Below are 57,671 nucleotides of genomic sequence, written 5' to 3' on the forward strand. Positions count from 1 at the left end.
AATCGTATTGAACGACTATTTATTCGAAGATTTGAGAGCAAAGAGAAGCAAGTAGGTCAAGGAAGCGACCGAGCGAGCACCGGAGCGTACGCTAGTACGTGAGGAGCAGAGTGAGGAAGTTGACGAAGAGATACGCCGCTTATCTTTGGTCGAAACTTAAGTTAAGTTAGAAAGGGCGCACGGTGGATGCCTTGGCACTAGGAGCCGATGAAGGACGGGATTAACACCGATATGCTTTGGGGAGCTGTAAGTAAGCTTTGATCCAGAGATTTCCGAATGGGGAAACCCTCTATCCGTAATGGGATAGAATCTTTACCTGAATACATAGGGTACTGAAGGCAGACCCGGGGAACTGAAACATCTAAGTACCCGGAGGAAGAGAAAGCAAACGCGATTCCCTGAGTAGCGGCGAGCGAAACGGGATTAGCCCAAACCAAGAGGCTTGCCTCTTGGGGTTGTAGGACACTCTATATGGAGTTACAAAGGAACGGGGTAGACGAATCGATCTGGAAAGGTCAGTCGTAGAAGGTAAAAACCCTGTAGTCGAAACTTCGTTCCCTCTTGAGTGTATCCTGAGTACGGCGGGACACGAGAAATCCCGTCGGAAGCAGGGAGGACCATCTCCCAAGGCTAAATACTCCCTAGTGACCGATAGTGAACCAGTACCGTGAGGGAAAGGTGAAAAGCACCCCGGAAGGGGAGTGAAATAGATCCTGAAACCGTGTGCCTACAAGTAGTTAGAGCCCATTTATGGGTGATAGCGTGCCTTTTGTAGAATGAACCGGCGAGTTACGATTACATGCGAGGTTAAGTTGATAAGACGGAGCCGCAGCGAAAGCGAGTCTGAATAGGGCGAAATAGTATGTGGTTGTAGACCCGAAACCAGGTGATCTACCCATGTCCAGGGTGAAGTCCAGGTAACACTGGATGGAGGCCCGAACCCACGCACGTTGAAAAGTGCGGGGATGAGGTGTGGGTAGCGGAGAAATTCCAATCGAACTTGGAGATAGCTGGTTCTCTCCGAAATAGCTTTAGGGCTAGCCTCAAGATTTAGAGTATTGGAGGTAGAGCACTGTTTGGACTAGGGGCCCCCATCGGGTTACCGAATTCAGACAAACTCCGAATGCCAAATACTTATTCTTGGGAGTCAGACTACGAGTGATAAGATCCGTGGTCAAGAGGGAAACAGCCCAGACCACCAGCTAAGGTCCCAAAGTATACGTTAAGTGGAAAAGGATGTGGAGTTGCTTAGACAACCAGGATGTTGGCTTAGAAGCAGCCACCATTTAAAGAGTGCGTAATAGCTCACTGGTCGAGTGACTCTGCGCCGAAAATGTACCGGGGCTAAACGTATCACCGAAGCTGTGGATTGACATCTATGATGTCAGTGGTAGGAGAGCGTTCTAAGTGCGTCGAAGCTAGACCGTAAGGACTGGTGGAGCGCTTAGAAGTGAGAATGCCGGTATGAGTAGCGAAAGATGAGTGAGAATCTCATCCACCGAATGCCTAAGGTTTCCTGAGGAAGGCTCGTCCGCTCAGGGTTAGTCGGGACCTAAGCCGAGGCTGAAAAGCGTAGGCGATGGACAACAGGTTGATATTCCTGTACCACCTTTAAATCGTTTGAGCAATGGGGGGACGCAGGAGGATAGGGTAAGCGTGCTGATGGATTAGCACGTCCAAGCAGTTAGGCCGGTAATGAGGCAAATCCCATTACCATAAAAGCGGAGCTGTGACGGCGAGGGAAATATAGTACCGAAGTTCCTGATTCCACACTGCCAAGAAAAGCCTCTAGCGAGATTTATGGTGCCCGTACCGCAAACCGACACAGGTAGGCGAGGAGAGAATCCTAAGGTGAGCGAGAGAACTCTCGTTAAGGAACTCGGCAAAATGACCCCGTAACTTCGGGAGAAGGGGTGCTCTTTTGGGTGTTAAAGCCCGAGAGAGCCGCAGTGAATAGGCCCAGGCGACTGTTTAGCAAAAACACAGGTCTCTGCGAAGCCGCAAGGCGAAGTATAGGGGCTGACACCTGCCCGGTGCTGGAAGGTTAAGAGGAGGGGTTAGCACTTAGTGCGAAGCTCTGAATTGAAGCCCCAGTAAACGGCGGCCGTAACTATAACGGTCCTAAGGTAGCGAAATTCCTTGTCGGGTAAGTTCCGACCCGCACGAAAGGTGTAACGATCTGGGCACTGTCTCAACGAGAGACTCGGTGAAATTATAGTACCTGTGAAGATGCAGGTTACCCGCGACAGGACGGAAAGACCCCGTGGAGCTTTACTGCAGCCTGATATTGAATTTTGGTACAGCTTGTACAGGATAGGTAGGAGCCTTGGAAGCCGGAGCGCTAGCTTCGGTGGAGGCATTGGTGGGATACTACCCTGGCTGTATTGACATTCTAACCCGCACCCCTTATCGGGGTGGGAGACAGTGTCAGGTGGGCAGTTTGACTGGGGCGGTCGCCTCCTAAAAAGTAACGGAGGCGCCCAAAGGTTCCCTCAGAATGGTTGGAAATCATTCGTAGAGTGTAAAGGCACAAGGGAGCTTGACTGCGAGACCTACAAGTCGAGCAGGGACGAAAGTCGGGCTTAGTGATCCGGTGGTTCCGCATGGAAGGGCCATCGCTCAACGGATAAAAGCTACCCCGGGGATAACAGGCTTATCTCCCCCAAGAGTCCACATCGACGGGGAGGTTTGGCACCTCGATGTCGGCTCATCGCATCCTGGGGCTGTAGTCGGTCCCAAGGGTTGGGCTGTTCGCCCATTAAAGCGGTACGCGAGCTGGGTTCAGAACGTCGTGAGACAGTTCGGTCCCTATCCGTCGTGGGCGTAGGAAATTTGAGAGGAGCTGTCCTTAGTACGAGAGGACCGGGATGGACGCACCGCTGGTGTACCAGTTGTCTTGCCAAAGGCATCGCTGGGTAGCTATGTGCGGAAGGGATAAGTGCTGAAAGCATCTAAGCATGAAGCCCCCCTCAAGATGAGATTTCCCATAGCGTAAGCTAGTAAGATCCCTGAAAGATGATCAGGTTGATAGGTCAGAGGTGGAAGCGTGGCGACATGTGGAGCTGACTGATACTAATAGATCGAGGACTTAACTAAAAACTCTTAGCGTAAGCTAAGAAAGATTACTCATTTCTTATCTTTTACTTCATAATCTAGTTTTGAGGGAATAACCTCAAAAATAAAATAGTCTGGTGGCGATAGCGAGAAGGTCACACCCGTTCCCATACCGAACACGGAAGTTAAGCTTCTAAAGCGCCGATGGTAGTTGGGGGTTCTCCCCCTGTGAGAGTAGGACGTCGCCAGGCTTTTATTATTTTATATCGTCGCGGGGTGGAGCAGTCTGGTAGCTCGTCGGGCTCATAACCCGAAGGTCGCAGGTTCAAATCCTGTCCCCGCAATCAAACAATGAAAAATCCTTAGGAAGAAACCTAAGGATTTTTTTGTTCGTCTAAGAACTTCTAAAATGGAGAGACTGTGGATAACTAAGTAAACAGACTGATTTTATTAGTTGAAAAAGAAGTTAAAGTATAATTGAGTAATTTGAATTGAATTTTGTATTTCTTTTTGGAATTTAAGAGAAACTATTCTGTTTCCTTGAAAAAACAAGGAGACTTACTTTAGACTCATAGGTTTATTGAGTATAATAAAGGATATACCATTATTAAATTTGTATTAGGAGAAATTTATGAAAAACTTTGAATGGAAGGCAGATAATGCGGAAGAGACGATTGGTTTTGCTGAGCGAATTGGCTTGCTTTTAGAAGCAGGAGATGTAATTACTTTAGAAGGTGATCTTGGGGCTGGCAAAACAACTTTTACAAAAGGAATAGCAAAGGGGTTAGGAATAGCTAAAACGGTTAACAGTCCAACCTTTACAATAATTAAAGAGTATCAAGGGAAATTACCGTTATATCATATGGATGTCTATCGATTAAAGGATAGTGAGGAAGATTTAGGCTTTGATGAGTATTTTGAAGGGGATGGAGTTACTGTTGTGGAATGGGCCCATTTAATTGAGGACCAGCTGCCAGTGGAATTTTTGCAAATTCAATTGTTTTATGACAACACTTCAGGAAGAAAAATAGTTTTATCCCCTAAAGGTTCTCGCTATATGCAATTATGTAAGGAGTTATTTGAATGAAGATATTAGCAATAGATACGTCAAATTTTGTTTTAGGTATTGCTTTATATGAAGATGGAAAGGTAATCGGGGAGTTTATCACAAACCTGAAAAAGAATCATTCGATTAGAGCGATGCCTGCGATTGAGCAAGTAATGAAGGACTGTGATATAAAGCCAAAGGATCTTTCCAAAATTGTAGTAGCAAAAGGGCCAGGATCTTATACTGGTGTTCGGATTGGGGTAACCATTGCAAAAACACTTGCCTGGACATTAAATATTCCATTAGTAGGTGTATCTAGTCTAGAAGTACTTGCTGCATCTGTAGGACGGTATTTTGATGGTTATGTGTCTCCGCTATTCGATGCTAGAAGAGGACAGATTTATACAGGGCTTTATCAATTTGCAAGTAATGAAGTGGAAATAATAAAAAATGATCAATTGATTTTATCTACAGATTGGGCTCAGCAGCTTGCTCCATTGAAGAAAAGCGTATTATTTGTTGGGAATGATTTACCTCTTCATGAAGAAATCTTAAAGGATGGATTAGGTGATCTTGCATATTTAGCAGATGCAGTGGACTTTAACCCGAGACCGTCTATCCTTGCTATGTTAGGAGAATCAAGACCAGCTGAAGCGATACATACGTTTACACCTAATTATATACGGTTAGCAGAGGCAGAGGCAAATTGGCTGAAAGCAAATAAAAAAGAGAAAAAGGAAGACAGGGGATAATGTCAGCATTTGAATTTCGCTATATGACAGTTGCGGATATCGATGATGTTTTTAAAATCGAAACGATTTCTTTTACTACTCCTTGGAGTAAAGAGGCTTTTTATAATGAGCTAACACAAAATCGATTTGCTAAATATATTGTAATCCAACATGAAGAAGGGCTTGTCGGGTATTGTGGAGTATGGATTGTTGTAGATGAAGCTCATATTACAAATATCGCTATTTTGCCAGAATACAGAGGAAAAAAGCTTGGTGAAACGTTACTTATAAAGGTAATGGAAGAGGCGAGGCAGCTTGGTGCGACTTCTATGACATTAGAAGTACGTGTAACAAATGTTGTAGCACAGAATTTATATAGAAAACTAGGATATCAAAATGGTGCAATTAGAAAGAAGTATTACACAGATAATCAAGAAGATGCTTTAGTAATGTGGGTGAAATTATGAAAAATAATAATGTGATTATAATGGGTATGGAAACAAGCTGTGATGAAACAGCGGTTTCAATTGTAAAAAATGGAACGGAAATCCTTTCAAATATTGTTGCTTCTCAAATTGAAAGCCATAAGCGATTTGGTGGAGTCGTTCCAGAAATTGCTTCAAGACATCATGTCGAGCAAATTACGCTTGTAATGGAAGAAGCACTCTCCAAAGCAGATGTCACTTATGAAGAAATCGATGCTATTGCCGTAACAGAAGGACCGGGTTTGGTAGGAGCTCTTTTAATAGGAGTGAATGCTGCTAAAGCGATAAGTTTTGCACATGATATCCCACTTGTGGGTGTACATCATATTGCTGGGCATATTTATGCCAATCAACTTGTGGATAACTTAGAATTTCCTTTACTAGCACTCGTGGTTTCTGGTGGGCATACAGAATTAGTAGTAATGAGAGAGCATGGCCATTTTGAAGTTATAGGAGAAACAAGGGATGATGCGGCTGGAGAGGCCTATGATAAAGTTGCGAGAACACTTAATCTTCCTTATCCAGGTGGTCCACATATTGATCGACTAGCAGCAGAAGGAAATCCAAAGGCGGTTAAACTGCCAAGAGCATGGATTGAAGGGACATATGATTTTAGCTTTAGTGGTTTGAAATCAGCAGTTATCAACACTGTGCATAACGCAGAGCAACGTGGAGAAGTTATTAGACCAGAAGATTTGGCAGCTAGCTTTCAGGAAAGTGTTGTGGAAGTATTGGTATCAAAGACTGTCGAGGCGGCAGAGCAGTACCAAGTAAAGCAAGTTGTATTAGCAGGCGGGGTTGCTGCTAATAAAGGACTTAGGACAGCGCTTGTGGATAAGTTTAAAGAGATGGATTTCGTAAAATTAACGATTCCACCATTAGCTTTATGTACAGATAATGCGGCAATGATTGCTGCAGCGGGAACTATTTTCTTTGAAAAAGGGCAGCGAGCACAATTGGATTTGAACGGAAACCCAGGATTAGATATAACAATCCACAATGGAATAGAGTAAGACTTTTTCCCTATATGCGTAATTGTGAATAAATATGATGTTATATACACAATCTGTGGATAATGTGAGTAATTCATTATAGATTTGTGGATAATGTGGGTAAATATGTGGAAAGCTTATAAAACAACTTCTTAATATGTGAATAATAGTGTGGAAAAAAAGTACTGGGTAAATGAATACCCAGTACTTTTTACTTATCTGATAATTCGGTCCATTCATCCATTAAACGTTCCATGTGATCTTTTAACTGTTCAAGGTTTTTATTTAGCTCCAATACCTTTTCGTGATCTTGGAAAATTTCAGGCTCGCATAGAAGAGCTTCCTGTTCTGATACTTTTGTTTCTAGCTCTTCAATAGTTGTTTCTATTTCTTCAATTCTTCTTAATCTTTGACGTTCTAATTTTTGCGCTTCCTTGCTCATTTGGTAAGAACTTTTCTCTTCTGTCCCTGTATTTTGTGCTTGTTTTACAGCGCCATTTGCTTCTAATGCTTGAATTTCTGCTTGCTCCAGCTTCTTCTCCACATAATAATCATAGTCGCCTAAAAATTCTGTGGATCCATCCTTATCTAATTCAATCACCTTTGTCGCAATCCTGTTAATAAAATATCTGTCATGTGAAACAAAAAGAATAGTACCTGGGTAATCAATTAAGGCATTTTCAAGCACTTCTTTACTGTCTAAGTCCAAATGGTTTGTTGGCTCGTCCAAGATTAAGACATTTGGTTTCTCCATCATTAGCTTTGATAATGCGAGACGTGCCTTTTCCCCACCACTTAATGAATTTACAATTTTTAAAACATCGTCTCCTGAAAATAAGAAATTGCCAAGGACGGTCCGGATATCTTTTTCAGGGGTAAGTGGAAAATCATCCCACAACTCATTTAGTACTCGTTTATTGGAGGTTAGTTCTGCTTGTTCTTGATCGTAGTATCCAATCATGACATTCGATCCGAGTACTATGGATCCAGCATGCTTAGGCAGCTTATCAATGATTGTTTTTAATAGCGTTGATTTACCAACACCATTTGGACCAACAAGGGCAACACTATCTCCTCTATTAATTTGGAAGGAAATATGCTCAGATACCGTACTATCTTTATAGCCAATGGAAAGGTCATTAATTTTTAAAACATCATTTCCAGTTTGTTTGGTAATTTCAAAGCCAAAGGACGCCGATTTTTCATTGCCGTCAGGACGATCCATCCGTTCCATTTTATCCAAAGTTTTTCTACGGCTTTGCGCTCTTTTGGTTGTAGACGCTCGTGCTAGGTTTTTTTGAATGAATGTCTCTAATTTTGCAATTTCATCTTGTTGTTTTTCGAAAAGTTTCATTTCACGCTCATAATTTGCCGCTTTTTGCTCAAGATAACCGCTATAGTTACCAATAAACTTTTGAATATGGTGTCTGGATATTTCGTACACTTGAGTCACTACTTTATCAAGAAAATAACGGTCATGGGAAACGATTAACACGGCACCCTTGTAGCCTTGTAAGTATTGCTCTAACCAGGATAATGTTTCAATATCTAGATGGTTTGTTGGTTCGTCTAGTATTAGAATATCTGGTGTAGTTAGCAGAAGCTTTGCTAATGCTAATCTTGTTTTTTGACCACCACTTAAGGTAGAGATTTTTGTACTGTAATCGAATGTATTAAAGTTTAGTCCATGTAAAACGGAACGGATATCTGCCTCGTATTGATAGCCACCACTTTCTTTAAATTCAAATTGCAGGTGGTCATATTCCTTTAAAATTCTCTCAAAGGCGTCTGGATTTTCGATTGTGTTAGGATCTGACATCTGTTGTTCCAGTTTTCTTAAATGCTTTTCTTTTACTTGAAGCGCATGGAAAACGGTTAACATCTCATCCCAAATCGAAAGACTTGATTCTAAACCAGTGTTTTGAGCAAGATAGCCTATTTCGACATTTTTCGGCTTTATGATTTCACCGGAGTCATAAGATAGCTGCCCGGCGATTATTTTTAATAGGGTAGATTTTCCAGCTCCATTTCTTCCCACTAGAGCGATGCGGTCTCTTGTTTGTACTTCTAATTTTATATTTGATAAGATAAGTTCAGCTCCAAAGTGCTTCGATAGCTGATTTACTTGTAATAGTATCATTTCTTCACCTCAGGGGATTATGTACCATAAGTGTAACCTATAAATACGTTATCCTGCAATAAAGGGGAAATGGGAAAAAAGTGATAATAAATACACATTCTCCTTAAAATAGTGTATCATTTTCGATAGAGGTGTTATTATGGGGGAGTTTACACATTTTAATCAGGAAGGCCGTGCGAAAATGGTTGATATATCAGAAAAAACTGAAACCGCTCGCATAGCTGTTGCTCTATCTAGTATTAAAGTAAGTGAAGAAGTTTATGAGAAAATCACAAAGCAGGAAATAAAAAAGGGGGATGTACTAGCAGTTTCCCAAGTAGCAGGAATTATGGCTGCTAAAAAAACAGCTGACATTATACCTATGTGTCACCCCATTATGTTGAAGGGTGTCGATATATCGTTTCAATGGGAAAAAGATGCGGAAGATTTTCAATTGATTATTTCCGCAACCGTAAAGACAGTCGGAAGTACGGGCGTGGAAATGGAAGCATTGACTGCTGCATCTGTTACAGCGTTAACAATTTATGATATGTGTAAAAGTATGGATAAAGGGATGGTAATTGGCCCCACTTATTTAGTCGAGAAATCAGGTGGGAAAAGCGGCGATTACAAAAGAGAGCAGTAGAAATAACTGCTAATTTTTAAATATAGGTAGGGGATAAGTATGCACAATGAGGTAATGAAAATACCGCAGGCAACAGCAAAGCGGTTACCATTATACTATCGTTTTTTAAAAAACTTACATTCATCAGGCAAGCAGAGAGTGTCTTCTGCTGAATTAAGTGAAGCGGTGAAGGTAGATTCTGCAACAATAAGACGGGATTTCTCTTATTTTGGTGCGCTTGGAAAAAAGGGATATGGATACAATGTAAACTATTTATTGTCCTTTTTCCGTAAAACATTAGATCAAGATGAACTAACGAAAGTAGCTTTAATCGGTGTTGGTAATCTAGGGGTTGCCTTTTTAAAATATAACTTCTTAAAAAATAATAACACAAAAATAGAAGTAGGATTCGATGTTATAGAAGACAAGATTGGCACTTTAGTGAACGATGTGCCTATTCATCATATGGATGATTTAGAGAAAGTTCTGCAAGAGAATGGCGTAGAAGTAGCTATACTAACGGTACCGGCAAATGCGGCACAGACTATTACGGATCGTTTAGTAGAGAGCAAGATCAAAGGGATATTGAATTTCACTCCTGCTCGCTTAAATGTGCCAGCAAATGTGAGAGTTCATCATATTGATTTAGCTGTGGAGCTGCAATCACTTGTTTATTTCTTAAAGCATTATCCTACGCCGGATGTCGAGGCAGAGGAAACGGAAGAGTAAAAAGGAAATGCGTGTATAAGGGTGTAGCGGTAACTACATTCTTATACACGCATTTTTTTTAGAAAAAGTTAAAATGTGGCCTGTTGATTTCCGCTCCAATCAACTTTAGTTTAGGCAATTTAGTTTTCTTATTAAATTGCCTAAAGCCTTTCTATCATTGTTTTGGTTTTTTTGTATCGGCATGGTTTTTTTTTAGGAAAAAGTGAAAGTTGATTAATTTTATTCCTGAGCCGATATCAAAGGTTGCTAGAATGACTAATAAATACGTATAGAATCCCCAGTCTTGGTTTCTTTGTAGATCGTGGATCGCAAAATACGTAAAAAGAGCTCCGAAAATAATATATAGAACTCCTGAAAATAACGGTGATCTTCTCATTTTATAAAAATCCTCCAATAAATTGTGTTACGCCCGAATATTTTTCCTGCCATTCGATAATTCTGTCATAGTTTAATTGCATAATAACTACTAGTGTATTCATTGCGACATGGGCAAAGATTGGCACAAGGATTCTTTTTGTCTTTACATAAAGGAAGGCGAATGTAAAGCCCATGCTTGCGTATAGTAGGATATGGACAAAATCCATATGAGCAACTGCAAAGATAAGGGAACTAACTAGTGCAGAGATAAAAAATCCGAATCGCTTGTAAAGGGAACCGAAAATGATTTTGCGGAAAACAATTTCCTCTAATATCGGTCCAATGATACTTACTACCAGAATAACAAATGGTGCGGCATCAATAAGACGCATGATTTGTTCCGTGTTTTCTGATCCTGGTTTAATGCCTAATAACTGTTCAATTATTCCTGCAAAACTCTGGGCAAATAAAGATAGAAAAACACCGCCAATTGCCCAGCCGATAGAAGAAGGAATGCTCATCACATCTGCACGCATTGGATGTCTGAATTCTTTTCTTAACAAAACAAGACAGATGATTAAGGCAACGATAAAACTAACTATTAGCCAAATAACGCCAGATTGGAATTGAACCGGTTTAGAAGCTGGATTGTACCCAAGTAAATCAGCGATAAAAAGAACGACCGGAACTCCAACAAAAGTGGAGAGCTGCATGGCGATATAAGTTATTAAGATAATCCAATATTCTTTTTTCAAAATAAAAGCTCCTTTAAATAATTGATAGGTTTAATAAATTTGTGTAAAAGGAATATATCTAGGCTAATCAGTATTTATTATATTTGGGCAAAGAGACAATCATACTTCCTATTCTACTAATAAGCAGTGCTCTGTTTCAAATAGTAACAACTAAAAAATAGAAAGAGTGAATATTTAAAGCTTTAACGTATATACTTTCTAAGGGCAATAGAAACTAGAAAAAAATTTACGAAAAAATAAGTCTTGTCTCTTGCATTATGAGAAAAGATTAATTAATATAATAATTGTGTTAGCACTCATAGCGATTGAGTGCTAATAAGAAAATAAAATGTATATAATTTGAGGAGGTTGTTTCACTTGTTAAAGCCATTAGGAGATCGCATTATTATTGAGCTTGTTGAAACAGAAGAAAAAACTGCAAGTGGTATCGTATTACCGGACTCTGCTAAAGAAAAGCCTCAAGAAGGCAAAGTAGTAGCTGTAGGAACTGGTCGCGTATTAGATAACGGAGAGCGTGTTGCGCTTGAAGTATCTGTTGATGACCGCATTATCTTCTCAAAATACTCTGGTACTGAAGTGAAATACGAAGGGAAAGAGTACTTAATTCTTCGCGAGAGCGACATTTTAGCTATCGTTAGCTAATTCTATTTTAACATAAGAGATTACGTAATAAAAAATACATGAGATAACAATACTTGAGGAGGTTTTTCAAAATGGCTAAAGATATTAAATTTAGTGAAGAAGCTCGCCGTGCTATGCTGCGTGGGGTAGATGCTCTAGCAGATGCTGTAAAAGTAACACTTGGACCAAAAGGACGCAACGTGGTTCTTGAGAAAAAATATGGTTCACCACTTATCACAAATGATGGTGTAACAATCGCAAAAGAAATCGAATTAGAAGATGCATTTGAAAACATGGGTGCAAAACTTGTTGCGGAAGTAGCAAGCAAAACAAATGATGTTGCTGGGGACGGTACAACAACTGCAACAGTTCTAGCTCAAGCAATGATTCGCGAAGGACTTAAAAACGTTACAGCTGGCGCTAACCCAATGGGTATCCGCAAAGGGATGGACAAAGCGATTGCTGCTGCAATTGAAGAGTTAAAAGCTATTTCTAAACCAATTGAAGGCAAAGCTTCTATCGCACAAGTTGCTGCCATTTCTTCTGCTGATGAAGAAGTAGGACAATTAATTGCTGAAGCAATGGAACGTGTCGGTAACGACGGAGTTATCACAATCGAAGAATCAAAAGGCTTCACTACTGAATTAGATGTAGTAGAAGGTATGCAATTCGACCGTGGATATGTTTCACCTTATATGGTAACTGATTCTGATAAAATGGAAGCTGTTCTTGAAAATCCATATCTCTTAATCACAGATAAGAAGATTTCGAATATCCAAGAAATTTTACCAGTATTAGAGCAAGTAGTTCAACAAGGTAAACCATTATTAATCGTTGCAGAAGACGTAGAAGGCGAAGCAAATGCTACATTAGTATTAAACAAACTTCGCGGTACATTCACTGCAGTAGCTGTTAAAGCTCCTGGCTTCGGTGATCGTCGTAAAGCAATGCTAGAAGATATCGCTGTTCTAACTGGCGGTCAAGTAATCACAGAAGATCTTGGCTTAGAGCTTAAAACAACAACAATTGAATCTTTAGGACGCGCTGCAAAAGTAGTAATCACAAAAGAAACTACTACTATTGTTGAAGGTGCAGGTTCATCTAATGATATCCAAGCACGCGTAAACCAACTTCGTGTTCAATTAGAAGAAACTACTTCTGAATTTGACCGTGAAAAACTACAAGAGCGCCTTGCAAAACTTGCTGGTGGTGTAGCGGTAGTTAAAGTTGGTGCTGCAACAGAAACAGAATTAAAAGAACGTAAATTACGTATCGAAGACGCTCTAAACTCTACTCGTGCTGCTGTAGAAGAAGGTATCGTAGCAGGTGGTGGTACAGCACTTCTAAACGTATACAATAAAGTAGCTGCTATCCAAGCAGAAGGCGACGAAGCAACTGGTATAAACATCGTTCTACGTGCAATCGAAGAGCCAGTTCGTCAAATCGCATTCAACGCAGGCCTAGAAGGATCTGTAATCGTTGAGAAATTGAAAAACGAACCAGTAGGAACAGGCTTCAATGCTGCTAACGGCGAGTGGGTAAATATGATCGAAGCTGGTATCGTTGACCCAACTAAAGTTACTCGTTCTGCATTACAAAACGCAGGTTCTGTTGCTGCTATGTTCTTAACTACAGAAGCTGTAGTTGCTGACAAGCCAGAACCAGCTGGTAGCGCTGCAATGCCTGATATGAGCGGTATGGGTGGAATGGGCGGCATGATGTAAGGCTTTTAAGCCAAACATTTGAGAAGTAGTGAAAGCTATTTTTCGCCCTTTCTGAGAAGTAGTCATGTAATAAACTTATATCAATAGCAATAACCACTTCCTATAAAATTTTAGGGAGTGGTTTTTTGTGTTATTAAAATTTGCTTATCAAGACTTTTTGGACGACAGACGATTCAGGAACACAACTAAAACGATTATAAGAATTACGAAATGTTACTTGGTAAATTCGTGGATAACGTATGGAGAACCAAATGGTAAATGCTGAGGAAATAATTTAAGATGGATGCTTTTAAAGGAATAGAGGTTTTAAAAGGTAAAGAAAAAATAACGCTCAATACCAACCAAAAAGAATTATATATAGACTTGTGTTCCTTATTGTTGGCTATGGGAATTACAATGGAATTAGGATTTTTCATTTAGTTACTAAATAATCCTACTCTGGTTTCAACAGGACAAAGAGGAAGTTCCTTTTTTATTTTCTTCATATTATCCACCTCCATTAGTTACTAAAAGGTTTCTATATAACTTTAAGGTGCCTACTTTTCAAAAGTTCCTATCGTATATATTATGATTTTAAACTGCAATTAGTAATGTCAGCTTGATTTTTAAAAAAAGATCTATCCCTATTTCGTTTCGAAATTGGAGCTGAATGATTAAATGAAAATAAAAGAGAGAGTGGGAGAATGTATGAGTGAAAAAATTGTCTTCTTTGATCTGGACGGAACCCTATTGGATAACGAAAAATCAATACTTGAATCTACTAAAATTGCCATTAGACAGCTAAGAGAAAGAAATATAGTTCCTGCAGTTGCTACTGGACGACCGCCATCTAGAATTCAGTGGGTATTGGAAGAATTGAAAATTGAGACGTATGTTACGATCAATGGGCAGTATGTTGTTCATGAAGGGAAGGAAGTTGTAAAGGAAACTTTTAGCCGAGAATTTTTAGATGATATCACCTCTTTTGCAGCAAGTAACAAAGACCCATTGGTATATTCTAGTCTTGATGATTTGAGATCGTCTGTGGGGGATAATTATTATGTTAGGGACGTTTTTGAACCCGCCAAGATGATATATCCAATTGTTGATTCCAATTATTATCATGACAATACCATTTATAAATTAATGTTGTTTTGCGAGAGTCCAGATGAAGAGGCGTATAAACAGAGATATACAGATATGTACTTTCCAAGATGGCATAAATATGCATTAGATGTAATGCCAGCTGGGATTACAAAAGGTACAGGAATTGCTAAGTTTCTAGAAGTAACGGGAATAAAAAAAGAAAATACTTTTGCATTTGGTGATGATAAGAATGATATGGAAATGTTTGCAGCAGTCGGAACATCTGTAGCTATGGGTAATGCTGTTGCAGAATTGAAAGAAATTAGTGATTTGGTGACTTCATCTAATTCGGAAGATGGAATAATAAATGGTTTAAAACAGTTAAATTTGATTTAAAACCTTAGTTATAGCGAACCGATGATTGATCTTCCTTCTGGTGTGTATAAGACTATTGTATAAGTAAATAATTCTCTAATTACTTCTTCATGTTCTTCTTAATTTATCAGTAACATCTTTTACGGAGCTAATTTAAACTAGTGTAGCCAAAGGAGCATTACTTCTATTTCAGAGGCCTTGCTCTCATTTTTAGTCCTATCATAAATTATAGAGTTTAGGGCAAGTAGCAAAATTTATTTTTAGATTCCCCGGGCTGTTCTTTAACTATTTTCCTTTGAATGGTTTATTAGTTACCAAAAGGTTCTTATTTTACTTTAAGGTTCCTACTTCAAAAAAGTTACCAGGAGATTTATCATATTTATTATATCCGCAAGAGTGTTATAACTAGATTGGAAGGTGGAATACAGATGACACAAACTAAGATAAAACCAATTCTTTCTGTACTTGAAGATAAAATTAAATTAATTAAAACAGAGAAAGGCGCCATCTATTTAGTGGGACCTATAAATCTTCCTGTTAATTTGTTTGGAGAAACAGTCGTGTTTAAATGGTATTGCTGGTTAAATTGTGAAGAGGTAACCGAGGATTTTGATCGAATTATTGAAAAGTTATCCTCAGCTAATTTGGCTGAATTCCAGCAATCCAGTATTTTAACCTATGGCGATTTTGCCTATAGCAACGAAGCATTAATTAGAATGCATTCCATCTGTCATACAGGAGATATTTTTGGAAGCAAAAGGTGTGATTGTGGATTTCAATTAAAACAATCCATGAAAAATATTGTTGAGCATGGTACAGGAGCTTTATTTTATCTAGCAAATCACGAAGGAAGAGGAATTGGTCTATTTAGTAAAGCGATGGCTTACATTCTTCAAGAAAATGACTACGATACTGTTGAGGCAAATGAAGCGCTTGGTTTTGTTGATGATTCTAGAAATTATAGTGATGCTATTCATGTATTAGAAGCGTTGAGAAGTAAACCTGTAACCCTAATGACCAATAACCCCAAAAAAATAGAGGCATTAAAAAATGCAGGTTTAACTGTATCAGGAAGACATGCGCTATGGGGAGATCAATCAGCCTTTAATAAAAAGTATCTAGCAACAAAAGTAAACCGTTCGGGTCATATAGGAGAAGAGGAGACATTTAGTAATGACTAGTCATGAATTCTACATGGATTTGGCTATACAAAATGCAAAGACAATGAAAGGGCAGACAGATCCCAATCCGTTAGTAGGAGCTGTAATTGTTAATGACAATCGAGTAGAGGCATTGGTACCTCATGCTGAAATCCATGCCCTTCGTATGGCTGGGGAAAAGGCACAAGGTGGCAAAATTAAAGTCTTTGTAAAAGAATAACCTTACAATAGACATTTGAATTTTCCAAGAATAGCTGATTGGGCAGAACTATATAAGGGTTTATGTAAGATGAGAGTGAGATGCTAACATTTTGTTAACATTGAGGATATTAATCGAGGCTTCCCAAAAGTTCACTGAATGATTGGGAAGCCTTTTTATTTTTAACCAGGGTAAGGTAGGCACTTTGCTGCCCGATACTAGCTAATGTAGCAATATACTCATTCGTTATACACCTCTAAAATCTTACTTTATGAATTCACTTACAATTTCATATGATCTTAACCGGTCTTCATGATTAAATATAAACATATATGAAGTTAACATAATTTCATCTACTTGAGTATTTTCAATCATTTCTTCGAGTTGTTCTTTAACGGTTTGTGGGCTACCTACAATACTTCCAAATATTGATTGGTAGACAGCTTGTTTTTCATACCCATTCCAAATCTTGTCCCTATCCGCTGCTGGTTGGATTTGTACCGGCTTTCCCCGAACCAGTCAGAGAAAATGTTGTTCTGTTGAAGAAAACAACCATTTTGTCTTTTCATCGGTATCTGCTGCTGTTAGGTTCAGCCCCATCATGACATAAGGCTCTTTTAATATATCTAAAGGTCTAAAATTCTCCCTATATGACTTAATAGCAGGGGTTGTGAAGGATGGAGAAAAGTGACCAGCAAATGAAAAAAGGAAGACCTAACTGGGCTGTTAAGCGTGCGCTAAAATCACTTGATCCTAATAACCATATAGGTATTTGTAATCCTTCGCCTGGGATAGCTTTTACTGGATTATTTGAAGCAAATTTAGCTGGATTAAAATAAGCCATCAATTCATTCAATTGATCAGGAAATTCAACATTTCTATCTCTTCTTAAAGCACGTGCTGTTAATTGATCAGTAACTGGTGCACGGCCCAACCCTAAATCTATACGGTTAGGGTATAGGGACTCTAATGTGCCAAATTGCTCTGCGATGATTAAGGAAGAGTGGTTGAGTAACATAATCCCACCAGATCCAACGCGTATTTTGGATGTTCTAGCGGCTATGTGGCTTATGAGGACGGAAGTAGCAGAACTTGCGATTGGCGCCATATTATGGTGTTCTGCCACCTAGTAACGATTAAATCCCCATTCCTCAGCATGCTGCGCCAAATCAAGCGAGTTCTTAAAAGAATCAGCGGGTGTATACTCCCAGCACTAACGGTCCAGTAGATAGGAGGTAGACTAATGAGCTTTAAAATGTCCAGAAAGCAGTATGCTGATATGTTTGGTCCAACAGTTGGGGATGCCGTCCGTTTGGCAGATACCGAACTATTTAATGAAATCGAAAAAGATTATACAACATATGGAGACGAAGTGAAGTTTGACGGTGGCAAGGTGATCCGGGAAGGAATGGGGCAGCATCCTTTAGCAACTAGAGCGGAGAGTCTCGATTTAGTTTTCACCAATGCCATTATTCTCGATTATACAGGCATTTATAAAGCTGGTATTGGTGTAAAGGATGGTTATATTGCTATTGGTAAAGCGGGAAACCCATTATTGATGGGCAATGTTGAACTCATGTATTCAAAAAATAAGAAAAGATCTAATTAACTGGCGTGGACAAAATCAAGAACATCATGCCTTCGAAGAGAACAGTTATAAGTTTGTCCACTCCAAAACTAGCGATGAAGTTAAAATTGTTTTTAAAGCAGTTAGAGACTTAGCAGATTTATTGTTTACAGAAAAACAAATAGACTATGTGGAAAGTTCGATTCAAGGGCTTGAAAGAGTGTTTAGAAGCTTAGAGGCAAAACTAAATAATTCAGGTTTTATGAATAATGCCCCTATAATAGACATTGATGAAGCTAAAGAGTAAAAGTTAAAGGCTGAGAAAAGCTTAGATTTACTATAAAACTAGAAGAGAAAAATTAAAAATGTTTACTGTACAACAATAACATATAAAAAATAAAAGACCATCCTGCCAAAACGGTGGCTGGATGGTCTTTCTAAAATAACTCCCTGTCAAAGCGGTGACTGGAAGTAATACATGATATAATATATGTTAATTATAATGAAATATTCACTTATAGTCAAGAAGGTGACGACATTTGAAATACTCTATCTTTTTCGATGAGTCAAATAAATTAGATGCAGAGAAAAAATATTCCTATTATGGCGCATATGGTGTAGAACAAAATAAGTGTGAAAAAATAGTTGAAGATATTCAACAAATATTAAGGTTGACTGGTAAGAAAAGTGAATATCATTTTACTGAATACAACAATGATAAGGATATTGCTCCATACTTGTATTGTTTACATCATTTTCTTAAAACAAACTTTCAAATTAACATTTTTGTGGTAGATAATGATACAGCATTATACTTTTCTAAGAGCGCTGATATTTCAGTCACAGAATTACGTAACTTGTTTTACGTTAAAATTCCCGAAAGACTATTTTACGGTTTGACTAGAGGTCTTTCAGATGATTATAGAACGGTTGAAATTATTGTTGATCACAGCCCTGAATATGGAAAGATGAGAGTATATTCAAAGCTAAAACAGCAAATGAATGCACACGCAATATATCGTGGAATGAAATATTATGTTAATAAGGCTTGGTATAAGGATTCACATAAATCAATCCCTCTTCAAATTGTAGATTTATTTATGGGGATTGTTGTGTTTTTAATGGAGAAGTCTTACCTGAACCTTGAAGACGATAAACCAATAATTAAAAGTGATCTTATTTACCGTTTTTTAATCGAAGGCAATAATATAGATTTATTTCAGAAGCAAATCAACATTTTTAAATGGGATGGACAAAAAGACATTATTCATGAGGTGGATATCTCAGAATATTTGTCTCAATTTATTGTTTTTAAAACCCAATTTGATGTTGGAGAAATGACAAAGATTTCTAACATTAAATTACCAAATGAAAGTACTAAAGATTTACGGTTGAAATTGGGATATACAAATAATCAATTAAGGATGTTACTTGGATATCTTGACCAACTAGATGGCAAAGGAAGAAATACTTTTATCATGCAAAATTACTATAATGAATTTTAGTTTATGCTAACATTTTGCTAACGCACTCATCTCCAAACCGTAAATTCAGGTTAACGATGTTACAGTAAGAAATTAACAAAAGCTTGATACTGCATTCTCATCACACATCATTGTAGAAAAACACACTCTCACCATAGGGGCGGCATGATGTAATAAGCCCCTCGAACCCTTGAAAGATAAGGATTTGTTGGTAAGATGAGAGTCGTTTGCTAACATTGAAGTAAATTAACGGAGGCTTCTCATGAGTTCACTGAACTTTTGAGAGGCTTCTTTTTTCATTTCTTGGGTAACGTGGAGATACACATTTTTCGTAATTTGATCGTCAGTATGTCCTAGACGGTCCATGATTTGTTCGAGTGACACACGGGCTACGGCTAGTAGGGATGTATGAGTGTGTCGCAAAGAGTGTGGTGTTAACTCTTCATTTAGATTTGCGATTTTTAGTAGCCTTTTCATACGGTCTCGAACATTTTTGATCACAATAGAATAACCGTACTGTCGTTGCATTTTGGCAAAGATAAAATCTTGGTTATAGTAGGCATCCCCTAATCGCTCGATTACCTCTTCTTGAACCTTTTTATGTTCCTTTAGCGCCTCGATGACATCTTCATCTACAATGACTTTCCTTCTCGATTTTCTCGTTTTTGGAGTACCCAGTTGATATTTCAGAGCATTATTGCTTGGATTGTAACACGTTTTTGTGATGCTGATGGTGTGATTCACAAAATCAATATCTTTCCATTTGAGTGCGATTAACTCCCCAGCTCGAATACCTAATAGGAAAGAATGAGAAATGCTAAGTAATCGTGTTCCAAACCATGTTCTTTGGCTGTTTTTAAAAACAAGGCAAGTTCTTCTTTTTCCAACTGTTCGAGGGTTTTCTTATCTTTTTTAGGTAAGCAAATTCTGCTCGGTCTTTTTTAATAAGCGGTTATCCAACTAAGAAGGAGGCAGAAGTAGCTGCTACCGCTCTCGTTCATGAACTTGAGCAAGGATTTTACATCGAGGAATCCTGTCAGACCTTTAATGATTTTAGAAATATCCTTTCATTTCATTGAATGACCTCACTTTATAATGTATTTTGTAACAAATATCCATTATGTCCTGTAAGGAAGTTAATAATTCGTCTTGTAAGAGGGATAAGTACTTTAATAGGCGATTTAAATAAGGAAGATAATAAAGTTATTCCATATTATCTTAAGGTATATGAGAGGAATTTTTGATAGAATGGGAATAAGAAGTAACTACCTTGTAAAGGGGGAGTACAAATGTTATGGGAACAAGTTCGAAAAGCATACCCAGATAAATGGGTTGTAATTGAGGCAATTGAAGCGCACTCAGAGAGTAATTATCGAATAGTAGATGAAATAGCCGTAATAGATTCTTTTGATGACTCAATGGAGGCATTTCGGCGACATCATGAATTACACAAGCAAAAACCTAACCGTGAACTTTACTTTTTCCATACTTCTAGAGAAAATCTCGATATACGGGAGAAGAAATGGACAGGACTTAGAAAAATATGATTCTGATAAAAGAATTATCAGAATTACCATATATAGAGGCTACTGTAACTTTTCGCGGGCAAAGCTTGAAGCTAGAAAATGTTTTACTTGATACTGGCTCTGCTGGAACCATCTTTAATGTGAATAAACTTGAAGAAATAGGGGTAAAGCCAGAAGCAAACGATGTAACACAAACTATTCAAGGAGTCGGTGGACTTGAGTTCGTTTATACAAAAAATGTAGATAGAATATCTATTCAGGATGAAATAGAGATACAAAACTTCAATGTTGAATTAGGTTCAATGGATTACGGTCTTGAGATTGATGGTATTATCGGATACGATTTCATGAAGGAAGTTGGTCTTGTTATTGACTTGCAAAGACTTAATATATCAATAAAGTAAATCCTCTTCAAAGGGGATATTTTTTTGCCGTATACACAACAAGTAATGTCTTTTAAGGTTCTATGTACCTTGAAAGCAACCATTGCTTTCAAGGTTTTTTGGTGTGCTGTGAAAGACACATCAGAGATGAGGGATGGCCCCTCGATGGAGGTTGAATCAGGTAAATCTCCGTTAAAGATGTTACAGCCAAAAACATCCAAAACGTTGATTTACCGCGTTTTTTGCACCTCTCGTTAACGATATTACACCCTCAAAGCTTACGGGCGGCATGATGTAATCAAGCTTGCTTGAATCCCTATTAAGAAGAAGATTTTTAGCACCCCTGAAAAGACTGATGGGGTATAAAAAGATAACGTTTTTCAAATAGGGTTCTAAATGAGAGGCTTACCAAAAGTTCTTTGAACTTTTGGTAAGCCTCTTTTTTATTTCTTGGAAACGTAAAAGTAAATAGTTTACATGTATCCTCATTATTATGCCTTAATTGCTCTATGATTGTAGACTAATTCGTAATAGAGAAACTAAAAATATGAATGGGTTCTTTTCCGCTGCATGAAAGTTTTAAAAAAAGGAATAATAAACATATTTAGTTGTGATAGGAGGATAACAATGAAAGTCACTGAAAATGCTTTGTCTTTCTTTGCTCTAGGCGGTATAAATGAAATTGGAAAAAATATGTATGTGGTTCAATATGAGGACGAGATTTTTATCATTGATTGTGGCGGTAAATTTCCTGATGAAAGCTTACTGGGGATTGATTTAATTATTCCTGATATAACTTATTTAGAAGAGAATAAGGATAAAATCAAGGCTTTACTTATTACCCATGGTCACGAAGACCATATAGGTGGTATTCCTTATTTCCTAAGAAAATTAAATGTTCCAATTTATGCTACGCATTTCACCCTAGGTTTAATAGAATTAAAAATCGACGAGCATAGGTTAAGAGGAGATACTAAATTAATTACCATAGACTCCAATTCAAAGTTGGAATTTGGACAAGTTCAAGTTTCTTTTTTTAAAGTGAGTCATAGTATACCTGACTGTCTTGGAATTGTTTTTCATACGGCAGAAGGAAATGTTGTCCACACTGGTGATTTTAAGTTTGACTTAACACCAGCCAATAACCAATTTGCCGATATACATAAGATGGCAGAAATCGGCCAGCAGGGAGTTTTAGCTTTAATATCTGAAAGTACCAACGCAGAGCGTAAAGGAATGACTCCTTCTGAACAAATGGTAGGATCCCATATGGACGAAGCCTTTATAAAGGCAACCGGCAAAATTTTCATTTCTACATTTGCATCGAATGTTAATCGAATTCAGCAAGTAGTGGAATCTGCAATGAAAACAAATCGAAAAATAGCTTTGCTTGGTCGCAGTATGGTGAATATTGTGAATGTAGCTATTGAACGTGGGTATCTTAATATGCCAGAGGGAATGTTAATCGATGCCAGCGAAATAGATAAACTCCCACCAGAAAAAGTTGCTATTCTGTGTACAGGAAGTCAAGGCGAGCCGATGGCAGCTTTATCACGGTTAGCAAGTGGTAACTTTCGCGATGTTTCCATTTATCCTGGGGATACGGTTATTTTAGCAGCATCCCCAATCCCCGGAAACGAAAAAGATGTTTCGAAAATCATAGATAATTTATTTCAACTCGGTGCTAAAGTAATTTATGGTTCCGGCAGTACGACTGGAATGCACGTTTCTGGTCACGGCTATCAAGAAGACCTAAAGCTTATGTTAACCTTAATGAAACCGACTTATTTTGTGCCGATTCATGGTGAATTCCGTATGCTTCATCATCATCAGATATTAGCTGAATCAGTTGGAGTGAAAAGGGAAAATACCTTTATTATTAAAAATGGGGAAGTCCTTGATATCAAAAATGGGGTGGCTTTTCAGACTCGCTCTATTCCAGCGGGGGATACGTATGTAGATGGAATGGGTGTTGGCGATGTTGGAGATATTGTATTACGTGATAGAAAGCAACTATCAGAGGATGGGATGCTTGTTGTCGTTATCACGATTAGCAAGGTAGATAGGAAGCTTATTTCCGGACCTGATACGATTACCCGGGGATTTGTTTACGCCCGTAACGCAGATGAGCTACTAAAAGAAGTAAATCGTTTGGCGAAAAAGGCTGTGAACGACTTGCAATCAGAGAATATCCGGCAATGGAATGTAATGAAACAAAACATAAAAAAATCAGTTGGACAGTATCTATTTAATCAAACGAAGAGAAAGCCGATGATTCTTCCAATTATTATTGAGATTTAGAGATAAAAAAGATGTGTTTCAAGGTATCTTATTTATTTTGTCATAGGCTCTGTTATAACGGAATGCTGATTTTACTGTGTTTGAAAAATAAACGGTATCATTCCGTTTAAATTGGGAAATGTCCATATTTCCTTAAAAATAAAGGAGGTTTTTCCGTTTATAGTATCCAAATCTTTGTATTTTGTCTTATTTAGAGCAGTTAGTCGGAATATCTCCGTTTATATCTGCAACTTAAGCTCCCTCTATATACAGTAGTCGGAAATTTTCCGCCTATGAGTTCTCCTATCTACAAGAAAATCAACAATGAATAATATCAGAGCCTTGTCATAAAAAGAATGGAAGCTATCACTTAAGCTTCCATTCTTTTTATGACCGATTTCAACTAACAGGGGACTTAATGTGATGCATTATACCCTTTTGAAAACTCGATACTTAAATTATTATTAACCTTTCAATCTATCTGCAACCTACCAATCCCGATCCATCCTACAAACAAATTCACTTCCCCTCACCAAATACATATCTATTTAAAAAATCATTCCGAAACTTACCATTTGGGTCATACTTCATAAGCAGTTGCTGAAAGTCAGGCATTTTTTCATAAAGTGATTGTATTTTTTCAGGGGAGGTTGTAAACAGTTTCCCCCAATGTGGCTTTGCTTGGAAAGGCTCAAGCTTGGCTTCGATTAGTGGCAGTACCTGTTGAACTTCCTCCCATTTATCCTGCCAGGTAAAGTGAAAGGCAACGGAATCCTGCTTATAGGATGGACTTAACCAAAGTTCGTCCTGTGCAATTGTCCGTACTTCGGATATAAATAAATGTGGTGCAATTTGTTCACGGATTTCACTAAGTGCACAAAGAGCTTCATAGGCATGCTCTCGGGCCATTATATATTCACTTTGTAGCTCCTGACCCTTACTTGGCGTGAAGTCCATTCGGAAGTGTGGCATGCGATCAAGCCAGTCCCCTGGCACGCCAAGCTGTGCTGTACAATTCTCTGCGCCGACTCCTGGGACGGGATGGAGATTTTCTGTGGCGGCTTTTGCTCCATAAAAGTTTTCTCCTAACGAAAAATGCTGCTCATCTGTCAGTTTGCTTTTCAGCCATACTTGATTAAACGTTTCGTCCTGCCAGTCGGTAAATAGGCTGACACTATAAGCGCTAGAATAAATGGCATCAAAGTCGTCAGCTAGTTGTGCTAATGGAAGCTTTTCATAAACATCCTGCCTCATTTGATGAGCAGGAAGGATATCTAGTGTTAGCTTTGTGACAACCCCGATTCCACCTAGTCCTACGACAGCTCCCTGTAACTCCTCTTCTGATTTTTCCCTTGAAAAGGTTACAATACTTCCATCCGCGGTAACAACTTCCATCGCACGTACTGCTGCAGCTAAATTTTGATTGCTATTACCTGAACCATGTGTCGCTGTTGCACAAGCTCCAGCAACGGAAATATGGGGAAGGGAAGCGAGATTATGTAAGGCATAGCCATGTTGCTGAAGAATATGGCAAAGGTCTCCATACTTTATTCCAGCTTCTACGGTTACGCTTTCATTTTCGTGGTTAATGTGTAAGACCTTGTTAAGCTTTTGCAAGGATACTATATTATCAATTGAATCTGCAATGCTATTAAACGAGTGACGCGTTCCGATTACACGAAGCTTGGTTAATCTTGAAACCAATTGTTGAACTTCTTCAACTGTTTCTGGTTCATGCCAGCTAGTCGTGCTATATTGAAAATTACCAGCCCAATTTCTTTCCAAAACCATGAGTCCCACTCCTTTTTTGCTGTTTTATGTAGTTTAACTATACACATAAGAAGAGGGAATTTTCAATTATTATGATTTGTAATAATAAAGGTAATTAGTCCTATTTTTCATTTTTGATGTCTAAAGAAAAAATACTAGCATCGACAAGAAACTAAATGTTCTTTATAATGGTATAGTAATATATGTTCGTGAAATTAGTACTATGTTTTCTAAAATTGAAAAAGGCAAACTTATCGAAAGGTAAGGACGCAAAGCTACGAGTCTAAAATCCACTAGGATAATGATAGTCGGGTTGCCAAGAATAACCACAAACGATTATTTGGCTATCCCTATCTATGTCTGGGATAGCTTTTTGCTTTGGACATCAGTAGAAAATAATAATGTTTAGCAGACTGAGGAAAGGGAGACAAAAGATGATTGTAGTAGACAAAAAGAAGTATAAAATGGCAATTAACGAAAGCTCGAACGAAATTCATGTTCAGGTCCATGGGTTGATGAGAGAGGGAGACGTAGAGGAATATATGATTGATTTACAGGAAACGATTAATAAAGTATCAAGAAGAGATTATACCTTTGTTGTTGATGCTACTCACCAAACACCAGTCCCATCAAAGGTTGTACCACAGCTGGAACAAACGATGCAATTCTACTCTAGCTTAGGTTTTAAGGATGTTCTTGTAGTAAAACCTTCGTCTAAGATTGCCCAAGTGCAGATTAGAAATGCCTTAGAAAGAATTGATTTCGCAGGTACGTTTATTGATCGTGTATCTCATTCTATGTAAAGTTTGGTTTCGATATTAAGGGGATTTTTAATTTAAATTGAAAGGGAGTCATAAAGTGCAAAAGGTACAAGCATTATATGAATATGAAATTATAACAAAGGAACAAACAGCTTTGATTGATAAGGCTGCTGATTGTCTTGCAAGCTCATTTATTGGAGTAGATATAGCAGGTAAATGGGTTCAAGAGCCAATGGTAGGTCAATTAAAAATAGGCTACGAAGATTTCTATCAGTTTACGAAGGATTATATAGATTCAACTGTGGAGCAAGGCTATTGTGCAGTTGCTCTAGATCGTAATCAAAATGTGGTCGGTGTACTTGCTGGAGACACAAATGCACCAGAAATTATTGGAGAAGATGTATTTGAAGGTTCCTTTTCTGATATGAATGTTATTCTACATGTTCTGGAAGATGTAGATAAACGTTTCATGGCAGATTATAAAGAACGCACTGGAAAAGAAATGAAGGATGAAGAGATGCTGCATTTATTCATGTTAGGAGTAACAGCTGAACATGAACGTCATGAAGTTATTAAACAATTGGGAAATATATTAATAACGAAGGCATCTTCACAAGGTTTGAAGGCTGTGTTAGCAGAAGCGACAAATCCTAAGTCCATACGTGTGATGGAGAAATATCATAATATGGAGAAATATAAAGATATAGAAGGAAATTATATTGTTCATAAATATGAAGAGAATAGTAGATTAAATGGTATTTCTTCAACGATAGCTGACGGCACTTATATACTTATTAAAGAGCTTTAACATTTTCATTCTGTCTAATTAAATTTATAAATAGGAGAGTAATTTATTATGGAAGCTATATTGTTAGCTATTATTGTTATCTTATTGGGAACAACAGTGTATTTTGCTTACCGATATTTTGCGCTAAAGCATCATCCATATATCAATAAAGAAATCATAAATGGGATGAAAGAAATAGCAGCAGGTAATAGAAGCAGCAAAGTAGAAGGGACAAGCTCTTATCATGTGACATACAATCAACTAATTGTATTTTTAGATCGTGTAAGAGAAAAGTTTTTTTCCTTTTCCAAAAATGTACATACAAAAGGTGAAAATCTAGCTGAAATCGGTGAAAATGCCATGGAGAAGGCGGATATTGTCAGAGCTGCAATTGATGAGGTAGGAAGAGGGCTACAAAAACAATTAGTCGCTACAGAGGAAAGCGCCCTATCGATGGAAGAAATGGCTCAGGCAATCGAAGATTTATCGATAAGGTCCAATCAAATTTCAGAACAGTCGAATACAACTTTAGAATTGACGCAAGAAGGAAATGTGAAGTTAAAGGACTCTTTAGGAAAAATGGAGCAATTTAACCAAACAATCAATACAACCTTTCATGCCATTAATAAGCTTGGAGAAAAGTCCCAAGAGATTGGTACAATTGTAAAAGTAATTACAGGAATTTCCGAACAAATTAATTTATTGGCATTAAATGCTGCAATCGAAGCTGCTCGTGCAGGTGAACATGGTAAAGGCTTTGCAGTTGTAGCAGATGAAGTGCGAAAACTGGCTGAACAGTCCCGTCAATCTTCTTCTGAAGTATCTAGTATTGTAAGAAATATCCAAGAAGAAACAGGAATAGTTGTGAAATCAATGCAGCAGGGTACAGAAGAGTTTAAAGACACGAACACGAATATTTTAGAAGTTGGTACGATGTTCGAACAAATTCTCTCGACTACAAAGGTCATTGCTGAAAATAATGAAAATTCTTCTGCGAGTACAGAAGAATTATCCTCGGCTTCTCAACAAATCATGACAACGATTGTTCAGATAGCGACTATTTCGCGAGAATCTGTTGAAATGTTTGAGGAATTAATCGGGATTAGTGATGACGAACTGCAAACCATTCAAAATCTAGTTCAGGAAGCAGAGAATCTTTTAGCGCTGAAAAATGATGTAGACAAACTACTATCTACATGGAATCAACATGCTGAAGATAACAGTAGCATAGCGGTATAAGCTATATAATTGCTTCTCATAGGTTAATCAAATGTGTGAGAAGCTTTCATTTGCAATTGTATAGCGATAACAATAAAAGTATTTTGTAATATTCCTTCGATAATAGCAAACTCATTGAAAGATGGGGACGCAAAGCTGCGGGCCTAAAGAAATAATTTCTATGGCAGCCGGGTTGCCGAAAAGGTTGGATAGTTACTAATGAAGCGATATTTTGCTTTTTTATGTCCTCCTTTGGGTGGACTTTTTTTGATTTGTTTGTCGTAGCAGAAGGAATGGTATTCAAAAGGAAAGGGAGTAGAAATGGCACAACAAGAACAATGGAAATCGAAAATAGGCTTTGTTTTAGCTGCAGCTGGATCAGCGATAGGGTTGGGGGCTATTTGGAAATTTCCTTATGTAGCTGGAACAGGTGGCGGTGGAGCCTTCCTCTTACTCTTTTTAGCATTTACCTTAGTTTTAGGAATGCCCTTATTATTAGGAGAATTTATGATTGGGAGAATGGGACAAAGTAGTCCGATTCAAACATATGGCAAGTTAGCCTTGAATCCGAAGTGGAACTTTATTGGGAAAATCGGTGTTTTTACAAGCTTTTTACTTTTATCGTTCTATAGTGTTGTAGGCGGCTGGATTATTTTATATATTGTAAAGCTTTTGAGCGGTGGCTTAGCTGGATTGACTCAGGATCAGTACGGGGAGCTTTTTGGCGACATTATTTCTAATTCATATTCCACTATTGCAGCACAGCTTGTATTTATGCTTGTTACGATTCTTGTCGTTGCAAAAGGGGTTCAAAAAGGGATTGAGTTAGCAAGCAAGGTGATGATGCCTGCGTTACTTATTTTATTTTTACTATTAGTGATTCGTTCTTTAAGTTTGGATGGAGCAATGGAGGGTGTGAAATTTTTACTTGTACCAGACTTTTCAAAGCTGACATCTGAGAGTATCCTATTTGCCCTTGGGCAAGCATTTTTTACCTTGTCATTAGGTGTTTCGGTTATGCTTACATATGCTTCTTATTTACCTAAGACGCAAAATTTACCTCAATCAGCTGTTTCTATCATTATCTTAAATATTGTTATTGCTTTATTAGCAGGACTAGCTATTTTCCCAGGCGTTTTCTCCTTTGGTATGGAACCGAATGCAGGACCTGTTTTAATCTTCTCGGTTTTACCTGCAGTGTTTGCCCATATGCCTTTTGGGACGCTTTTCTTCTTGGCATTTTTACTACTATTCTTGTTTGCTGCTTTTACTTCTGCTTTCTCCATGATTGAAATTATTGTAGCGGCAGTTACGAAAAATGATGCAAGTAAACGGAAGAAAAGTACTTGGGTAATTGGAATGCTGATTTTTATCGTTGGTGTTCCATCCTGTCTATCTTATGGTGTACTTGCAGATGTCCATATTTTTAATAAGACGATTTTTGACCTGATGGATTACACGGTCAGTAATATCTTAATGCCTTTAGGTGCGTTATTAATTGCGATTTTTGTATCACGAAAAATTCCAAAAGGAGATTTGTTTGCGGAATTAAAGCAAGGATCGAGTGTAGGATACACATTCTTTTCCATCTGTTATTTTCTGTTGAAGTACATCGTTCCCATTGCGATTATCGTCGTTTTTTTAGACGCAGCAGGATTATCGGATTGGATTATCGCTTTGTTTAAATAAAAACTACTTTTAGTAAGAACATCAGGGAGGTCGAACAATGAAGGAAATACAAGAATTGTTTCCTAGTATGGATGGAAATGACTTTCAGCGAGAGGAATTATTGTCCTACTTTAAGACAATTTTAACGAAAATAGATGAATTAAAGGATCCTAACAAACTAACGCTAGGAGAAATGCCGGAATACACAGAGGACTACTATAATCGTGTTATTGAAAAGGCAGATGTTCCGAAAACGGGTGTATCAATGGAGGAAGTGATGCAGAAGCTTCTAAAATTGGTGGAAGGACATCGATATGTAAATAGAAACTATGTGGCCAATGCGGCGCCCCTTCCGAATATTGCTAGTATCATCGGGAATTTAGTAATGGTGCTTATCAATGGGAACAATCTTTGGGATGTAGAAGGTCCGGCGGCGGCTACAGCAGAGGTCGAAGTAACAAGCATGCTGTCCAAGCTAATCGGCTATGATGAAAATCTAAGTGCCGGCTACACAACCTGGGGGGGACAAGGTGCTGTTTTTAATTCTTTACGCCTTGCGATTGCACGTTATGCCCCTTCCTCTAATCAAATGGGTATTCCGAAAAATCTTTATTGCTTCTGTTCAGAGTTATCCCACTACAGCTTGTATAAATCTGTAGAAGCAACGGGGATTGGGGTAGAAAACATGGTTCGTGTGAAAGTGAATCAGGATCATTCTATGAATCTCAAAGATTTAAAAGAAAAAATGGAGCAGGTAATTTCAAATGGCGGTGTTCCACTTTATATTCTTGCAACAATGGGAACAACTGATACATTTGGGATTGATGACATAGGGGCAATGAAGCAGCTAGCGGAAGAGCTAGAACGCAAGCATTGTCTAAGACCAATCTATATTCATGCCGACTCAGCAATGGGAGGAATGTATACCTTCTTTAATGATTACGACTTTGACAGTAACCCACTTCAATTGGAAGACAACGTTAAGGGGGTATTGAAATCCTATCAACAGAAGTTTAAACAGATCAAACTTGCAGATAGTATGGTCTTTGATTTCCATAAGCTAGGACAAACACCGTATATTACGAGTTTATTTTTAATGAAGAACAGAGAGAACTTAATGTATGTCGATTTAGACGAAGAGGAAACGCCCTATGTTGGGAATCGTGGGTATGGAAGCTATCATACAGGCTACACATTAGAATGCTCGCGAATGGGAAGTGCTCTTTCAATCTATGCATCGTTATTAGCATTTGGGATGGAAGGATATCAGAAGCTTCTAGCCAACTATATTCGCGTTAATAGTAAGTTTAGGGAAATGTTAATAAGCGAGATTTCGAATGTAGCAATTACGAATGAAGTTTCGCCGATTACAACATTCCGTTTTTATCCTGAAATTTCTAAATGGAAGGAAGAATCGGGCGGACTTTTAACGGTGGAAGAAATAAACGAAATTAATCAATTTAATGATGAGTTTGCAGAAGTAATTGGTGCCGAACGAGATACGGTTTTCTTTGGAAATACAAAAAAGCAGCGTCTCGTAGAAGCAGCCAATTCAAATAAACGAATACCTGTATATGCACATAAATTTTTCACGATTTCGCCCTATTCAACGATGGAAGAGGTAGATCGTTATGTTGAATTTTTAAGAGAGCATTTTGAGTTTTTCTTGAAAATGAAAAAGGTAGTTGTTCATTAAAAGGGAATATGAGAATTGTTCATGGATATAAAGTAAGATTAAATCCCCCTGCCATAGCAGGAGGATTTTTTACATTGTGAAAACTTTGCTTCTTTTCCGCTGTAAATATCTAGATTAAAAAATGCTGGAAATAATCATTCTCATAAATAGTCGTGCATTTTAACGTAATGTAAAAAATTTACTCTCCCTTTACATAAAATCTCGTTTTTGTTGATAAATCAAACATCCCTCCAAAGAAAATTCTGAATCTTATTAATAATAACTTTACATTCCTCCCCAAAGTAGCTTTATATTTATTTTCTAAAATTTAATTAGTAGAGGAAACAACATTGTTAATAATTCTATCAAAGGAGTGAGGGATTTTTATGCATTTTGCTTCAACGTTAGCTTGGGCTTATCCGGTAGACGAAGTGGTACAGCTTGCCAAGCAGAGCGAATTATCAGGACTGGAGGTTTGGGCAGAGCAGGTATGGTTTCACGGGACAAATCCAGAAAAAATCCGAGAAGCTAATCGAGATCAGTCTATCAACCTGACTATGCATGCCGCAAGCTGGGATTTGAACATCTGTTCTTTAGAAAAAGAGATAAGAGAAAGCTCTGTAAGGCAAATTCAGCATTCCATTAAGCTAGCAGATGAGATAGGTGCAGACTCTATAACATTCCACCCGGGGCGGTTGACGCTTCCCCAAATGAAACAGGAAATATATGAAACTTTAATGATGGAATCTATTTTTACATTAATAGAAACAGCGAAACGGTATAAGAAAACCCTTAGCATAGAGTTGATGGAGATAAAAGCAAAGGAATTTGTGACAAGTCCTGATACGATGAATCGATTGATAGCAGATTTTTTACCGGAACTTAAAACAACCTTTGATGTTGCTCATATTTCGGAGGACGTTCCTCAGCATGTCTTTGCCGAATTAATAAATGTGGACAAAATTCATATTAGTGATAATTCTAAAAGTCAGCTACATGTTCCTCTTGGTACGGGTATACTTGATCGCAATATGCTGAAAGAATTTTTTTCTATCTCTTCTATCCCTGTTGTAGTCGAGGGTTTCGATCCATCGGAAAGCTTGAACTGGTGGAAGCATAATCTTCACTATTTAAAAAGCCTGGAAATGATGAAAGGGGTGCCTCAATGAAGATTTTGGTGACAAACGATGATGGCATTTTTGCTCCCGGTCTTCAGGCGCTTGTTGAAGTGTTGCAGCATTTTGCTGATGTTTATGTGTCCTGTCCAGATCAGGAAAGAAGTGCAGTCAGTCACTCGATAACCTTAAGAGTACCTTTAAAAGCAAAGCCGCTTCCTCTTTTTCCTGGTGTAAAAGGCTGTTGGGCAGTTAATGGGACACCAGCAGATTGTGTGAAGCTGGGGATTGAAGTGCTTATGAAGAATCCACCTGACCTTGTTATCTCGGGAATAAATCATGGACCAAATCTGGGTCGTGATCTTTATTATTCAGGAACAATGGCTGGGGCTGTAGAAGGATTGCTTTATGGCATTCCTGCTGTGGCAGTATCATTAAATGCCTTTTCTGACATGGACATTAATTATGAAAAGGTAAAAAGGCTATTTTATCCTATTGTGGAGGTGCTTCTACAGAACAAGATTCCAAAGGGGGTTTTCTTGAACGTGAACTTGCCTTATTTATCTAGGGAAATGTGTAAGGGAGTCCGCACTGTTCCCCTTGATATGAAGGTTGCCCGCTATTCCTATGTAGGCTTGAATGATCCCCATGGACAAGTCTATTACTGGTTGAAGGATCAGCTACATAATATGAAAGATTTTGAGAAAGATAGTGATTACTTTTTACTAAGAAATGGGTTTGTCACTGTATCACCGATTGAGTTTAGAACGTTTCATAAAAGAAAACAAGAACAAATTGAAAGATGGTTTTCCCATTTAAATTTTGCAAGTACAGATGAGGAGGAAATAGATTATGCGTAAATGGATGCTTGTTTTAATAATTGGAATATTGATGGCTTTTGCTGCAGGTTGCGGTAGTAAGGAAAGCAGTGAGACAAGTAATGCTTCAGAAGATACTAATATTACAGAGGCGAAGGTAGAAGGAGCTCTTCATTTTTATACTTCTCAGCCAGATGCAGATGCGGCCAAATTGGTAGAAGCGTTTCAGGCTAAATATCCTGATGTAAAGGTGGAAACCTTCCGTTCAGGTACAGAGGAAGTAATTTCAAAAATTAAAGCGGAAAAAATGGCTGGGAAGATTCAGGCAGATGTACTGCTGGTTGCAGATGCTGTAACGTTCGAAAGCTTAAAGGAAGAGGATATGCTTCAAGCATATGAAACAGGAGAAGCAGCTGAAATCCCTACAGAGCTTATTGATCCAGATCATACTTACTTTGGAACAAAGGTCATGGCTACTGGCCTAGTTGTAAATACAGAAAATGTAAAAGAAATGCCTACGAGCTGGAATGCGCTGACTTCTAAAGAGGCAAAAGGGAAAATTATTATGCCAAGCCCGTTATATTCTGGTGCTGCTGCTTACAATTTAGGCGTGTTTACTCGTCAAGATACCTTTGGCTGGGATTTCTACAAAAATATTGCTGCAAACGATGTAACAGTAACTAAAGGGAATGGAGATGTGCTTAAAGGAGTTGCTGGCGGAGAAGAAGACTATGGAATGATTGTTGACTATCTTGTTACACGTGCTAAGGCAGAAGGATCTCCAGTTGAGCTTGTTTATCCTGAAGAGGGTGTGCCAGTTATTACGGAACCAATTGGAATCATGAAGGATGCTCAAAATCTAGAGGCAGCAAAGGCTTTTGTTGATTTCGTTCTTTCTGAAGAGGGGCAAAAGCTTGCTGCAGAGCTAGGTTATACTCCAATTCGCAAAGGGGTAGAAGCTCCTGAAGGACTAAAAACGATTGATGAAATAAAGGTAATTTCGGCAAATGTGCAGGAATTGTATAAGACAAGAGATGCTGATAAAAAGGAATTTGAAACAGTTATCAGCGAATAGAACACTTTTTAAGAAGGAGTGGACAGAATGGACTCGCAGGTTCAGCGTTCAGAAAGGAAAACGGAAGCTTTATCTCCGTTCTCCTTTTCTTATTTTACCCGTAATTGGTGGGGCGTCCCCGGTTTTCTATTGCTTATCTTTGTATTTTTGCTTCCTGTATGTCGTCTCGTTTGGCTGAGTGTATCCTCAGGGGGAGAAGTCGGCCTCATGCTTTATCAGGAAGTACTGTTAGAAAAGGCAACCTGGAGGACGATTCAAAATACCATTATTATAACGATTTCCAGTACATTGCTTTCCTTAGTTTTAGGAGTAGGGCTTGCCTTTACAATGGCTTATGTAAATATCCGGGCAAAAAAATGGCTGCAATTGCTTATCTTTTTACCGTTTTTAATCCCCTCCTATATATCAACACTTGCTTGGGTTCAGTTTTTTGGAGGAAATGGTCCCATTCAGTTTCTATTTAATGAGTCCATTAATTTGTACAGCATGGGAGGAATCATTTTTGTACTTGGGCTTTCTCATTATCCTCTTGTTTATTTGATGAGTGTGGAGGTATTTCGTCGTATTCCGAGAGAGCTGAAATATGCTGCCAGCACTTCCGGAGCATCTGGTGGAGTTGTTTTTCGAAAAGTTATTTTTCCAATGGCACTGCCAGGAATCGCTAGTGGCGGTATTCTTGCTTTTCTGTCTAATATTGATAACTTTGGCATTCCGGCTTTCCTTGGTATTCCTGCAAATATTCGCGTATTAAGTACTTATATTTATGAACAGATCATTGGATATGGACCATCTGCCTTTTCCAGAGCAGCTGTACTTTCGGTTATTCTTGGCGTGATTGCGCTAATTGGTACTGTAGTTCAGTGGGCAATAATTAGAAAAAGCAATGTAAGTGAAACAACTGCAAGAGATACAGAGCCAAGATATTATCTCACGAGAGGCTGGAGGAATGTAGCAGAGCTTGCATTATGGGTCTTCTTATTGCTCACAACCCTTGTGCCGTTGATTGTTATGGCTTCTACCTCCTTTATCAGGGCATATGGATTATCGCTTTCATGGGAAAATCTTTCTTTGAAAAATTACCGCTACCTGCTATTTGAAGATGCTAAAACCGGTTCAGCAATAGGAAATAGTGTAACCCTCGCACTTGCTACTATGTTGATCTGTATGGTTATTGGAACAGCGATTGCCTATATTCGCTTTAAAAAGCCATCCTTTTTTGTGAAGGCTTCGGAAATCATTGTCACCATTCCGTATGCTTTGCCAGGAACGGTATTTGCTTTGGCTATTATTTTAATGTGGCTTCAGCCGTTCCCAGGCTTTCAACCAGGAGTTTATGGAACGATATGGATTTTACTGATTGCTTATATAACCCGTTTTACCGTGCTGCAAATGCGAGGAAGCCTGACTGCCTTTTCGCAAATAGATCCTTCTATGGAGGAAGCAGCAAGAACCTCGGGAGCAAGGGCCTATGTTAAATGGAAAAGCATTCTTTTTCCGCTGCTTTTGCCGGGAGTATTAAGTGGTGCCGCTCTTGTGTTTTTGACTGCCCTTACGGAGCTTACTGTTTCAAGTCTATTATGGTCAAGCGGCTCTGAAACGATTGGTGTTGTCATCTTTAGTTTTGAGCAAGCTGGATACTCCACTTATTCCACTGCATTTTCAACATTAATCGTAACAGCTGTAATAACAATGGGGATTCTGTTTGTTCTATTCGAAAAAATATGGAAGAAGAAGGTGATGATGAGTGATTCGAATTGATGGGTTAAAAAAGAATTATGGCAATTATACAGCTCTAGAGAATATTGATTTGGAACTATTGAACGGAGAATTTATCGCTATTCTTGGTCCTTCTGGATGCGGGAAGACGACATTGCTACGGCTTTTGGCAGGATTTATGAAACCAACAGAAGGAACAATCTCCATAGACGATGAAATAGCAGCAAGCTCCAGTAAACTCGTACCACCTGAAAAAAGGAATATTAGTATGGTGTTTCAATCCTTTGCATTATGGCCACATATGACAGTAGAAGAGCATATTCGATTTCCGCTTAAGCATCATCGATTTGGCAAAACAAATGCCAAGGAGGAGCAGGCAATAAGAGTTACGGAGGCATTGGAAATGGTCGGTCTTTCTCATTTAAAAGATCGTTACCCCGCTGAACTTTCTGGAGGTCAAAAACAACGTGTTGCACTAGCGCGCGCCATCGTTCCAAAGCCGTCTCTTCTCTTGATGGATGAGCCGTTAAGTGCGCTTGATGCCGAGCTTCGCATGGAAATGAGAAAAGAGATAGGCGCGATTCACCGGAAATTGGGAACAACGATCATTTACGTTACTCATGATCAAGGGGAGGCACTGGCAATGGCAGATAGAATTGTCGTGATGAACCATGGAAAGATAGAACAGATAGGTACACCTGAAAGTATTTATAATGCTCCGCAATCAGTATTTGTGTCTACTTTTGTTGGGAAAAGCAATCTAATAAAAGGGCAGTGGGTGGATGAGGATAGATTTATTCCAGCAGAGTTCCCGGCGGTATCTTGGTCAGACATAGGAATTTCAAAGGACATAAAAGCCCAAAATCTTTATCCCGTTCGTCCTGAGCAATGGAAGCTTGGCGAGGTGGAAAAGAATCAGATGACAGGGATTGTTCAATTTGCCCAATTCCAAGGGAATGAAATTCATTATAGTATTCAGTCAGGTGAAGAGACAATTAATGTTTATGCTTCTGTTTTTGAAAAAAGGTTCCTCCCAGGTGACTCTGTTTCATTAAAAATTTATACTGGCACAGCCCAAAAAGCTGTTTTAGTAGGTAGCAGGTAGGGAGGAAATAGAATGATTGATTTACATATTCACTCTGAATACTCAGATGGTTCCTGGACCCCTCGTGAGATAGTAGAAGATAGTATAAAAAAGGGAATAAAAATCATTTCGATTACCGATCATGATGTTTTAGCTGGATATGAAGAGGCAATATCCCATAATGTTAATAGCTTGAAAATTATTCCGGGCATCGAACTAAATACAGATGGTCTTTTAGGAGAACTTCATATTTTAGGCTACAACTTTGATCCAGAGAATCCAAGCTTAAGAGAACATGTCTCTTGGAGAGTGGCAGATCGGTTGCAATGGGGAAAAAGAATTGTAGCAAAATTAAAGACGCTTGGATTTAACATTTCTTTTGAAAATTGCCTTGCACGTGTGGGAAAGGGAGTTCTTGTTAGAACACATATTGCAGATGAGTTAGTGGAAGCAGGATACTTTCACAGCAGTAAACAGGCGTATGAAGAACTTTTAAAAAAGGGGAAACCTGGCTTTGAGGAAAGAGGAAGTTTTTCCGCAGTGGATGCCATTAAGCTAATCCATGAGGCTGGTGGTCTTGCCTTTCTTGCTCATCCTGGAATTTATAAGCATGAATTTAATGTTCAGCACTTGATCGATTCTGGATTGGATGGAATCGAAGTCTATCACTCCAAACATTCTAAGGAGGACCAAGACTGTTGGAGAAGATTAGCGGTCGAAAGGAATCTTCTTATTTCTGGAGGAAGTGATTTTCATGGTCCAGAATCACGAAATCCTTTTCCGATTGGGAGTGTGGAGATAGAAGATCCTCAGATTCTAGTGCGGTTTGGTAATATGGTTCCTTAGCATCTAGATAAATTATAGTGTTGTTTATAGAGAAATTTAATTGCATTTTAGTGAAGCTTTGCTTTAAATAAAAGTAAAGCTTTTTACGTTTTTTAGGAAGAACACTTTTGGAACATTCTATTTGCATTTGCAATAATTTATAGAAAAGGAACGGTGGACAAATGGCATTATTAAAACTAAATGAATTAAAAAAAGAACTTAAGACTTTGGAACAAAAAGAACTAATGCAGTTAATTTCAGATTTGTATAAAGTCAATAAAGATGTCCAGCAATACTTATCTAATAGGTTTAAAGGAGAAGAAGCTATTAAAGATTTATATGAAAAAACAAAAAAAATAGTAGAGAATGAATTCTTTCCAAATCGCGGTTTTGCGAAAATGCGATTGGGAGTTGCAAGAGATGCAATTTCAAATTTTAAGAAACTTTCCTCTGATGACGGTAAAACAATAGATTTGATGCTTTACTATGTTGAAACTGGAACAAAATTTACCAATACATACGGTGATATAGAGGAAAAATTCTATAATAGTATGGTTTCAATGTATAACAAAGTAGTGAATGAATGCAATAAGAGCGAGGAATTTTACAACATTTTTAAAGATCGTCTTTATTTGATTGTCAGTGAAACAGATGGAATTGGATGGGGATATCATGATGATATTTGTGCTATTTATTATTCTTTAGATTGGTTGGAAGAGGATGAATGAGATGGAATAAGAATAAGTAATCTATTTAAAAGGCTGTTTTCGTAAAGTTTGTTACTATGAATCCACTTCGCTTACCATAGGGAGTCAAAAATTCAGCATTTCTAATTAATTTATTTTTTTCTATTGAAAAAGCAACACTCATTTAGAAAAAATCCATTTAAAAAGAACCGCGTATTTTTGAATGAAATATTTTGAAAGTTGCCACTAACTTAAAGTTAAGTGGCATATTTAAACATCTTTATATCAAGTAACATTTCAGTATCACTAGTTACGTGAAATATTCTAGTTTAGCATCAGGAAAGAATTTTTTCATATAGGAATAAAGATGATTTTTAATATCTTCTTCTTCCTCTTTTTGATAAATATATTTTCCAATCCCATATTTCCCCCATTTATACCTTCGTTTTTCTTCATCTAGCTCTAACTTTGTCATCGGATAATTTTTTTGAATGACTCTTTTAGCTGGTTTAGTAAAACGGTGCTGGATAAATTCGAATGTTAAATCCTTTTTTGCTTCAGCTGGCAACTCAGCGTCTAGACGTTCGAACATGTGAAGGTATCCTTCTTCCCATCCTTCGTGGAGATAAATTGGTGCCACAATAAACCCAAGGGGATATCCAGCTCTTGCAACTTTTCCCGCAGCTTCGATTCTTTTGGCTAGAGGAGAGGTCCCAGGCTCAAAATGCTTGATGACATAATCAGCATTTACACTAAACCGAAAGCGGGTTTTTCCATTATGTTTGGCATCAAGTAAGTGATCAACCTGATGAAACTTTGTTACAAACCTCAATTTTCCGTACTCCGATTCTCCAAAATGTTCAATTGCACGTTTAAGGGTATGGGTTAAATGATCAATGCCGACAATATCGGATGTACAGGATGCTTCGAATCGAGTAAATTCTGGAGCGCGCTCTTGCATGTATTTATCGGCAGCTTCTAAAATTTCGTCAACATTTACATACGTACGAATGTAAGGCTTACTTCCCATTGTTGTTTGCAAATAGCAATAGTGACAATGCCCCATACAACCGGTAGCAAAAGGAATAGCGTATTCAGCAGAAGGCTTGGAGGTGTCGAATTTGAGCGTCTTGCGAATACCGACGACAAGGGTTGATTTTGCTACACGGTAACGCTGGAAATCATTGTCTCCAGGAAGGTTTCTAACTTGATTATGGGAAGTAGTGTGCCGAATTTCTACATCCGTTTTTTCAAACTTTTCAAGTAGCTCTTTTCCTAATGGATAGTTTAGTGCATCTGGTTCAAAATAAACTAGCTTCGGTGTAAATGGTTTAATCATTCCAATCTCCCTTCCGAAACATCTCCATAATAGTAATAGTAAGCTTGCTGAGCTTCTTCTTCTGTAGTATATACAGCAACCTCGTTAGATAGAGGATAGTAATTTTCGTATAAAAATAAAGATAATTGATTGGAATCTTCCGGATTTTTAACTATAGCAGCAGCTTGAATATTAGCTACATCTTGGGTATGTGGGTTTCTGTAAAATACATAGACGATGTCTCCGGCTTGAAAAGTTTGGTTTTCGTTATACAGTGTCATTCACTCACTTTCTACATTCAATCTATTAAGATTTTTCACCTTGGATTCTTTAAGTATGTATTACTTTTTTTGGAAGTGATGGGAAGTGAAATCCGCTTATAATCGTTCTATTTTTGCTCATAATAATGCTGATGTACACTATGACAAAAAGGAGCGTTTAAGAAATGGAAGCTAGAAATTCAATAGAAACTACACTGTTAACGTATAAAAAAGGGCTTGGTGATTTTACTGGGAAGATGCCTGAATTTGCAAGTAGATTTAATGCTTTTACAGAAGCGTGTTTTGGAGAAGGAGCTTTATCTCAAAAACAAAAGCAATTAATTGCTTTAGGAATCAGCCTTCACGCACAGGATGAGTACTGTATTATTTATCATACAAAGGGATGTTTGGATCAAGGCTGTTCAGAACAGGAAATCTTAGAAGCTGTGGGCGTAACTGCTGCATTTGGAGGAGGAGCAACTATGAGCCAAGGGGTTACACTGGTTCAAGAATGCATTCAGGAATTAAATCGATTAGAACATTAATAGAAGTTTTTATTTTAAATCTTTCCTAGCAATTATATAAAGTAGGAGTGAAAATAATTATGACATATCATGAGATAGAAAAGCAGGCTGTAAATATTATCTCTAGTCATCGAACAGGGATACTTTCATCTGTTGAAGATAACAAACCTCATTCTCGATACATGACGTTTTACAATAAGGGGCTAACATTGTATACACCAACTCAGATGGATACAGAAAAGATAGAGGAGATAGAGAAAAATCCATATGTTTCTGTATTATTAGGATATGAGGAAAAGGGACAAAGCGATGCCTATGTTGAAATTTCCGGGACTTCTGCTATTAATGATTCAAAGACACTGAAAAAACAATTTTGGGATGAGTCGTTTAATCAATGGTTTAACGGTCCAGAAGATCCAAATTATGTCTTTCTTCAGATACAGCCAGAAGTGGTTCGGATTTTAAACATGGAAGGCGAACAAACACAAGAGTTATCTTTAAAAAATTAGTTACCTCCATACGGAACTCTTCTTTCCCTTACTTAAGCAGGAAAGAAGAGCCATCTATAATCTCAACATCACTTCGTAGTTTTATTTCTTCCATTAGTTTAAAAAGTGCCTCATCTTTCTGTTTTGCTTCAATCATACAGTCGATTTGGCTTATGCTTCCGTTAATTCTTTTTAGGAAATCGAAGTACATATTTATATCTATATAATCGGCATGATGACGAAAATGCTTTTCACTTTTTGGGCTCGAAATATGCATTTTAATGGGTAGAGGAGATTCTCTCCATGTCTGGATGACCCTATCCCAGTTTTCTTCCCAATTCGGATTATTATGATGGTGAGCAAGATGATGGTGATAATCAAATACAAGCGGAATTCCTAATTTTTCACATAAGTAAAGTGTATCATGCAAAGGGAAGGATGTATCATCATTTTCAAGCATAATCATGTTTTGAATGGATTTTGGGACTAGCATCCAATTATCAATAAAGCGTTCTAAAGACTCTTCCGTTTCCTTATAATTTCCTCCAACATGCATGACACATCGATGAGTTGTATCTATGCCCATTCCCTTCAATAATAAATAGTGCAATTTTAACGAGTTAATCGAGTTTTTCAAAACATGCTTCTGAGTAGAATTAAGGAGAACAAAGTGATCAGGATGAAAATCGATTCTAATTTTATGCTTTCTTGCAAATGCCCCTATTTCACCTAAAGGTTCCTTTAATGGTTTCATATAATCCCAATCAAGAAGTTCTTGATGGTTTGCCAACGGAATAAGCCTTGAAGTTAAACGATAAAAATGTATATCGGAAGCTGCAGTGTGCCTTAAAAGACGAAGGGTATTCTGTAGATTCAGAAAGGCAATTCGATCTAACTTACGGAGTGCAGCTTCCCGATCATCGATTTTCTAGAATTGAGTATATGTCATCGTTTTTGAAGGGGATGCATTTTTTACTATCATGCTCATTGCAACGTATCCAAGTCGGACAATGGTCAATAGATTACACCTCTTTATCATATAATTACACAAGACATTTTTACCATTCTAGAGTTCCACCAGAAGTCCGTTTAACTCCTCTAATAGATGCTATGTCTTCAATAAGCTTCAACATGGCAAGGTTCTTTTGTTTCGCTTCTATCATAATGTCAAAATCTTGATTAAGATTTTTAGCCACTTTTAAAAAAGGGAGTACAAAATCAAGCGAAACAAAGTCAGCATGAGAACGAAAGGCTTGGTTTGATTTGGGTGAAGAAATATGTACTTTAGGGACTATTTTTTTGTTATTCCATGTGTTGAAAATTCTTTCTAAATAAAGAGATAAATCGATATCTTCTTTATTTGCCATATGATGATGAAAATCAAGAATCATTGGAATGTCTTCCTGTTCACAAGTCATCAGTGTTTCTTTAACATTATACGTTTTATCATCGTTTTCAAGCGTCATATGATTTTTAATTTCATTAGGCAATTGTTTTAAATTTTGATGGAAACGACTTAAAGATGCCTTTTTATCACCGTATGCTCCACCGATATGAATATTAATGATGCTAGTATCGAGTGCATCCATGGCTTTTAACATTTTATAATGAAACTCCATGTCTTTTACTGCGTTTTTGGTCACTTCTTCTCTTGGACTAGTGAAAAGCGTAAATTGATTCGGATGGAAACTAACCCGAAGCTTAAATTGTTTTATTAATTGACCAAGTTCTTGCCACTGCTCTTTAAAAGGAGTGATGAAGTCCCAATTTACTTCAGGATGAGTGGCTAAAGGTACTAAGGAACTTGAGAAGCGATATAACGGGATTTCATTTGCAGCATTATAATAGAGTATTCTTTTGGTATTTTGTAAGTTTTGCGCTGTAACTTCTAGTAGTTTTTCTTCTGCTTCCTGTTTAGGAAGCAGTGAATACCGGGAGAAGGTTAAAGCTTTTGAAGGACTTGCATCCCATAATCCTAATGCATTTGCTACATATCCAAACCTAATTTTCATCTATTTTTTCCTTTCTGTTCAATCCTTATTCCTTTATGTTTCCTTATTCCTTTATGTTTCCTTATTCCTTTAGACTCTATGTGTTGTTTCTAATTGAAATTAACGAAAAAAGTTTTCTTGTGATCACCTTGAATAAAACAAATAGAGTTTTCTCCTTTATCATCTAACATGAGAAACCACTATTTTAATCGCTTATTCTTCTGAGCTTTCACCAAAAGCTTCGGGAATCATCGTAAATCCTTCAATAACGGTATCTTCTTCGACCTCAATCATCAAGTACCGTTTTCCGCTAAATTCGATTTGTTTTACATATCGTAAGTCTGGTGGACTGATTGCGATATTCGCGATTTTTGTGCTGATCTTAATCGACTTTGATGTGAATTTTGGTAAGATATTACTTGCTTTTAACTCGTACTTATCATCATCAATAATCTTTTTGAAGGCAAATTCGACCTTTTCTGGACTGATATCCTCCACACCACTCATTTTTAAGACCTTCTCGACGTCCTTGGAGTCTAGTTTTGGAACTTCTTCCTCTTCATTTTCCACAATCATACGGTTAATTTCCTCATAAACATTGGAAAGAGTAGAGGTGCTTAATTGATCTCCGGTGACGTCTTTAATAATTTCTTCAAACACAATTTTATCATCTTGAGCAGTCATCATTTCTTCGCCGTTGAGCACTTCTTCGATAAATTGGTAATCTGGTTCATGTATCTTGCCTGCAGCATAGAGAATATGGTTAACATCTGCGGCATTGTCTGAAAAGCTAGGGAAAAGAAATCCGCCCATTGGCGCATTAAGATTTATAATGGGATCAACAACAATATTGTATTTAAATTCTTTCTCTACATAATCAAAAAGCAATTCTTTTTTCGGCTCTTGTGTGTTATTGATGCTGCATAAAATGAAAGGATGGGAGAAAACCGTATCTCGTTCACTTTCTTCAGACTCTTCACTGCGGCGTTTCTTCGGCTTTAAATATTCTCCGCGAATGAATGTGATGACAATATCTTTTTCATATTGTCTGCTGTTAAGCATCTTGTCCACCATCTGTAGCATTTGCTCTTTCCAATCTTCTACTTCAGAGCTAAGTAATCCTTTATGTAATATAAGCTGGCTATTATTCTCTGCATCCTGTTGAAATCTTAATTCAAAGAGCTTTTCATCTAAATTACCGGCAAGCAATTTTTTAAAGTTATGTAAAAATAACTCTTGTTGATCTTGGTCAAGCATCCCGAATGGTTGGCTTTGATAATGGAATATATCACTCGATTCTTTCATAACATAGACATTAAACATGTCTGTAATTCTAAGTAGATCGTTGTTCATTTTAAATTGTTTACGAATGTTTGCTATATCTTTTTTGTTCATTCTAAGTACACTCCTAAGTTACTTTGAAAGTAAATGATGGATGTTTTGTTAAGCTTTAGCTATATATATTCACACTCATTTTAATCATTTTTCCATTTTATCATATTTGGTTTCTCTATTATAAGAAAGAAAATAGAGTTCGGGGAAAACAAGTTTGTTTTAATGGGGAGAAAGAGGTCTAGTCAATATTATTCCTCTATGCTTAAATAGGAGATAATCTAAGAAACAGGTGGGGAAACGAAATGAATGAGAAGGATTGCTTACTGCTCCTCTATTTACAGAAGGAGCAAAATATAACGAAAGCAGCGGAACATCTGTTTATGACACAGCCCGCCTTGACCTATCGCATACGGCAACTTGAAAAGGAATTTCAGGTTGAAATCCTTTCTAAAAATGGGAAAAATATAAGACTGACACTAGCTGGCGAATATTTAGTAGAGTATGCAAAAAGAATTCTTAGCGATTTGCGAAAGACGAAAGAATTTCTGCTAAATTTGGAAAATGAACTGATTGGAAGTTTGAAAATTGGTGTGAATAGTCACTTTGGTTTGTACAATTTGCCGTCGATTTTAAAGGATTATATAAAGATGTTTCCGAAAGTCGAATTGAATGTGGATACGGGATTTAGTACGGAAATGATGGATTTACTAGTAGATGGGCAAATTGATGTGGCCATTGTAAGAGGAGATTATAACTGGTCAGATAGGAAATACCTACTTAGCGAAGAAAATGTCTGTATTATTGCAAACGAACCGATTGATGTAAAAAAGCTTCCCCAGCTGCCGATGATTAATAGAAAAGAGCCTAAAGTACTTCTAAAGTATAAGACAAGTCCATATAATCCTTTCGAGCAAAGCGTTGAATATTGGTGGAATCAAAGGTTTATTGAACCACCTATAGTAACGATGCAAGTGGATAGCTATGAAACGTGTAAGGAAATGGTGAAAAAAGGGCTTGGTTATGCGATTATCCCTAGTGTATTTTTAAAGCAGACGGACGATTTATATAATGCTCCGCTTATTTTTAAAAATGGTCAGGAAATGAAAAGAAGAACGTGGATGTATTATAGAGAAGAATCGATGAGTCTCGCGACAGTAGCTGAGTTTGTTCGATATATGAAAAAATTGTAGAAAGAGGATGACTATAAACTGGCACCCATGTCAAGGACACAGTAAAAAAAGAGATTAAGCAGTGAGAAGATGATTCCTATATTGAATAGGGGTCATCTTTTTTAAGTTCCACTGATATCGATAATTGTTATAGTAAACCATGTAATGATTTATTTTTGCCTTTAGTTCTTTTAAGGTTTTACAAGATTGATAGTCCACATCATCTTTTAAATGACCAAAGAATGACTCTTGAGGGGCATTGTCCCAACAGTTTCCTCTTCTAGACATCGATTGGTCTAGACCATATTTTTTTAATAACCTTTGAAATTTTGGGCTCGTATAATGACTTCCTTGATCTGAATGAATAAAGGCATCTTTATGTATAATTACTTTCTTGTTGTTCATCAATTTCTGGATTGTCTTCGTTGCGATATCTAAGGTAATACGGTCAGAAACATGATAAGCTAGGAGTTCGTTTGTGGAAGCATCTTTTACGGTCGACAAATAAGCCATACTATTTCCGTTATATGGCAAATAAGTGATATCCGTTAATAAAACCTTTCCTGGTATACCCTGCTTAAACTCTCTGTTTAGCTTGTTTGGTACGACTTGATGTTCCTTTGTTGCTTTAGCGATTTTTTTATAAGGATTTACTTTTCTATGAGGACAGACTATACTATATTTCTTCATGATTCTTTGTATCTTTTTACGACTAAATATAATGTTATATTCATTCTCCAAGATCATTTTTATGGACCTGGAACCTTTCTTATATCCCCGTCGATTAAAGGCTTCTAGTATGATTTCTTTCGCTTCCAAGTCCAATTGTTCTCTCGCTTCTCGGATAGTATATGCTTGAAGGAAACTATAGTATCCAGAACGGGAAACCTCTAAAAGTTTGCAAAAATACTTAGTCATACGCTTAAAACCATTTTGTTCAATGGTCTCAGAAATTAATTGATATACTCTACTTGGTTCTAGTTTTTTTGTTTCGTTTAGCAGCCTCCTTTCTGTCACTTCTAGCTTTTTTAATAACTCTACCTGACCCTCCAATAGCTTAATTCTAGCTTCTTGCCTTTCAATCACTTCAGACGGCGTAAGTTCTCGCTTTAATGGTCTACCAGAACCGGCTTTTCTTGAGTCTGTGAGTCCGATTAACCCATCCTTTTCATAGGCTTTCTTCCACCTGTATGCGGATTGTTCAATTCGTTTAATTCCTATTACGTCCACATCAAAGTCGTTATCCATGAAGATTTGTCGAGGAAGTTTTCCACCTAGATACTCATCCATAAATCTATTTTTAAATGAATCCGTATAGGTAATAGCTCGCTCGCTGACACTTTGTACATTTGGATTCCTTTTAAGCATTTTTATCTCTTTAGTTGAAAATGTTATCTTACTCATGTTGTCCCCTAATCCCTTTTTAGTAATTTAAGTGAGTTAATTTCATAATTCGAGCTTTTAAAGAAACACAGACTTACAGAATTTTATCTCCTATAAAATTTTTAAGCTGCTTGTTGCTTACTTAACTTACGGTTAATCCTATCTGCTCCTAACTTGGAAGCATTGTAAACAAGCGTTACGAGATCAAAATGGACTTTCGCTCTTTTCCCAGTACGATAACGAACATTATTGAGCTGGAAATAACCTTTAAGATAGGCATTTACTCGCTCAACCGCTGTACGTCGTTTAAAGATGGTTTTCCAAGTTTTTGATCCACGGGCTGGTGCGGTATATCTTCTAAGATCGGTTGTGATTTTTACTTTGTATACTTTCTGGCAAAGACCATCATTCGCTAACGGACAGTCTTTACACTCTTTTGGACGTGTATATTTTAATGTTTCATACTGATGATCAAAGCTATCGTAACGGTAAGAATGCTCTCGAACACATGTAGGGGCGAAGTGCTTATCAAATCCAATAGGTTCGGGTTCATTCCGCTTATTATAAGCAATCACAGATTGATGGCCCATTCGATGAATTTGGGTATAAATCGCCTCAAAATCATAGCCTGCATCCATTGTTTGATAACGTAATGAAGGAAACAAAACGTGTTCGTGAAGTCCTTTTAATAAAGGGATCGCAGCTTTTCCATCATTTAAATTAGCGGAAGATAGAAGAGATTGAAAGATATACTGACTCTTTGTCCCTACAGCTAAATGAGCTTTGTAGCCATACCAAAAAACATTTTTTCCTTGGCTGTTTTTCTTGATTCCCCATTGAGGATCTTGAGGAATTTCAGCTCGAAGTTCATCCAGAGGAATATCTAGTTGTTCTTCTATTTTCTTGTCATAAAGTGGAAGGTTGGCTTCCTGTTCTGCTTTTTCGATAAGCCATTGTTCACGCTCTTCTTTTGATTTACGTCCACGTTTTTTCGGTTCCGATTTTGGCTGTTCTTCCTTTGGAGGTGCTGCATCTTTGGCTAGTACATGCGTGGCATCAATGGCAACCGTGTCATCCTCCACAAAGCCTTCTGAAATGGCTTGATGGAGCAGTGTTCCTTGCACATTTTCAAGAACATCGGATTCACAAAGAACAGTAATCATTCTAGAATAAGCTGCTTCTGAGGGGATAGAGTCTGAAACTAAAAACCCACAGTCGAGACGAAAGATCATGTCATATTTTAACCGTTTCACTAAATCCTTAATAAACGGAATTCGCTCCGTAATTCTAGCGATGAGCGAATAAATCATCGCTGCATAGTTTAGCCCAACAGGCCTTCCAAAACGCGATTTCTTCGTTACCACAGCGAAGATCGGTTCGATGTCAATGGTAGAAAAAACAGCTTCAAACCGTTGGGTAGGTTCTAAATGATATAATTCTTGTAGGTCAAATAGGCTTCCTTGTCGTATAATAGTCATAGGGAGTCTTCCTCCAGTCTTATTAGTTTGTGTAGTGCTTACTAAATTCGACATTTTGGGGAGGTACTCCTTTTTTTGTGTCTCTGAGACCTTGAGACTCTAAGCGTTAAATTTATGAAATTGATTCAAGTATATAAAAAAATACCTGTAGATAAAACACTCTTTTTTCAAGTGTCCTAACTACAGGTACCAGTTTACTATGTGATTCTCTTTTTTTTGTCGTATTTGTATAATTATAAATTTTTGTTTATGTAAAAACAGCTGTAATCCATAAAAAAATTTTATGAATAACTAAAAAAAGCTTGATTTTACTTATTTATATAGGGGTATTACAATGATGAATATACTTATTATCGTTCAGAATATTTCGGAGGTTGTATATTTATGTATTTGGAGAGGGTCGGAGAAAAACAAGCACTTATCGATAAGGTAGATGCGATGGATAACCAATTACGCGAATTAGCATTAAAGATTCATCAGAATCCAGAAGTGAGTTTTCACGAGCATCAAGCGATGAACTGGTTGACAGAACCACTTGAAGAGGCGGGGTTTGTCATAGAAAAAGGGATTGCGACATTAGAAACTTCGTTTAGGGCGACTTGGGAAGGGACACCTGGTGGTCCAACGATTGTGTTACTTGCAGAATATGATGCGTTGGCAGGATTAGGGCATGGCTGTGGACACAATATTATCGGAACCTCAGCTGTAGGTGCGGCAATAGCGCTAAAGGAGACAATACCAAATTTAAAAGGAAAAATCGTTGTTCTTGGAACACCGGCAGAAGAGCTAGGTGGCGGAAAAATTATAATGGTGGAACAAGGTGTTTTTGATCAAGTGGATGCTGCCATGATGTGTCATCCCCATAAGAAATCGATGGTTTTGCGGGGAGGATTGGCTTGTGTAGATGCAACATTTAAATATTATGGCAAGGCAGCCCATGCAGCTGCTAGTCCTGAACAAGGAATCAGTGCATTGGATGCAGTCATCCATACATTTGTTGCTGTTAACTCCTTGCGTCAGTTTTTCAAGGATGATGTGAGAATTCACGGGATTATCACAAAAGGTGGAGAGGCTACAAATGTAGTGCCAGCTTACTGTGAAGCCGAATTTTTACTAAGGGCGGAAAACGTAGAGCAGCTGGAATTAGTTCGAGAAAAAATATATGCTGCTGCTCGCTATTCTGCAGAGGCAGTAGGGGCCGCTTTAGAGATTGAAGAGGGACTTATCTATGCCGAAAGAAACAATAATCATGCCCTTGCCCATTTATTCAAAGACAATTTGGAGCTTTTGGATGAAGAAGTTAGTGATCCTCCTAAAAAAGGCGGAATCGGTTCCTCTGATATTGGCAATGTTGGTCAAGTTACAGCAACCATTCATCCTTATATTAAAATCACGGATTCAGCCAATACACACACTCCAGAGTTTGTTGATGCTGCTGGTTCAGAAGAAGGGATGAAAGGATTAAATAAAGCTGCAAAAGCATTGGCGCTCACAGCGTTTGATATATGCACAAACGAACAATCCCTAAAAGCGATTCGCAGTGAGTTCGAGGAATGGAAAAGAAGCAAACAGCAAGTGAAATAATAGATGAATAAAAAAGTAAAGGGTGAATAGGTTGAAAACGAATAAGCTAGCGTCCAATGTGGCATCTCCAGTAACAAATAAAAAGGGAAAGAAACTTCGAATGCCACATACATTTGTCATCATTTTATGTATGGTGTTATTTGCAGCTTTACTTACTTACATACTCCCGGCAGGAGAATTTGACCGGGTAGAAGATGCAAACTCAGGAAATACAGTAGTAGTACAGGATTCTTACCAACATGTTGAACAAAATCCCATTAGTCTATTTAATCTGCCACTAGCAGTTGTACAAGGTTTGGTAAGTGCAAGCGATACAGTCTTTTTTATCTTTATCGTTGGTGGTGTTTTCCAAATTATCAATTCTACAGGAACGATTGAAGCAGTTGCTGGAAGAGTTGGAAAAACCTTTATGAACCGTGGTCTAGTTATTATTCCAATTTTCTTGACCCTATTTTCATTCGGTGGCTTTACAATCGGGATGTCAGCAGAGGTAATGGCGTTTGTACCTATTGGAATCGCGATTGCTAGAGCATTAGGATATGATGCGTTAACTGGGACAGCCATGGTTATGTTAGGTGCAGCGACAGGTTTTACAGCAGGGTTACTAAATCCTTTTAATGTTGGGATTGCCCAATCAATTGCTGAAATTCCAATGTTTTCAGGAATGTGGCTACGTGCGATTATTTTAGTTGTGTTGCTAATCGCTACTAGTTTTTATATTATACGTTATGCAAAAAAGGTGAAAAAGAATCCATCATCGAGTATTGTTGTCCAGCTTGAAAAAGAAGAAGGGCATAAAAATATCGATATGACTTCATTATCATCCATGAAGGTCAATCACTATTTAACAATCATTGCTATATTAGCAGGATTTGGTCTTCTTATCTGGGGAGTTTCAGAAAAGGGATGGTGGATGCAAGAATTAGCTGCGTTTTTTCTAGCGTTAGGTATTATAGTAGGGTTTCTATCTAAATATGGGCCTAGCAAAATTGCAAGTGAATTTGTGGCAGGAGCAAAAGATATCACTTTTGGTGCCTTTATTGTCGGGTTAGCAAAAGGAATCGTTATTGTTTTAGAGCAAGGACATGTTATTGATTCGGTTGTAAATGGATTAGCGATAATGGTTGACCATCTGCCAAGTTATATTCAGGTTCTCGGCATGTACTTCTTTCAAACGATTATGAACGTCTTTATTACTTCTGGAACAGGACTTGCTGCAACTACAATGCCAATTATGGTTCCATTAGCTGATTTAATTGATGTTACTAGACAAACGGCTGTTCTAGCCTATCAGCTAGGAGATGGGTTATCTAATTGTATCCTGCCTACCTCTGCCATGTTAATGGGAAGCTTAGCGGTGTCAAAAATAAAGTATCAAGAATGGGTAAAGTTTTTCTGGCCATTACTTGTGATATGGCTTGTTATTGGCGGAGTTTTTGTCATCGTCGCAGATATTATTCACTTTTAATGAAGAGGATGAGTAATGATGAACCCCCAGCTTATTGAATTAATGGATAAGGAACTTTTAAATCAACATGTTAAGGCGCTTTCTGCATATGAACGGTTAACAGGAGAGGAAGAAGCTGAAAGAGCGGTAGATTATATAGTGGGAAATTTGCAACAGCATCATATTTCATATAATCGTTACCAATTCGATGGGTACTTTAGTGATCCTATTCATGGGGAAGTGTTTGTAATAGCACCTATGAAACTAGCTATTCGCGCAAAAGCAAGATCATTTGGTGCCAATCTTCCGCATGGGGTAAAGGGAAATCTTCTATATGATTTCTTTAGTGAACACTCAACAGGGATAAGCGGACCAGTCGAGCGTTATGAAAAGATGAAAGACAAAATTATTATCAGCTGGAACTATTACGAGGATTATGTGAAGAAAATAGAAAGTGCAGGAGCAATAGGGCTTATTCATATATGGCCATCTAAGGAAAAGGCGCTTCATGAAGAAACGGTGGGAACTATTTGGGGTACTCCTACGATGGGGAATGTGGACCAACTGACGAAAATTCCTGTCGTTGGCATAAACCAAGAAGATGGGAGCAAGTTGCTCGAGTGGATAAAAGAGGAGCATTCTGTAGAAGTCGTATTGAAAACAGAGGTTAGAAATTCTGTTAAAAAGACTAGTTTACCAGTTGCTACTATTCGCGGGAAATTTGAAGAGTATATTTTGGTATCTGGACATTATGATTCCTGGCATAAAGGGGCAACAGATAATGCAACAGCCAATTCTTTGATGCTGGAGATGGCTCGGATATTTTCTACTCAACAAAGTAAGCGAAGCATTAAAATAGCTTGGTGGCCAGGACATTCAAATGGTAGATATGCAGGGTCTGCCTGGTATTGTGATCAATTTTGGGAGGAAATCAATGAGAAGTGTGTAGCGCATATTAATATTGATTTTCCAGGGACGAAAGGAAATGTTCAAGTAGTTCCAAGATCAACAGCGATGGAAAAGGATGAACTTTTAACTAATATTATTCGAGAATATACAAAGAAGGAACCGCCTCGATCGGATTATTTGCCTCGGGGAGCGGATCAATCCTTTTGGGGAACGAATATTCCTATCCATCTAATGCTAAAGTATGAACCAATCGATCAAGAAAAAAGATATCAAACACCAGGAGGGAACTGGTGGTGGCATACAGAAGAGGATCTCGTTGATAAAGTGGATTGCGATTTATTGGAGAGAGATACAGAAATGCATATAGAACTAGTGAATCACTTGGTGAATGTACCAATCTTGCCAATCAGCCTTCTCCGCTTTTTAGCAAAAAGTAAGGAGATTATAAAAGATCTAGACAATCATTCTGATGAAGCTTTCGATTTCACTAAAATTCATCAAATTTTTGAAAGGGTTTCGATAATGGCGGGAGAGCTTTTGGAAAAGGAAGAATCAGATATAACTTCCTATAATAAGCTTTTAAAATCGATTGGTGGAAAACTCAATAGACTTAAGTTCTCTTATTCCAGTAGATATGATTATGATAATACGTATCCTTTTCAGCCTTATCCTGGCTTAGCCAAAGTGAAGGACGTCTATCGAAGTAATACAACACAAGAAGAATTCCTGTTTATCAGTACCTTTTTCATTAGACAACGAAATCGGATAGTAAATGAGATAAAAGAAGTAATAATGGAGATAGAAAGATACTTTGATTAAATATATAAAGGCTTTCGCTCGTTCTTATGTCGAGCGAAAGCCTTTTTTAGTTAGGCGCCTTATTTGAAATAGATATTCTTAAATGAAATAATAGTAGGAGAAAATGGAACGGAAAGGAGTTTTTACAATGAAGGTATTAGTGGTTGGAGCGAATGGGCAAATAGGCAAACAGTTAGTAATGTTATTACAAGCGAGCAATGTATATTCTGTTAGGGCATTAGTCAGAACAGAAGATCAGCTAAAAGCATTTGAACAAAGCGGAGTAAAGGCAGTGATGGGCAATTTGGAGGAGACGGTTGAGCAGCTAGAGAGTGTTGTTCGAGACTGTGAGGCAGTCATTTTTACTGCAGGTTCAGGCGGGAAAACCGGGTATGATAAAACGTTGCTAATTGATCTTGATGGTGCGGTTAAAATGATAGAAGCATCAAAAAATATGGGAATCAAGCGATTTGTAATGGTTAGTGCACTACAAGCACATAATCGAAAAAATTGGAATGAACAACTTAAGCCCTACTATGTAGCAAAGCATTACGCAGATCGAATCCTTATGGAAAGCGGATTAACGTATACGATTATTCGTCCAGGTGGCCTTTTGAATGAAGCTGGAACTGGAAAGGTAACGATTGGGGAGAATCTTGAAAGAGGGATGATTCCGCGAGAGGATGTAGCGAAGACGGTAATTGCCTCACTACAGGAATCGAACGTGTTTAATAAAGCTTTTGATATAGTTTCTGGTGAAACGGCGATTGCGGAGGCAGTGGGGGGATTATAAAGGTTAATTAGAGAAGAAGCGTCTGGGTATGCAGGTTGGTTTGGCTGATAAGGCGGAAGTTTTGGCTGATAAAACAGAAGTTTGGCTGATAACCCAATAGTGCGAAAACCTAAGCTGTAAGAGGATAGACGCTCTCTAATCCTTACGATTTAAAAAATCATTGAAACAAATTTTTTCTCTTTTTTAATGCATGAATTTTTTTAGTAAGTGGAAATCCAAGAATAAGGAAGAAGATTCCTATTATAACTAAAACAGCATTTAGGATAATTTCAAAAGTATGGATGTCTCTAAAGAGAAAGACTTGAGAAAGCCCAGACGCAATAAAGATAATAGCCAGGATATACCAGATGAAATTAATTCTTTGATAATGCTCAATTTGGGAATCAATATCCGAATAGATCTCAAATTCACCTAAGGAGGCATCTCTTCTAAAATAATGCCATCTTTTGATAGATGCAACTTGCTCCACGCGTAACTCCTTCATTAATGCTAGATAGTCATCCTTTTCTTTCTGAAAAACATCCTGTTCAAGAAATTCGATTCTGTATATATATCTACTTGGTGTACTTGTTTCGAAAACATAGTACCCATCAGTAATTTCTTGTAGGGCATAGCCTTGTTTGCACATATGGTTTATCCAAGCCTCTTCTTTTTCAATATGGATAAAGAAATTTTTAAACGAACTTCTTTTCACTTTTTTAATCATTTAGTTGAGCTCCCATCCTTATTAATCCGTTTTGATACAACTCCTTTAGCCTAACGATTTCAGATTGAACCACTTGATAGCCTTCGCTCGTTAAGGTATATACTTTCTTCCTTTTCTCCATGTCCCCATTCTTTGAAAACTCAATCCAGCCTTTATCTAAGAGAGCCTTAATTGCACCATAAAGTGTGCCGGGAGCTAGTGTTAAACGGCCATTACTCATTTTTTTAACATCCTGCATAATTCCGTAACCATGTTGAGGCGAAAGAAGAGAGAGGAGAATATATTATTTCCTGAAATAGAAATCACTTCCCCTATACTTATTTATATCTGTTTACGATATATCGTGTGACGATATAGTTTATATAATTATACCTCAAGATAAGGGAAGGATCTATGTGAAATAAGCGAAAAATTAGTTGTGGATAAAAGTCTTATTTAATGAAGGTTCATATCCTATTGGAAAAAATTGAAATGTCGAATTTTGAAAAAAATTGTTGATTTATCTATAAAAACATAATATTATCTTTTTATAGAATTTTCTAAAAATAAAAGAATGATAAAAAGGGGCAACTTGAATGTTCATCGTAGATTTTTTAAATAATATCCTTTGGTCGTATGTAGTGATTTATGGCTTGATAGGGATTGGTATTTATTTTACTTATAAAACTGGATTTATTCAGTTTCGCTATATAAAAGAAATGATCAGAGTCATTTTTGAGAAAACGCCAGCAAATGAAGCTGGAGAGAAATCGATTTCTGCCTTTAAGTCTTTTTGTATCGGCTCTGCTACTCGTATTGGAACTGGAAACTTAGCCGGTGTAGCGGTTGCGATTACAGTTGGAGGACCTGGAGCGGTATTTTGGATGTGGCTCGTAGCTCTATTAGGTGGGGCAACAAGCTTTGTAGAAAGTACATTGGCTCAAGTTTATAAAGCAAAGGATCCAGAAAAGCCTGGCACGTTCCGAGGCGGACCAGCTTATTACATCACAAAAGGGTTAAATAAAAAATGGTTAGGTATCATATTTGCCGTTTTAATTGCCTTTACTTTTGGTCTTATCTTTAATTCTGTGCAAAGTAATACAATTTCCGCTGCATTTGAAACAGCTTTTGGATTCAATACTGCTATTACTGGTATTGTATTAGCAGCTGTGACAGGTTTAATCATTTTTGGCGGGGTACATCGTATTGCTAATTTCTCCAGTGTGATTGTACCGATAATGGCTGTTTGTTATATTGCAGTTGCATTATTTGTGATTATCACAAATATTACACACTTACCAGCAGTGCTATCTTTAATTGTCAAAAATGCTTTTGGGTTTGAACAAGCAATTGGCGGAGGTATTGGTGTAGCCATCATGCAAGGGGTAAGAAGAGGCCTGTTTTCAAATGAAGCTGGAATGGGAAGTGCGCCGAATGCCGCTGCGACAGCACATGTATCCCATCCTGCGAAACAAGGATTTATTCAAACATTAGGTGTTTATGTGGATACAATAATTGTTTGTACTGCTACAGCGTTTGTTATCCTTGTTTCTACAGATATTTTTAACGCTGGTCAATATGAAGGGATCAACCTACTTCAAGCATCATTAAGCGCTCAAGTGGGAAGTTGGGCGAACATCTTTATCGCTGTTTCCATTTTACTTTTCGCTTTCAGTTCGATTGTAGGCAGTTACTATTACGGGGAAACAAATATTCAGTTTATAACCAAGAATAAAGCTGTATTAAATATATTCCGATTTGCAACAATTGCGTTCGTAATTATTGGTGCAGTAGCAAAGCTAGGAATGGTTTGGAATTTAGCAGATTTATTTATGGCGATAATGACTGTAATCAATTTAATAGCTATCTTTGCTTTAAGTAAGGTTGCATTTAAAGTATTAAAAGACTATGAAGTAAAAAGAAAGCAAGGATTAGACCCGACTTTTAATCCGAAAGAATTAGGAATTGAAAATACGGAGTGTTGGGAAAATGAAGAAGAACAGGAACGTCAGGTGAAAATTAGTTAAGACAATAATAAGTAGAGTGAAAAGAAGAAGCCGTTTAGATAGGCATCTTCTTTTCATTTTGGAGAATTAGTAGATGGAAAGCTCTTAAAGCAGTAAGGAGGATTTAACAAAGTTAATAATAAGAAGATTTTTTTTATTTCATAATACTTGGTTAAACCTTACTAGTCCTTGATGATGATGCTCATTCGTTTCTATAGGCAACTCATCCTTTTTCAGCATATTAGAAAATCCACTTAAAAGGATAATTACTAGACTTAAGCTAGCTGAAACGATTAAGAGATTGGAAGTGAATCTTCTTTTATTAGACTGATACTTCTTCACAATATGGTAGATAATGAAACTACTTAGCAGAAAAATGGCGTCTGCCATAATAATGATTAAGACTGCCTCTCCTTCTTTCAGCATAACTCCTAACATGCCTCCCATTAAAGATCCCATAAAACTGGCTGCCCCAGCTTCTATCATGGCAACCATCGGGCTTTTTAAAAATATTAAAAGAATGAAGGAGAAACTCACGATGATGGAAAAAATGGTAGCCATTGCTAATTCATTGGGCATAATGGTACCAAATAAAACACCGATGGCCACACTAGAAGACATACCATACAGCATAGGCAAGCATTTCGCCGTCATTTGATTTTCTGGTAGGTTTTGTATCTGTGAATAGATAAAGAAGCTAAATCCTATAAGGATAAGTGCACTTAGAATCCAAAGCATATACTTCCTCCCATATTCAGTTTTGATTCTTAACGTAAGTATTTGCACATTGTATACCTTATGATGAAGGGAAATGATATATAACTAGTTCGTCATTAACATTTATATAGTTTTTAAATAATAAACAGGCTGGGACAAAAGTGTTCCATCCATAGACAAACCCGAGCAACCGCAAGAAAATTGCATATGGTTGTTCGGGTATTTATTCGTTTTATAAAAGGCTGTTTCAGTAAAGTTCGTGTTAATATCCGCAGCCTGAATACACTACGCTTTCCATGGGGCGAGCGC

General features: G+C 37.7%; 50 protein-coding genes, 1 tRNA gene, 2 rRNA genes, 4 pseudogenes and 2 riboswitches. Of the genes and pseudogenes, 41 read left to right on the plus strand and 16 right to left on the minus strand.

From position 1 onward, the window contains the following. Window positions 1-159: 159 nt before the first annotated feature. The 7 genes from AB3U99_RS02365 to tsaD all read left to right on the plus strand — a co-directional run bounded on the left by AB3U99_RS02365 (window position 160) and on the right by tsaD (window position 6,331). Window positions 160-3,096: ribosomal RNA gene (locus AB3U99_RS02365) — 23S ribosomal RNA — on the plus strand. A 91-nt stretch (window positions 3,097-3,187) separates the two neighbouring features. Then, a 5S ribosomal RNA gene (gene rrf / locus AB3U99_RS02370) occupies window positions 3,188-3,305 on the plus strand. A gap of 19 nt (window positions 3,306-3,324) precedes the next feature. Continuing rightward, window positions 3,325-3,398, plus strand: a tRNA-Met gene (locus AB3U99_RS02375). Between the two features lie 287 nt (window positions 3,399-3,685). Continuing rightward, window positions 3,686-4,141, plus strand: coding sequence for a tRNA (adenosine(37)-N6)-threonylcarbamoyltransferase complex ATPase subunit type 1 TsaE (gene tsaE, locus AB3U99_RS02380; RefSeq protein ID WP_400245187.1), 456 nt, complete (start codon window positions 3,686-3,688; stop codon window positions 4,139-4,141). Then, complete coding sequence (gene tsaB, locus AB3U99_RS02385; protein ID WP_400245188.1) at window positions 4,138-4,854, plus strand: tRNA (adenosine(37)-N6)-threonylcarbamoyltransferase complex dimerization subunit type 1 TsaB; 717 nt, start codon at window positions 4,138-4,140, stop codon at window positions 4,852-4,854. The genes tsaE and tsaB overlap by 4 nt, the downstream gene beginning before the upstream one ends. Beyond that, window positions 4,854-5,300, plus strand: coding sequence for a ribosomal protein S18-alanine N-acetyltransferase (rimI, locus tag AB3U99_RS02390; protein ID WP_400245189.1), 447 nt, complete (start codon window positions 4,854-4,856; stop codon window positions 5,298-5,300). Before tsaB ends, rimI begins: the two co-directional genes overlap by 1 nt. Further along, a complete protein-coding gene (gene tsaD, locus AB3U99_RS02395) occupies window positions 5,297-6,331 on the plus strand; it encodes a tRNA (adenosine(37)-N6)-threonylcarbamoyltransferase complex transferase subunit TsaD (protein ID WP_400245191.1) in 1,035 nt (344 codons plus the stop codon). The genes rimI and tsaD overlap by 4 nt, the downstream gene beginning before the upstream one ends. A gap of 190 nt (window positions 6,332-6,521) precedes the next feature. On the opposite strand, the gene AB3U99_RS02400 is transcribed toward tsaD, so the two are convergent. Beyond that, entirely contained in the window at window positions 6,522-8,450 is a 1,929-nt protein-coding gene (locus tag AB3U99_RS02400) for an ABC-F family ATP-binding cassette domain-containing protein (RefSeq protein WP_400245192.1), read from the minus strand. A gap of 139 nt (window positions 8,451-8,589) precedes the next feature. Here AB3U99_RS02400 and moaC point away from each other — a divergent pair, with 139 nt between their 5' ends. Further along, window positions 8,590-9,075 (plus strand): cyclic pyranopterin monophosphate synthase MoaC, encoded by a 486-nt coding sequence (moaC, locus tag AB3U99_RS02405; RefSeq protein ID WP_400245193.1) that lies wholly within the window; start codon window positions 8,590-8,592, stop codon window positions 9,073-9,075. A 39-nt stretch (window positions 9,076-9,114) separates the two neighbouring features. Beyond that, the gene (locus AB3U99_RS02410; RefSeq protein WP_400245194.1) at window positions 9,115-9,783 is read left to right on the plus strand and encodes a redox-sensing transcriptional repressor Rex; all 669 of its coding nucleotides are present in this window, start codon (window positions 9,115-9,117) and stop codon (window positions 9,781-9,783) included. 154 nt (window positions 9,784-9,937) lie between these two features. Here the strand turns inward: AB3U99_RS02410 and AB3U99_RS02415 are convergent, their stop codons facing one another. Beyond that, window positions 9,938-10,159 (minus strand): YdiK family protein, encoded by a 222-nt coding sequence (locus tag AB3U99_RS02415; RefSeq protein WP_400245195.1) that lies wholly within the window; start codon window positions 10,157-10,159, stop codon window positions 9,938-9,940. Between the two features lies 1 nt (window position 10,160). After that, complete coding sequence (locus AB3U99_RS02420) at window positions 10,161-10,895, minus strand: lysostaphin resistance A-like protein (RefSeq protein WP_400245196.1); 735 nt, start codon at window positions 10,893-10,895, stop codon at window positions 10,161-10,163. Between the two features lie 357 nt (window positions 10,896-11,252). Between AB3U99_RS02420 and groES the strand changes: the two genes are divergently transcribed. From groES to AB3U99_RS02450, 6 genes and pseudogenes are all read left to right on the plus strand, one after another. Continuing rightward, on the plus strand, window positions 11,253-11,537 hold the full coding sequence (gene groES, locus AB3U99_RS02425) for a co-chaperone GroES (protein WP_400245197.1): 285 nt from the start codon (window positions 11,253-11,255) through the stop codon (window positions 11,535-11,537). Window positions 11,538-11,608: 71 nt separating this feature from the next. Continuing rightward, a complete protein-coding gene (gene groL / locus AB3U99_RS02430; RefSeq protein WP_400245198.1) occupies window positions 11,609-13,240 on the plus strand; it encodes a chaperonin GroEL in 1,632 nt (543 codons plus the stop codon). Window positions 13,241-13,519: 279 nt separating this feature from the next. Continuing rightward, window positions 13,520-13,660 carry a hypothetical protein gene (locus AB3U99_RS02435; protein WP_400245199.1) on the plus strand — a complete coding sequence of 47 codons (141 nt, stop codon included), beginning with the start codon at window positions 13,520-13,522 and terminating at the stop codon, window positions 13,658-13,660. 267 nt (window positions 13,661-13,927) lie between these two features. Further along, window positions 13,928-14,701 carry a Cof-type HAD-IIB family hydrolase gene (locus tag AB3U99_RS02440; protein ID WP_400245200.1) on the plus strand — a complete coding sequence of 258 codons (774 nt, stop codon included), beginning with the start codon at window positions 13,928-13,930 and terminating at the stop codon, window positions 14,699-14,701. 407 nt (window positions 14,702-15,108) lie between these two features. Beyond that, window positions 15,109-15,861, plus strand: a complete 753-nt coding sequence (locus AB3U99_RS02445) for a GTP cyclohydrolase II (RefSeq protein WP_400245201.1) — start codon at window positions 15,109-15,111, stop codon at window positions 15,859-15,861. Continuing rightward, window positions 15,854-16,045, plus strand: a pseudogene (locus AB3U99_RS02450) (bifunctional diaminohydroxyphosphoribosylaminopyrimidine deaminase/5-amino-6-(5-phosphoribosylamino)uracil reductase); the annotation flags it as partial. The gene AB3U99_RS02445 and the pseudogene AB3U99_RS02450, both read left to right, overlap by 8 nt. A gap of 258 nt (window positions 16,046-16,303) precedes the next feature. On the opposite strand, the pseudogene AB3U99_RS02455 reads toward AB3U99_RS02450, so the two are convergent. Then, window positions 16,304-17,240 (minus strand): annotated as a pseudogene (locus tag AB3U99_RS02455) (LLM class flavin-dependent oxidoreductase); the annotation flags it as partial. Between the two features lie 42 nt (window positions 17,241-17,282). On the opposite strand from AB3U99_RS02455, the pseudogene ureC reads away from it, so the two are divergent. From ureC to AB3U99_RS02470, 3 genes and pseudogenes are all read left to right on the plus strand, one after another. After that, window positions 17,283-17,618, plus strand: a pseudogene (gene ureC / locus AB3U99_RS02460) (urease subunit alpha); the annotation flags it as partial. Further along, on the plus strand, window positions 17,608-17,913 hold the full coding sequence (locus AB3U99_RS02465) for a hypothetical protein (protein ID WP_400245202.1): 306 nt from the start codon (window positions 17,608-17,610) through the stop codon (window positions 17,911-17,913). The pseudogene ureC and the gene AB3U99_RS02465, both read left to right, overlap by 11 nt. 232 nt (window positions 17,914-18,145) lie before the next feature. After that, the gene (locus AB3U99_RS02470; protein ID WP_400245203.1) at window positions 18,146-19,111 is read left to right on the plus strand and encodes a DUF3800 domain-containing protein; all 966 of its coding nucleotides are present in this window, start codon (window positions 18,146-18,148) and stop codon (window positions 19,109-19,111) included. Window positions 19,112-19,336: 225 nt separating this feature from the next. On the opposite strand, the gene AB3U99_RS02475 is transcribed toward AB3U99_RS02470, so the two are convergent. Beyond that, complete coding sequence (locus tag AB3U99_RS02475) at window positions 19,337-19,834, minus strand: site-specific integrase (protein ID WP_400245204.1); 498 nt, start codon at window positions 19,832-19,834, stop codon at window positions 19,337-19,339. Window positions 19,835-20,379: 545 nt separating this feature from the next. Between AB3U99_RS02475 and AB3U99_RS02480 the strand changes: the two genes are divergently transcribed. The 3 genes from AB3U99_RS02480 to AB3U99_RS02490 all read left to right on the plus strand — a co-directional run bounded on the left by AB3U99_RS02480 (window position 20,380) and on the right by AB3U99_RS02490 (window position 23,300). Next, the gene (locus AB3U99_RS02480; RefSeq protein ID WP_400245205.1) at window positions 20,380-20,637 is read left to right on the plus strand and encodes a hypothetical protein; all 258 of its coding nucleotides are present in this window, start codon (window positions 20,380-20,382) and stop codon (window positions 20,635-20,637) included. Next, window positions 20,634-21,020 carry a retropepsin-like aspartic protease gene (locus AB3U99_RS02485; protein ID WP_400245206.1) on the plus strand — a complete coding sequence of 129 codons (387 nt, stop codon included), beginning with the start codon at window positions 20,634-20,636 and terminating at the stop codon, window positions 21,018-21,020. The genes AB3U99_RS02480 and AB3U99_RS02485 overlap by 4 nt, the downstream gene beginning before the upstream one ends. Window positions 21,021-21,626: 606 nt before the next feature. Further along, window positions 21,627-23,300, plus strand: coding sequence for a ribonuclease J (locus tag AB3U99_RS02490; protein WP_400245208.1), 1,674 nt, complete (start codon window positions 21,627-21,629; stop codon window positions 23,298-23,300). A gap of 498 nt (window positions 23,301-23,798) precedes the next feature. On the opposite strand, the gene AB3U99_RS02495 is transcribed toward AB3U99_RS02490, so the two are convergent. Next, window positions 23,799-25,070 (minus strand): FAD-binding protein, encoded by a 1,272-nt coding sequence (locus AB3U99_RS02495; protein ID WP_400245209.1) that lies wholly within the window; start codon window positions 25,068-25,070, stop codon window positions 23,799-23,801. A gap of 213 nt (window positions 25,071-25,283) precedes the next feature. Beyond that, window positions 25,284-25,370: riboswitch (cyclic di-GMP riboswitch) on the plus strand. 113 nt (window positions 25,371-25,483) lie between these two features. Here AB3U99_RS02495 and AB3U99_RS02500 point away from each other — a divergent pair. The 12 genes from AB3U99_RS02500 to AB3U99_RS02555 all read left to right on the plus strand — a co-directional run bounded on the left by AB3U99_RS02500 (window position 25,484) and on the right by AB3U99_RS02555 (window position 38,519). After that, window positions 25,484-25,852 carry a hypothetical protein gene (locus AB3U99_RS02500; RefSeq protein ID WP_400245210.1) on the plus strand — a complete coding sequence of 123 codons (369 nt, stop codon included), beginning with the start codon at window positions 25,484-25,486 and terminating at the stop codon, window positions 25,850-25,852. A gap of 55 nt (window positions 25,853-25,907) precedes the next feature. Then, window positions 25,908-26,618 carry a hypothetical protein gene (locus AB3U99_RS02505; protein ID WP_400245211.1) on the plus strand — a complete coding sequence of 237 codons (711 nt, stop codon included), beginning with the start codon at window positions 25,908-25,910 and terminating at the stop codon, window positions 26,616-26,618. 48 nt (window positions 26,619-26,666) lie between these two features. Then, a complete protein-coding gene (locus AB3U99_RS02510) occupies window positions 26,667-27,836 on the plus strand; it encodes a methyl-accepting chemotaxis protein (protein WP_400245212.1) in 1,170 nt (389 codons plus the stop codon). 94 nt (window positions 27,837-27,930) lie between these two features. Beyond that, window positions 27,931-28,016: riboswitch (cyclic di-GMP riboswitch) on the plus strand. Window positions 28,017-28,136: 120 nt separating this feature from the next. Beyond that, complete coding sequence (locus tag AB3U99_RS02515) at window positions 28,137-29,504, plus strand: sodium-dependent transporter (protein WP_400245213.1); 1,368 nt, start codon at window positions 28,137-28,139, stop codon at window positions 29,502-29,504. Between the two features lie 37 nt (window positions 29,505-29,541). After that, window positions 29,542-31,179 carry a pyridoxal phosphate-dependent decarboxylase family protein gene (locus AB3U99_RS02520; protein ID WP_400245214.1) on the plus strand — a complete coding sequence of 546 codons (1,638 nt, stop codon included), beginning with the start codon at window positions 29,542-29,544 and terminating at the stop codon, window positions 31,177-31,179. A 365-nt stretch (window positions 31,180-31,544) separates the two neighbouring features. Further along, window positions 31,545-32,327: a sugar phosphate isomerase/epimerase family protein gene (locus AB3U99_RS02525; protein WP_400245215.1), complete on the plus strand. Its 783-nt coding sequence runs from the start codon at window positions 31,545-31,547 to the stop codon at window positions 32,325-32,327. Next, window positions 32,324-33,133 (plus strand): 5'/3'-nucleotidase SurE, encoded by an 810-nt coding sequence (gene surE / locus AB3U99_RS02530; protein WP_400245216.1) that lies wholly within the window; start codon window positions 32,324-32,326, stop codon window positions 33,131-33,133. The genes AB3U99_RS02525 and surE overlap by 4 nt, the downstream gene beginning before the upstream one ends. Continuing rightward, complete coding sequence (locus AB3U99_RS02535; RefSeq protein ID WP_400245217.1) at window positions 33,126-34,166, plus strand: ABC transporter substrate-binding protein; 1,041 nt, start codon at window positions 33,126-33,128, stop codon at window positions 34,164-34,166. Before surE ends, AB3U99_RS02535 begins: the two co-directional genes overlap by 8 nt. 27 nt (window positions 34,167-34,193) lie before the next feature. Further along, entirely contained in the window at window positions 34,194-35,924 is a 1,731-nt protein-coding gene (locus AB3U99_RS02540; protein ID WP_400245218.1) for an ABC transporter permease, read from the plus strand. Then, complete coding sequence (locus tag AB3U99_RS02545; RefSeq protein WP_400245219.1) at window positions 35,911-36,987, plus strand: ABC transporter ATP-binding protein; 1,077 nt, start codon at window positions 35,911-35,913, stop codon at window positions 36,985-36,987. Before AB3U99_RS02540 ends, AB3U99_RS02545 begins: the two co-directional genes overlap by 14 nt. A gap of 12 nt (window positions 36,988-36,999) precedes the next feature. Further along, window positions 37,000-37,812, plus strand: coding sequence for a PHP domain-containing protein (locus AB3U99_RS02550; protein ID WP_400245220.1), 813 nt, complete (start codon window positions 37,000-37,002; stop codon window positions 37,810-37,812). A gap of 161 nt (window positions 37,813-37,973) precedes the next feature. After that, window positions 37,974-38,519: a DUF6155 family protein gene (locus AB3U99_RS02555; protein ID WP_400245221.1), complete on the plus strand. Its 546-nt coding sequence runs from the start codon at window positions 37,974-37,976 to the stop codon at window positions 38,517-38,519. Between the two features lie 268 nt (window positions 38,520-38,787). Here the strand turns inward: AB3U99_RS02555 and splB are convergent, their stop codons facing one another. After that, window positions 38,788-39,816, minus strand: coding sequence for a spore photoproduct lyase (gene splB, locus AB3U99_RS02560; RefSeq protein WP_400245222.1), 1,029 nt, complete (start codon window positions 39,814-39,816; stop codon window positions 38,788-38,790). Continuing rightward, window positions 39,813-40,076, minus strand: a complete 264-nt coding sequence (locus tag AB3U99_RS02565) for a transcriptional regulator SplA domain-containing protein (RefSeq protein WP_400245223.1) — start codon at window positions 40,074-40,076, stop codon at window positions 39,813-39,815. The genes splB and AB3U99_RS02565 overlap by 4 nt, the downstream gene beginning before the upstream one ends. Before the next feature lie 164 nt (window positions 40,077-40,240). On the opposite strand from AB3U99_RS02565, the gene AB3U99_RS02570 reads away from it, so the two are divergent. Beyond that, entirely contained in the window at window positions 40,241-40,600 is a 360-nt protein-coding gene (locus AB3U99_RS02570) for a carboxymuconolactone decarboxylase family protein (RefSeq protein WP_400245224.1), read from the plus strand. Window positions 40,601-40,659: 59 nt separating this feature from the next. Further along, complete coding sequence (locus AB3U99_RS02575) at window positions 40,660-41,088, plus strand: pyridoxamine 5'-phosphate oxidase family protein (protein WP_400245225.1); 429 nt, start codon at window positions 40,660-40,662, stop codon at window positions 41,086-41,088. Window positions 41,089-41,116: 28 nt separating this feature from the next. Here AB3U99_RS02575 and uvsE (AB3U99_RS02580) read toward each other — a convergent pair. The 3 genes and pseudogenes from uvsE (AB3U99_RS02580) to AB3U99_RS02590 form a co-directional block, all read right to left on the minus strand. Further along, a pseudogene (gene uvsE / locus AB3U99_RS02580) lies at window positions 41,117-42,085 on the minus strand (UV DNA damage repair endonuclease UvsE). Between the two features lie 40 nt (window positions 42,086-42,125). Next, on the minus strand, window positions 42,126-43,079 hold the full coding sequence (gene uvsE, locus AB3U99_RS02585; protein WP_400245226.1) for a UV DNA damage repair endonuclease UvsE: 954 nt from the start codon (window positions 43,077-43,079) through the stop codon (window positions 42,126-42,128). 192 nt (window positions 43,080-43,271) lie between these two features. Continuing rightward, a complete protein-coding gene (locus AB3U99_RS02590; RefSeq protein ID WP_400245227.1) occupies window positions 43,272-44,453 on the minus strand; it encodes a DUF4317 domain-containing protein in 1,182 nt (393 codons plus the stop codon). 242 nt (window positions 44,454-44,695) lie between these two features. Between AB3U99_RS02590 and AB3U99_RS02595 the strand changes: the two genes are divergently transcribed. Then, a complete protein-coding gene (locus AB3U99_RS02595; protein WP_400245228.1) occupies window positions 44,696-45,583 on the plus strand; it encodes a LysR family transcriptional regulator in 888 nt (295 codons plus the stop codon). A 54-nt stretch (window positions 45,584-45,637) separates the two neighbouring features. Here the strand turns inward: AB3U99_RS02595 and AB3U99_RS02600 are convergent, their stop codons facing one another. Together AB3U99_RS02600 and AB3U99_RS02605 are read right to left on the minus strand one after the other, a co-directional pair. Further along, window positions 45,638-46,966, minus strand: coding sequence for an IS3 family transposase (locus AB3U99_RS02600; protein WP_400242725.1), 1,329 nt, complete (start codon window positions 46,964-46,966; stop codon window positions 45,638-45,640). Window positions 46,967-47,067: 101 nt separating this feature from the next. Continuing rightward, entirely contained in the window at window positions 47,068-48,423 is a 1,356-nt protein-coding gene (locus AB3U99_RS02605) for an IS1182 family transposase (RefSeq protein ID WP_400243959.1), read from the minus strand. A gap of 384 nt (window positions 48,424-48,807) precedes the next feature. Between AB3U99_RS02605 and AB3U99_RS02610 the strand changes: the two genes are divergently transcribed. The 4 genes from AB3U99_RS02610 to AB3U99_RS02625 all read left to right on the plus strand — a co-directional run bounded on the left by AB3U99_RS02610 (window position 48,808) and on the right by AB3U99_RS02625 (window position 53,954). Next, window positions 48,808-50,007, plus strand: a complete 1,200-nt coding sequence (locus tag AB3U99_RS02610; protein WP_400245229.1) for a M20 family metallopeptidase — start codon at window positions 48,808-48,810, stop codon at window positions 50,005-50,007. Between the two features lie 31 nt (window positions 50,008-50,038). Then, on the plus strand, window positions 50,039-51,475 hold the full coding sequence (locus AB3U99_RS02615) for a YfcC family protein (protein ID WP_400245230.1): 1,437 nt from the start codon (window positions 50,039-50,041) through the stop codon (window positions 51,473-51,475). 15 nt (window positions 51,476-51,490) lie between these two features. After that, window positions 51,491-53,182: a M28 family peptidase gene (locus AB3U99_RS02620; protein WP_400245231.1), complete on the plus strand. Its 1,692-nt coding sequence runs from the start codon at window positions 51,491-51,493 to the stop codon at window positions 53,180-53,182. 127 nt (window positions 53,183-53,309) lie between these two features. Beyond that, a complete protein-coding gene (locus tag AB3U99_RS02625; RefSeq protein ID WP_400245232.1) occupies window positions 53,310-53,954 on the plus strand; it encodes an SDR family oxidoreductase in 645 nt (214 codons plus the stop codon). Between the two features lie 157 nt (window positions 53,955-54,111). Here the strand turns inward: AB3U99_RS02625 and AB3U99_RS02630 are convergent, their stop codons facing one another. Together AB3U99_RS02630 and AB3U99_RS02635 are read right to left on the minus strand one after the other, a co-directional pair. After that, window positions 54,112-54,660, minus strand: a complete 549-nt coding sequence (locus AB3U99_RS02630; RefSeq protein WP_400245233.1) for a DUF2812 domain-containing protein — start codon at window positions 54,658-54,660, stop codon at window positions 54,112-54,114. Continuing rightward, window positions 54,653-54,940, minus strand: a complete 288-nt coding sequence (locus tag AB3U99_RS02635; RefSeq protein ID WP_400247935.1) for a PadR family transcriptional regulator — start codon at window positions 54,938-54,940, stop codon at window positions 54,653-54,655. The genes AB3U99_RS02630 and AB3U99_RS02635 overlap by 8 nt, the downstream gene beginning before the upstream one ends. Before the next feature lie 295 nt (window positions 54,941-55,235). Here AB3U99_RS02635 and AB3U99_RS02640 point away from each other — a divergent pair, with 295 nt between their 5' ends. Continuing rightward, window positions 55,236-56,666 (plus strand): alanine/glycine:cation symporter family protein, encoded by a 1,431-nt coding sequence (locus AB3U99_RS02640; protein WP_400245235.1) that lies wholly within the window; start codon window positions 55,236-55,238, stop codon window positions 56,664-56,666. Window positions 56,667-56,804: 138 nt separating this feature from the next. Here the strand turns inward: AB3U99_RS02640 and AB3U99_RS02645 are convergent, their stop codons facing one another. Beyond that, window positions 56,805-57,383: a hypothetical protein gene (locus tag AB3U99_RS02645; protein WP_400245236.1), complete on the minus strand. Its 579-nt coding sequence runs from the start codon at window positions 57,381-57,383 to the stop codon at window positions 56,805-56,807. Between the last annotated feature and the right edge of the window lie 288 nt (window positions 57,384-57,671).

Origin of the sequence: Niallia tiangongensis (assembly GCF_044704065.1) — a bacterium.
Classification (GTDB): domain Bacteria; phylum Bacillota; class Bacilli; order Bacillales; family Cytobacillaceae; genus Niallia; species Niallia tiangongensis.

Bases quoted from the DNA above. Each gene is read 5' to 3' on its own strand.
- AB3U99_RS02605 (WP_400243959.1), bottom strand. From the start codon at position 48,423: ATGACTATTATACGACAAGGAAGCCTATTTGACCTACAAGAATTATAT.
- AB3U99_RS02525 (WP_400245215.1), top strand. From the start codon at position 31,545: ATGCATTTTGCTTCAACGTTAGCTTGGGCTTATCCGGTAGACGAAGTG.
- AB3U99_RS02590 (WP_400245227.1), bottom strand. From the start codon at position 44,453: ATGAACAAAAAAGATATAGCAAACATTCGTAAACAATTTAAAATGAAC.
- AB3U99_RS02440 (WP_400245200.1), top strand. From the start codon at position 13,928: ATGAGTGAAAAAATTGTCTTCTTTGATCTGGACGGAACCCTATTGGAT.
- AB3U99_RS02495 (WP_400245209.1), bottom strand. From the start codon at position 25,070: ATGGTTTTGGAAAGAAATTGGGCTGGTAATTTTCAATATAGCACGACT.
- AB3U99_RS02645 (WP_400245236.1), bottom strand. From the start codon at position 57,383: ATGCTTTGGATTCTAAGTGCACTTATCCTTATAGGATTTAGCTTCTTT.
- surE (WP_400245216.1), top strand. From the start codon at position 32,324: ATGAAGATTTTGGTGACAAACGATGATGGCATTTTTGCTCCCGGTCTT.
- AB3U99_RS02415 (WP_400245195.1), bottom strand. From the start codon at position 10,159: ATGAGAAGATCACCGTTATTTTCAGGAGTTCTATATATTATTTTCGGA.
- AB3U99_RS02600 (WP_400242725.1), bottom strand. From the start codon at position 46,966: ATGAGTAAGATAACATTTTCAACTAAAGAGATAAAAATGCTTAAAAGG.
- groL (WP_400245198.1), top strand. From the start codon at position 11,609: ATGGCTAAAGATATTAAATTTAGTGAAGAAGCTCGCCGTGCTATGCTG.
- AB3U99_RS02625 (WP_400245232.1), top strand. From the start codon at position 53,310: ATGAAGGTATTAGTGGTTGGAGCGAATGGGCAAATAGGCAAACAGTTA.
- splB (WP_400245222.1), bottom strand. From the start codon at position 39,816: ATGATTAAACCATTTACACCGAAGCTAGTTTATTTTGAACCAGATGCA.
- AB3U99_RS02480 (WP_400245205.1), top strand. From the start codon at position 20,380: ATGTTATGGGAACAAGTTCGAAAAGCATACCCAGATAAATGGGTTGTA.
- AB3U99_RS02485 (WP_400245206.1), top strand. From the start codon at position 20,634: ATGATTCTGATAAAAGAATTATCAGAATTACCATATATAGAGGCTACT.
- tsaE (WP_400245187.1), top strand. From the start codon at position 3,686: ATGAAAAACTTTGAATGGAAGGCAGATAATGCGGAAGAGACGATTGGT.
- AB3U99_RS02565 (WP_400245223.1), bottom strand. From the start codon at position 40,076: ATGACACTGTATAACGAAAACCAAACTTTTCAAGCCGGAGACATCGTC.
- AB3U99_RS02500 (WP_400245210.1), top strand. From the start codon at position 25,484: ATGATTGTAGTAGACAAAAAGAAGTATAAAATGGCAATTAACGAAAGC.
- AB3U99_RS02410 (WP_400245194.1), top strand. From the start codon at position 9,115: ATGCACAATGAGGTAATGAAAATACCGCAGGCAACAGCAAAGCGGTTA.
- AB3U99_RS02520 (WP_400245214.1), top strand. From the start codon at position 29,542: ATGAAGGAAATACAAGAATTGTTTCCTAGTATGGATGGAAATGACTTT.
- rimI (WP_400245189.1), top strand. From the start codon at position 4,854: ATGTCAGCATTTGAATTTCGCTATATGACAGTTGCGGATATCGATGAT.
- AB3U99_RS02535 (WP_400245217.1), top strand. From the start codon at position 33,126: ATGCGTAAATGGATGCTTGTTTTAATAATTGGAATATTGATGGCTTTT.
- AB3U99_RS02510 (WP_400245212.1), top strand. From the start codon at position 26,667: ATGGAAGCTATATTGTTAGCTATTATTGTTATCTTATTGGGAACAACA.
- moaC (WP_400245193.1), top strand. From the start codon at position 8,590: ATGGGGGAGTTTACACATTTTAATCAGGAAGGCCGTGCGAAAATGGTT.
- AB3U99_RS02570 (WP_400245224.1), top strand. From the start codon at position 40,241: ATGGAAGCTAGAAATTCAATAGAAACTACACTGTTAACGTATAAAAAA.
- AB3U99_RS02555 (WP_400245221.1), top strand. From the start codon at position 37,974: ATGGCATTATTAAAACTAAATGAATTAAAAAAAGAACTTAAGACTTTG.
- AB3U99_RS02400 (WP_400245192.1), bottom strand. From the start codon at position 8,450: ATGATACTATTACAAGTAAATCAGCTATCGAAGCACTTTGGAGCTGAA.
- AB3U99_RS02640 (WP_400245235.1), top strand. From the start codon at position 55,236: ATGTTCATCGTAGATTTTTTAAATAATATCCTTTGGTCGTATGTAGTG.
- tsaD (WP_400245191.1), top strand. From the start codon at position 5,297: ATGAAAAATAATAATGTGATTATAATGGGTATGGAAACAAGCTGTGAT.
- AB3U99_RS02515 (WP_400245213.1), top strand. From the start codon at position 28,137: ATGGCACAACAAGAACAATGGAAATCGAAAATAGGCTTTGTTTTAGCT.
- AB3U99_RS02575 (WP_400245225.1), top strand. From the start codon at position 40,660: ATGACATATCATGAGATAGAAAAGCAGGCTGTAAATATTATCTCTAGT.
- AB3U99_RS02490 (WP_400245208.1), top strand. From the start codon at position 21,627: ATGAAAGTCACTGAAAATGCTTTGTCTTTCTTTGCTCTAGGCGGTATA.
- uvsE (WP_400245226.1), bottom strand. From the start codon at position 43,079: ATGAAAATTAGGTTTGGATATGTAGCAAATGCATTAGGATTATGGGAT.
- tsaB (WP_400245188.1), top strand. From the start codon at position 4,138: ATGAAGATATTAGCAATAGATACGTCAAATTTTGTTTTAGGTATTGCT.
- AB3U99_RS02620 (WP_400245231.1), top strand. From the start codon at position 51,491: ATGATGAACCCCCAGCTTATTGAATTAATGGATAAGGAACTTTTAAAT.
- AB3U99_RS02630 (WP_400245233.1), bottom strand. From the start codon at position 54,660: ATGATTAAAAAAGTGAAAAGAAGTTCGTTTAAAAATTTCTTTATCCAT.
- AB3U99_RS02595 (WP_400245228.1), top strand. From the start codon at position 44,696: ATGAATGAGAAGGATTGCTTACTGCTCCTCTATTTACAGAAGGAGCAA.
- AB3U99_RS02540 (WP_400245218.1), top strand. From the start codon at position 34,194: ATGGACTCGCAGGTTCAGCGTTCAGAAAGGAAAACGGAAGCTTTATCT.
- AB3U99_RS02445 (WP_400245201.1), top strand. From the start codon at position 15,109: ATGACACAAACTAAGATAAAACCAATTCTTTCTGTACTTGAAGATAAA.
- AB3U99_RS02435 (WP_400245199.1), top strand. From the start codon at position 13,520: ATGGATGCTTTTAAAGGAATAGAGGTTTTAAAAGGTAAAGAAAAAATA.
- AB3U99_RS02610 (WP_400245229.1), top strand. From the start codon at position 48,808: ATGTATTTGGAGAGGGTCGGAGAAAAACAAGCACTTATCGATAAGGTA.
- AB3U99_RS02550 (WP_400245220.1), top strand. From the start codon at position 37,000: ATGATTGATTTACATATTCACTCTGAATACTCAGATGGTTCCTGGACC.